A 55,003-nucleotide genomic window follows, 5' to 3' on the forward strand; every position below is an offset into this window, starting at 1 on the left:
AAGAAAAGGCAAACCCTTTCCTTCTTACTAAGATATATATTCTATGGTCAATAAGAAACCCCCACTTCAAGCTTTGCTAAGTGGGGGAGGTTCATTAGCATTATTACTTCAAAGCCTGATTATTTTGGCAGTATTATTTCTACCGAACCTTTTAAAAGCGTAGACAAAGGCGATTTTCATTGGCTCGAATCATATAAAAGAGATACAGAAACCAATGAAGTATATTCTGTGCAAAATAATAATTTTGTAACAATTGAACATTTGGTTATACCTTACTACTTTTCTAAGGAAACAGAAATTCCATTCATGATAAAATCTACGAATTTCTCTTCTGTAAAGCTAATTTTGAACTGTTAGAGAGATTCAGCAAAAACTCTTATCCAAAAGGGTATAAAAGATTAGAAAATGAAATCCATGGTACGTTTGTCATGGCATTAGAACTCTGTAACATTGAGGAAACTCTTTCTGTAATATTTACATATGAGAATACACCTATCGAAACACTACTGATAAAGGCAACATTGAGGGAAGATAATATTCCATCAAACTTTGAACATTTGAAACAAGAAATACTGCGGGTTTTAACACCAAAGGGGAAATTGGTTGTTTTAGGAGAGAATGGTGATTGTTTTGCCCATCATACATTAAAAAGAACAAATGGCTTTAATATTCATAATAAGCTAAAGGTTCCTGGGAAAAATAAGACAAGAGTTACAATTCTAAAAAACAATCCAACGACATAAATTCATCATAGATAATACAAAAAACTCGCTTATATAAGCGAGTTTTTCTATTTAAGCATTAACAACTTTTTTTGTTTCTCTTTTTAAGGCTTTTAGCAATACTTTCTGCTCTTTTAGTAATTGCTTAACATTTTCATTTTCTATATTTCTATTTGGTAATCCTACTGTTCTAATTCTCATTTGCTTATCTGCAAACCTACTAACTTTATAATAAATAGTAAAATTTTGCTTCATACCATTCACATGAATAGTACCACTTACACCAATACTATCTCTATCTATCTTTTGATTGATATAAGTAAAGGCACCGACATTAACTTGATGAATATGAATATTTAAGTGTCTTCCACGATACACTTTAATTTCATTTAAAAAATCAATGCTGAAATTTTCAACAAAATCTTTTATCGTATTTACTATCTCCTGCTCATTATCAATATATGTCTGCTTGTCAGCAGAACAAAATTCAATCACACCATTTTTTCGAATCATTGAACCTTTTTTACCCAATAAAGAATTAATTGTACTAAGAATCATTTTAAAACACTCCTTTTTTAAATTAATTGAATACCTAAAATTCCGATTCACTTAATTAAGCGACTTGGTCTGCAAAGTAATCTTTTTTATACCAAGTACCAGATGTTTCTTTTGTTTTTACTTGTACAAAATATTTAGCTTCTTTAAAATATGGTTTTTTAGATACAATGTTTACATATTTCATATCCGAACGATTTTTAGCATTTTCTGCTACAATCTCAGCTTCAGCATAAGAATCACATTCGAAAATTAATTTATTTATTTTTCCTTCTGATTCTCCCCAACCGCCTAAAAATGTATCTGTCATTGTTACATAAAATTTTGCCATAATAAAATCTCTCCCTATTCAATAAATTTTTCAAATACCTGTTTTCTTATAATCCATATATTATAGATGATTCATCCTAAAAATATAAAAAGGTCGAGAAAATAAATTCCTCAACCATTTGCCAACTAATTTCTATGTAAATGCCATTCATACCCCATTGCTTCATACAAAGGAGTCCAATGTTCTTCATTCATATCATAGCCAACATTATCAACACCTATTACAATGCCTAATGACTCTGATTCATAGACATTAATCCCCAAGTCTCTCATAATTTCAATGTTGTTTCGTACCCAATCTTCTTCAGCAGAGGAAGACATCATATACATCGTTGGATATGCTACAATTTCTGAACTAAATTTATGCCCATCTTCTGTTAACGCTTCAACATTATTACCCTTAGCATTTTCATGAGTAAAAATAATTTCAACAGCAGAAGTAGGAATCGCATTCCAGTAGTTTACCATCTTTTCCACAGCATTTTGTAATTGTACGTTTTTCATAATAAAACCTCTCCCTATTGAATAATTTTATTAAATACCTGTTTTATAATAATCTACTTATTATAGTAACTCTTCAACTAAACTATAAACATAAATAATAAAACCCTTGTTCTGTCGGTAAACAATACTTTACGAATATGTATTATATCAACTATAATAGAATATATAAAAATTAATGAGGTGATTAATGTGAAGAAAATGACAATCAAAATAGAAGGTGGACACTGGAAATCTAAAGTTGAAAATATCCATGAGCATTTAAACGAAATAAAACGAGGAAACGGAAAACACCAAGTAAAAAAAGGTAAAGGTTCTTATTCCCGTAAAAACAAACACAAGGAGCGTTACGACTCATCATTTGATAAGCGTAATGCTCCTTTTCATTTATAGTTTGAGTTATTGGATTTTCATTATTTCCTCTTTCTCTTTACATGTCCATACTCTCCATTATAACTTAGCAAAAAATCAACAGGGATATTCATCAATTTCTCAATAAAACTTTTTTGTTTTGTCATATATTATCACCTCGATTATTCTTTACTCTTTTTTTAAATACATTATAGCTAATCAAAGTCAAAAATATGCATACATATACACTCGATAAAAGTTCTATCATAAAACCATTATTTTTTATATTCTTCTTATTGACTATATATAATACATTATATTAAAATCGGGGAGGATTAAAAATGAACATAAAAAAACGGTTTAAAAATTTAAGGAGAAATAAAAAGGGAGTTGCATCAATTGAAATTGCAATTTCTGCAATGTTATTCATTATGGCTGTTGGAGCATTTATTGACCTTTCAGCTATTTTAAGTAAAATCAATTCCGTTTCATCAACAAACGCTTATGTTGCCAGGGTAGTAGGTGCCCAAGGTGGAATTCGGACAAGAGCTCCTGAGAACTTTAGAGAAGAGTATATTAGTTCTAAAAGTTTATATGAAAATGTTAAAAACTCTTTAGAACGCTCAGGCTTAAAAGAATCTGATTGGGTAATGTATATTGATGGACAGAAACTCACAAAAAATACAAACACTCTTTTAAAAGACAGAGGGAAAGACATTACCATTAAGTTAGAATTTGATTTAGAGTGGAGTTTATTAAGTAATTTCATTCCTGGAGAATTCAAAAACCATAAAGTATCTGAAAGAACAGTTGAATCTTCATTTAAAGTAAGAACCGAAGATATAAAAACTGAATATAAAAATTAAAGGTTACGTGATATACACGCAACCTTTTTTTCTATTATTCTATATAATTATTTTGTGCTTTTATAATCATATTGCGTTACAGTTGCTAAAACTGTACTAAACCTTGTATTGTACTGATATGTATTAGAAATCCCTGCATTAACAGTAAATTCAATATCTTTTACATTTTTATCAGCATTTAATTTCTGAGACATGTCCTGAAGCCCCTTTAATTGAGCTACAATATCTTCTTGTTCTTTATTACTTTTTATAGATGTCTCTACGTGAAGAATTCCGTCTTTCATTTCAGCCTTATTAATTTTCCAATCTTTTGTTGCATTCATATTTTTATCCACAGTAGGAATACTATTAAAGGTGTAAAACTGAAGATGTTTATCATTAGCTATTGCTTTATTTTTTAGTCCATCTACATAAAATTCTTTAGGAATATCCCTTTTTTCTTTATTATCAAAGAAATATAATTCCACATTTTTATGAGTGAGTTGTCGTACTTTATCAGTAAGTTCTTTCATGTCCTCTTCATTCAATTTATCAGAAGTAATGACAAGTTTTACAGCATTTTTTAAAATTTCTTTGTTTGCCACTTTATATTCTACCTTAATGAGGTTATCAAATGATAAACTGGTTGAATTCACTGATTTTTCCTTAAATAACATCATTACACCACCAATAATCATACCTATTAATAAAACAATTACTCCAATCATACCAATCAAAACTTTTTTATTTTTTATATCAAACATTTTACTCAAGAGTCTTCATCTCCTTATAATCTATTCTATTTTCAAAGACATTATTTTGCACTTGCACCACATATCTAATATTGTTTTTATTTGCTAAAACTCTACTAAACGGTATGAAATATAAATAGAACAGGCAATGTTCTTCCAATCACCTGTTCTATTGCTTAAACTATTGTCCCTGCGTATTTTGTTGCAAAGGCTGCTCTGGATTCGGAGGGCTTGATGAAGCATCAGAAGGTTGTCCTTGATTCTGCGATTGTTCCAATGGTTTTTCCTCTTTATGAACTTCTACTGGATTTTGAACCGTAGTATCTGGAGTAGGATTACTTACAGGTGCTTGTGCTTTATTTGTCTCTTTTTCCTTTTTAGATGCCTCAACTTCTTTTTTCTTTGCATCTTCTAAGAGTTTTTGTTCTGCAAGTTTCTTTTCTTCTTCCACTTCTTTCAATCTACGTTCCTCTTCTTGACGTTTTCGGACTTCTTCTTGCTTTCTTCTTTCTTCGGCCAATTTCTCTTGTCGGATTTTTTCCTCTAAGATTGCTTTATCTCTTGCAACTTTTCGAACCGCTTTATTGAATTCTACTTTTAAATCATCATAAGCAGATTTGTGTTTTACTCTATCTAAACGTTTTAAACCGTCTTCTTCTAATTGTTTAACTGCATCATATTGGGAAGGCTCTGTAGCAGAAAAATCATTGAGTTGAGTAATTAACTCTTTCATATATCTTTCTCTTTCCAACTCCTCTGATTTTGTTAATCCATGAAGAATCCGATAGTCTTCTGCATCTAAACGTTCTTGTTGAGCATTCGCCTCTTTTCGAATTCGTTTCGCTTCATTTTGTTCACGCACTTTTTGTTTTTGCTTCACATTATACAAACTGTTTACCAATTTACCATCCTGTACAAAAACCGTATCAGGCTTGTCAAAATCTTTAACATCTAATCCTTCATGAATTTGTTCCATGAATTTTCTCCAAATGTCCATTGTTGTGATGCTAATAGAATCTGATTGTTCTCTTGGTATGTCATCACCTGTATAAACAGCAGTTGTATAATAAGGAGTGTATCCTACAAACCATGAATCTTTGTTACTATCCGTTGTACCTGTTTTACCTGCTGTAAATGGATAATTACTCATATTCGCTTGTTTACCTGTACCTTGTTCTCCATGAATAACAGAACGTAAAGCATCAGTCATAAGATACGATGCACCTTTGTCATACACCTTTACTGTTTTTCTATCATTTTGATAAATAGTATCTTGCGTAGACAAGAATGTAATTTTCCGAACATTTGTTGGTCGAATGAACTGACCATTTCTTGCAATCGAAGAATATCCAGAAGCCATTTCTACCGTTGTAGCACCTCTTGTTAATCCACCTACCGCTATAATCGGATTATTATCTTGCGGAGTTAAATACTTAAACTCCATATTTGTAAGATATTGAGTGATTGTGTCTCCACCAAATTCAGATGCTAACTTAAATGGAATCGTATTAATCGAACTTTCAACAGCATTTCTGACTGAAACAGCACCACGATAACCTCTGTACCAGTTTCTTGGTCCTTTTTTTACTTCGCTATCTTCAAGAACACTATCTGGAGAATATCCCCGCTCAAAAGCAGGAGTATAAGCAACTAAAGGCTTCATTGTAGAACCTGGTTGTCTTGCACCTAAATAAGCTCGGTTAAAGTTATTTCCTTCCTGTGTTCTGCCACCAACCAATGCTACGACTTCTCCAGTTGCATTGTCTATTGTTGTTACAGCAGATTGTTTCATGTAAATTCCTGATTGTTCGTCTTTTTCTTTGAATTTTTTCATTTCATTATCAACAACAGATTGAAGCTCTTCTTGTTTTTTCGGGTCAATAGACGTTTCAATTTTAAATCCACCTTGAACAATCTTCTGACGCATTTCATCGTATTTTTCTTGGTATTTCTCAAAATAAGATTTTCTATCAGCATCATCTTTAAATTGATAGCGGAAATTAAAACCATCTTCCTCCATTAACACTTTTACAGCGTTATCAATTGCATACGTAAGAGCACTACCCTCAATTTGATTATTGATAGTATTTGGACTTACATGTAAGCCTAATTCCTCTGCAACAGCATCTTTGTACTCTTTATCCTTGATATAACCCAATTCTTTCATCTTGAATAAAATAATGTTTCTTCTTTTTTTCGCATTTTCAGGATGTTTGATAGGGTCATAAACACTCGGATTATTTGGTACACCTGCAAGCATAGCAATTTCAGAAAGCTTTAAGTCTTTTGCTGACTTGCTAAAGTAGTATTGCGAAGCAGTTTCAATACCATATTTACCATGACCAAAGTAGATGTTATTTACATAAAACTCCATGATTTCTTTTTTTGAGTATTTTTCTTCTAATTCCTGTGCAATTACCATCTCTTCAATTTTACGCCACATGGTTCTATCCATTGTTAAAAATACGTTCTTGGTTAACTGTTGAGTGATTGTAGAACCACCTTGCACTGTCCCTCCTCCACTCTTAACAAATGTATAGACTGAACGTAACAATCCTTTAAAGTCAATTCCTTTGTGGTCATAAAAACGTTCATCTTCAATTGAAACAAACGCTTTTTCAACGAACGGACTCATATCTTTAGAAGGGACATAAGCAAATTCTTGCACTTTCAACTCTTTTAATAAGTTTCCATCCTTATCAAGAATTTGTGTTGATTTTCGGCTATTAAAAGTAGAGGCATTAATCTTACTTACTTTGCTATAACCTTTCTGAATAGACTCTGCAATATCATCACCATATTTATAGTAGCCATATCCAAAAACACCACTGGCTCCTACAAGTGATAACACCCCTGTACCTAAGAAGAATTTTAAAACTGTTCTTTTTTTTGAACTTTTTTTCTTGTTTTTTTCTTTTACTTTTTTCATACCTCGTTCTTCCCTTGTTTCCATTAAAAAACCTCCTTATCAGCCTTTCACAACTGGCATAATCAATGATTGATAGTGACCATTTTGTTCCTGCTTATACTCAATAACCAGAGGTTCTTTTACACATCCAATTGAATCCGCATTATAGATAACTAACTCATCTTTTGTAATGCCTTTTATTACGCTTTTTAAAAGGCCATATTTCATACTTGTACCACAGCTAAAGGATATTATTTCTTCAGAGCGAAAAATCCCTATGTTGCCAGGTAATAGGGTAGCAACGTCCTCTTCTCTTAACTGTATCTTCAAAAGTGGTTGTTCGACTGTTTCAGCTTCACTTTCTATCAAGCCTTCATCATAACCTTCCTCCAATCCCTCTTCTAATGCAGGATGAATTACTTCAAACGGTTCATTTAGGGTAACGAGAATGATTGTGTCTTTTGTATCTTTTATTTCTTTTTCCTTATAATAGGAATCTATTACTTTGATACGAGAAAGAGTATCTACTCTGTTCACTTCAAAAACATCTTTATGTATAATAGAATTCATTACTTTTTCGACTCCTGGGAAAGGAACACTCTCCTCGATACTCACTTTAAACTTCATTTCATCCGTAACAACATAAAGCTCTTTCTTATCTAAAAAACACTTTATATTTTCGGATTTATCTTTTTTGAATAAACGGTTCATACGAGGTATAACATCTTTTTCAATAAAGAAACTTGCTTTATTCCATATCTCTGCTTCTACTGATTTTTTTATAATTTGATGTAAACTTGTTGCATAGAATTCAACTTTTTCTCCCACATTTACTTTCAAGTAACTTGTTCCCTTAAGATGTGTATTTTTGACAGCGACTGAACACTCGCAAATACTGTTATGAAATACTTCTTTGCTAATTAAAAATAATTTACTATCAGAAATATCAAAAGGCTTTTTATCCTGGTTATAGATGATGCTAATTTCTTGTGGTTTGGAAAGTCCATCATCTATCTTTAAAGCTTGTCCTGTTGATTCAATTGCTAAAAGAACGTTTTTCTTGAATGAACTTTTAAATTTATTCATGATTTCGTCAATAGACACCGTAACTGTCCCCTCTATAATAACCTTTGCTTGATTTACAAAAGTCATAATCGGAAAGTCCTCACATTCTCCAATAAAGACTACTTTTTCGTCTTTAGCAATCATAGTAAATGAACCGAACTCATCATCTGACGATTCTTTACCACTCAACATTTCAACAATGAGTTGAAAGGCTTTTCGAATATCATTCTTCGTTGCTTCAAAAATCATAAATCCACCTACTTTTTTCATCGACTATAGTCAATTATATCACAAAATTTTTTTAATTTATATTAAAATGTTTTATTCTAAAATCGTACAATCACTTAGTCGTAACCAACCCGAATGTTTCAACTCTACATTGGTATGAATTCGAACATTTCCATATGGGTCAATATCGGCTACATCAAATTCTTGACAAATTAATTTGTGGTACCATAAATGTTCTGATGAAGCTTTTTCGATTCTAATTTTTTTCGGAACCCGCCTTAACTTATACTCTTTTAACCCACCATTTAAAACAGCTAATTTCATCTCCATCCCCCTTCCATATGATGGCTCTATGCCTTTCCCTTTAAATAAATCAAAAGTGTATTAACTCTATTGTTTAGTTTTTGCTTTATAACGTATATCCAACAACTCCATGCCTTTCCTGTAAAGCAGAATCATCTAACGTGCCAAATTCTAAAATATGTTCTAATTGATAGATGATATCTTTAAAACGGTCATCCCCCTTCACTTTTACAAAATCCACATCCAAAAGATGATTTTCATAATTTTCTTCTGATTCCCGAATACTAAAGTCAATCCAATCTACGTGACCCTGCAAGCTTACAAATACACAGTATTCCGTTTCTTTATTCACCTGCAAAGCTAACGCCATGATTTTTATAATCATACTTTCTATATCATTTACCTGTGCCTGATTTCCTTGTAATCTTGCTAACGCTTTTTTACGTCTTGATTTCATGTTCCCGCTCCCCCTTTTTTTTACAAAGTTCAAATTATCTTTTGAAGACTTTATTTAAACATTCTTCTATGAACATCTCGCATATAACCCATATCAAAATTTTTATAATTGAAGTTTAAATATTTTCCTAACTTAGTTAATTGCCTACGTCGAAGATACCTCATTTTTCTCCCACCCTTTCTACAAAATTCAAACTGTGATACAATAACACTTTTGTTATGTTCTTCTTCCGATTCTTATGGCAAGTCTATATATGAAAATTCCTTTAGTGCTAACCCATATAGGAATCTTTCTTTTTACGTCTTTTGTATACCAATTAACTTTGCTTATTGCTATTAAAATACGAAAGTTTAAGAAGTCTATATATAAGCACTTAATGTTCCCATCTGGTGCTTCTTGAATATACTTAACTACATTCAATATGGCTCACCTACTTTTCTACCAATTTCAAATTGTATTAAACTCTATACATTAATGCTTTTGTACAATTTATTATTTGATTTGCGTTCCTTTAATTCTTTCTGAAACGCTTATTCGTTCCATAGCTATTTCAATTGCTTCGTTTTCATTCGCCGCCTTAACTTCAACATTCATAATTGCTCTTAATGGTGGAATCTCATAATAAACAATAAATGTTTTCTTAACTACACATTTAACAAGTGTTCCTGTATCAATTTCAACGGTGGAAACACCAACTTCATACCGCTACCATCCTTTCCCACCAGATAACGCTTTGGTTTAGTTTTCTTTTAGGTCGTAACTAATTATTTCAGCATCATCAAAATTCAAGTCTGTTTCTTCTACTTTTTGCACTTTCAAATTAGGTATTTCTTTTTGCAACAAATGTACAACATCATCAGCACAATCAGAACGACTTTCTACACGGGCAATTATGATGTTCATCTGATTTTCTGATACATGTTCTGGCAATATAAAATCATAAGATATTTTCCTTTTAATTCTTTCTTCTACTGTGATTTCCACTTTTCTCATTTTCCATCTCTCCTTATTTAATAAAATTCAAATTGTATTATTTTTTATAGCTTCTTCTATACTTTTTGCAATCTGTTCATTTGAACAGCCATCTATATATGTTGGTATCACTTCACCTATATCCCAAACAGCTAAATCAAACCACTTTCCCGTATTCTTATTAAAAAAACAATGTGAATAATAGATTGGAATTTCCCATAGTCCCCACCCTCTAATATCAAATCCCACTTCCTTTATATATGAGATACAATTATGGAAACGTATTAATATAGTATCTTCACCACACTCAAATTCTCCTTTTTCTATAAAATCACAGTACCAGCGATATTCTTGTATTATTTTTTGCATGTAGATATTAGGAGTGTTTTTTAATAGTTCTTCTGCAATCTCTATCTTTGTACAATGATTACTCATTAACTATTCCTCTTTTCGATTTAAATAACTCTTTTGTTATAAAACTACTTAACTAACAAATTTATTTTTACATGATATCGTTTTAATTTTTCGATAGTCACATTTTTAAATCCATTTCTAAAGGTATAACTCACTCCTTCTATAAATTCGAAATTATCCACTCTTTTACATTTCAAAATCATTCTTCTTGCCATTCTTATGCTATAAATCACCACCCTTCTCAATAAAATTCAATTTTAATTACAACTAAACTAAATAAAATTTCCATTTAAATTTTAAATTCCAAAGGGCATCCATTATGACTATGGTATTTATGTGCATTATAAAATCTGGTAGATTTCTTGAAACAATTGATTATGTCCATTAAATGTTCTTCGGTAACTGAATATTTTTCGGCTACCTCCGATATATTTACCTTCTCGCCATGCATAGCCCGACATAAGCAAACTTTACCTACATTTATAATTAATTTAGAATCCACTTCGTTAACCTCACCTTTCTACAAATTCAATTAACGCTTTTGTTCAATTGTTATTTTCTTTTATAGGTTGTATTAATTTCAATTCATCACTTAATTTTTCAATTGATAATCCAATACTATCCATCGCTTTTTTAGCACTTGTTTCTTTTTGTATATACTTAATATTTTCCTTTGCAACAGCTTCTATAAAATCCAAGTAAAGTTTGGTTTTTATGTTTCTTATATCCATATTGTCGTTCCTCCCCTACAATGGCACGTTTACTACCAAATAACGCTTATGTTTATTTTTAACTTCTGTACGCTGTAATTAGCGTCAATTTCACAAAAATTAAATTTGAAAAACTCTATATTGATAAAATTCAATTTTTAAAAGAACATAATTCAACAGTTGAATTTAAGTTTAAAAACTTTAGAACCTTTTCATTAACCATCTCAAGGTTGACTTGACTTGGAAAATTATTGTTATACCAAGTTTGTGTAGGAATATCGAAATACACTGTTCCGTAGTTTTTTTTATCGTTGATATTTACATACAGTCGCTTCATTAACGTTGTACTGAAAACTTTTTTCTCCCAATACTTCACTCGTTTCACAAAGATTTCTGGTTGAACTACCTTTTTAGCAGGAACAATCTGTTCTTCTTCTACATTAGGTATTTCTTCAGAAAATATACGTTTAAGCTCTAATAAACACTCTCCTGTTGCTTTCGCATCTTCAAATGCTCTATGGTGATTTTTATTTAAGTAACCAAATGTCGTACAAAACTCATCTAAGTTGTACTTTTTTCTTCCTGGACAAAAATGCTTAAATACAGCAATACTATCTAACACCTCATTTGTTGGATGAATACCCACTTTATCGAAATAGAAAAGTAAGAATCTATTCCAATCAAACTTAGCGTTATGGGCTACGATTAAAAAATCTTCGATGAATTGATAAAAGGCAGGTAATATTTGACCATAGACTGGCTTCCCTTGCACCATATCATTTGTGATTCCTGTCAACTTTGTAATTTTGTTAGAAATTTTCATTTCAGGATTAATCAATTGACTATATGTATCCACTAATTTCCCATCTATATATTTAACTGCACCGATTTCAATAATACGTCCACCTTTTGTAGGAGATAACTCACTGGTTTCAATATCCAGTACCACAAAATTTTTACGACCTAATAGATTTAACATCTTTTGAATTTCTTTTTTTGTTGCCATTATAGATAATCTCCTTCTTTGTAAAGTTCAGTTCTAATTGACAATAGTCAACAGAATAATTGTACAACCAAGCTTTATGAAAATCAATATTTTTATTAACTATAGTAAAAAAATAAAAAAGTCCACTGCATTATAAACGCAATGGACTTTTTTTCAAACTATCTAATATTTTTATGCCTCTACAAATATTACTAACAAACACATCATTATAATGTTTTTACGTAATGAGTTCGTATTTTCTCTTCTCCCGATTCATATGGTCGTACAAAGGTATATCCTTCCGATAATTCAATCCCGAATTCTTGTGCATGTTCCAAAGCTTCTTTACTTGGGCTATGCCCTTCTGGAAGTTTTCTAAGATGCCCTGCAACAAAATACTTTTGGACTTCTTTCTCATATTCGACAGTGGTCTTTGAAGCATCTTTTATTCGATTATGTATTTTCCTTGGTATAAATCGAATGCCTACTTGTTTTTTTATGACACTATTTTCATTTTCTAACATACTCATGATTCCCATATTTACGACATCTCTATCAAATCGTTTATTCAGTTCATTAGAACCACACACTATATCTGCGTAACACTCCAATAAAAACGTATAAACATTAAATTCAAAATCAATATAATCTGTGTACTCAGAAAAAGTACTACGTGGGAATAAATCGGGACTGAAATAACCACAAAAATCTGAGCCAGTTGAATCTTCAATCAAATCCCCTTTATGATTCATGCGATATCCTTTTGTACTAAATCGCACTTTCCATAATAGATAATTCTCTTTTTCAACAAATATAATCTGCTCAATATCACCACAATTATGACAATCTATCACTACACCATTGGGATTCATTGTGTATTTTCTATTATTAAAAATAAAATGTATTAATTCATCACAATTCGCTATATTCCTCGGTAAAGAAATAGAAGGAACCAGAGAATAATTTATCCCTCTAATAGGCAGTAAATCTAACACATCCTTATTATATACTCCGAATGAACGAGTGTAATAATTGAATAAATCAACGGACATCACTTGAATTTTATAAAGTTCTCTTCCCTTTTTCCTACCTACCGTTTTTTCAGATTCAATAAAGGTTAACACTTTTTCATTAATATAAAAAGGCAACTCTTGTATCAGAGGTGTTTGCTTGTCTTTAAGACCTACTATCCACTTCGAATTAGGTAACATTAATCTAATCATATCGCACATCTCTGTTGCTACTTGAAAATCAACAACGTTGGATTTTTCTTGAACACCATTCTCCATGATAGAGACTGTCTTCCATAAATCATACCAAGCTTTATTGTCAACTACATAAGCATAAATATCTTTCAAAGTTTCTATTCTATTTTTCATGTACTTTTGCGAATCATGCCTGGCCTGATACAACAGATTAAATAATTGACTTCCAATCATCGTTTGATTCATATTTTCAAATGTTGGCAGGTGCGTTAATATAGACTTATCATATTTTTCATCTTTCTTTTTAGCACTCAGTATGTTTCGCTTTGTGTTATATTCTATTGAATTTCTAAGATATCTCTTATATCTTATATCAAAATGATTCTTCTTTTTTACCATCTGTCCCATTCTTTTTCCCCCTGGTTAAATGATATAAAGCTATTATTCTATTCTACTACGAACCAAGATTTAATTACATTATTTTACATAGATAAAAATAATAATTTGTTCTTTTTATTTTTTTAAAAATAAATATTTTCCTACATTTGATACCCTTTTCTCTCTTAATATTTTCTTCATACAAACCATGTATAGGTCTTTCATTTTATGAGGACTATACTTTCCTCTTCTCTGCCCATCTTTTATTTAATGTCTGTAAAGACATCGCTCTCACATCTTTCATATTCTTTTGGAAGAACCCCATAGAAACATATAACTCTTGAGCTTTTTCTACTGAAATGTTCCCATCATTAAGTAATTCAGAAATATAATACAATCGAATGTCATTATCCTCTGTATTGTCATTGATAATATCTAACATAATCGACGTTTGTTCTTCCAATAAAGATGGTTCCTTATTGATGGATTCCAGAGGTTCTTGAAGATTATCTCCTTGCATCTTTCTTTTTAGATATAGCGAATTTTCTTCTGTTGATTTTTGTGGGCTTTTTATAATACTGTCTATCTTTGCCTCTCTTACTACTCGCTCTAACTTACTCATGGATAACACTCCTTAACAAAATTAATAATCCTCTACAATTTTAATAGTTCTCTTTCCTGCTTCATTAATAGATACCTGAATAACAACAAAATTTGTTTGAAAAAGCATATCCTGTTGTTTACCTACGCATCTTTTCCAATCTTCTCCTTGTAGAGTTGTTAAAATCGAACTACCAACCTGTAATCCTGATAAAATTGCAAGAAAATCACTGTCATCCATTACCTCTCCAATAATCAGTCTTGTGGGTTCTTTTGAGTCTTGTAAAAAGCATAAATCTTTTATACTTAAATCTCCATTGTTTCGGAAAATAATGTTATCTTGATTATAGTTACTGTCATGGTATATTTCAGGAAAATCCTCCATAACCACTAATTTTCTCTCAGGAAATAATCTTAATTGATATTCAAATAATGCTTTTAATATTGTAGTCTTCCCTGCTCCTACATGACCTGTAATGAGAATATTTTTATTTTGTTGAATCGCTTTTTTTATTTCTCCCATTTGAACGTCTGAAATACAGCCATCCTCTCGTAAACTCTCTAATGAGAATACTTTATTTTCTAAAATAGAGAGAATCCACTTTGCAGTAGATAACTCTTTTAAGAAATTCTCATTATTTACTACATATTTACTGACTTTACTATGTAAAAAAGTTCTCAGTATATTCGATAAAGTCTTTGAACCTTGCTTTCGTAACATTTCAATTAATCGTTGTTCTTGCTTATTTAATCTCATTACTTTTGTTTTCTCTTTCACTATAACCACTCCTTTTACTTATCATGCTCTTTGTTACGCTGTAACGCAGTTACATTGTAACAATTTTAATTTACTATAGTCAATAAAAAGGATGTTCTATATCTTCATATACTCAGCATTTTTCTCATAATAAAAAAATGAGGTATACCACCATCATTCATCAATTATAATTCCGAATAAAATTGTCCAAGTATTGCCTCTGTCCTTTATAGATAAAATAAGTTCCACTATCGCTTGTATATAAGCGCAATAAAAAGAAAACATATTCATTATTAATAAATTCATACCCAAACACGGAGTCATTAATTCCATATACTACTTTACATATAACAAGCCCGAATCCAGTATAGCTTAGTGCATTATACCCAAAAGATTCTTTGTTCATTTTACCTGCTTGAAATTCTTGTACTAATTCTCTTTTCGTTGACATTCTAATTTAAATCTCCTTTTTTCATCTACTAATTTAACAACTCTCTCATTTATAAAGTTATCAACATAACCTCAATTCATTTCTGCAAATCTATTGAATTGATAAATATCTCCTATAACTTCAATTTCATCTGCTTGATACATGTTTAATGCCATACTTAATGATTCATCTTTTGCTTTTAACATGAATGCTCCATCTTGAAAGGATACAATGAAAGGTACTGAATATCCCTTCACACGCAACACATAGCCATCATATATTTCTCGACTATGCATGTCTTTCTTACCTGAGAATAAATGAAATACACCATCCATTTGATACTCATATCCATCATCATCTGTACGACTCTTATCGACCAAATATAAGCCTTCTTGACCTATATTGATTTCTAAATTATCGTTCAAATATAATTCATTCCAATTTATCATTCGATTTTCTTCTTTATCAAAAAAAATCAGCTTTACTCTATCCAATACACTCACTTCCTTATCCAAATATCTTTTTAACTTCCTCATTTACTTCTTGTAAAAAATCTTCATTTGTCCCAAACAGTTCATTCATTAAGCTTTGGATAAATAAACGTCTTGATAACATGCCATTCATGCTATCGCTTTTACTCTCAATGCGAATATACCTTTTGTCATACACAAAAGTCCCTAATGTTCTTTTCCTTTTATGAATTCTAAAAGTGATTTTGTTACGTGTTTCACTGACAATATGAAGGTTTCGTTCTTCGAGTATACTTCTCATCTTATCTGCTAACTCCACATTAGGTTGTGTTGCATTACTTGTTCGTGGTTTCTTTTTCTTTTTGAGTTTCAAAGACAATTCATCTTCTGTCATGCAATTCTTTACAAATTCATTCCACTCATGGCAATGAACAAGAAAGTACCCTCCTAATGAATTACTATTAATTCGATAATACTGCTCTCCCTTATCGAAATATCTACCACATAACCTACAAGCATGAATGGAACCTTCTTTTTCAAAAATCTCTTTACTTCCCATTGTACAAACCCGTTCTTTTATTTGAACCACTTTCATTCTCTCCTTATACTCTTACTTCATCTTTCTGACAGGTTTTCATGTTACACATATACGTTTTCCTTCTTAAATAATTTTCTAAGTCCATCTCTCACCACATTGATTAAAAATTGGTCAAATTTACTATTTGCAGGTGTAAGAACTTCTATATGATTACCTGTAAGAGAAAGTAAGAATTTGTAATTCTTACAAGAAAACTCAATTTCTTCTTCAACAACACTGTCAATACGAAAATCTTCCTGGCGTAACTTTTTTATATAAATGTTTTTCCGATTTGGTGTTTCTTGATTTAATTCATGGTTGCATATAGAACATAATGTTTCTTTTAAAAAAAGTGGATTTATAACCATTGAACGATTCATAATTGTTGACTCCTTTATGATATCTATTATATTCAACATAATATCAATTTCATTAACTATAGTCAATAAATAATAAGGAACATATAATTATATAAATATCATTGTGTAAAACAAGCCACAAGAAGGAGTGAGTTTCATGGTTAATATAGAAAATATAAAAGTCTCATTATTTATAACTTTAATGATTGGTTTTATTCACTTATCAATTTATCTTTTTTTAATGGAATTGAAAAAGCATTGGGAAGCAGATTTAAAAGCATTTCTCGAAAGATTAGAAGAAGAAGGAGCAAAAATAGAAACTCAAAGAAATAAACAAATAAAAGGCAAACCGAAGGAGGCACTTTTATGAATATAAAATAGGTAACTTCTATGCTACTGATTATCTCTAACTGGATTCCAAATTTCATTCAACAGGAGACCACCAAAGAAGAAGCATCATATTTTTTTAAAAAAGAGCGTAGCCATGTGGTGCATAATTCTCAAATAGGATTTACATAAAACCTTGATAAACCAAAAGAGCCAGACAAATGTCTCGCTCTTTTCTATTTGTAGAATCTGTTTAATCTTTCCAAAAATGGTTCGAAGTTTTTGTCAGGATATATATTTCTACAGCTTTTTACATGTTTAATAGCTATCTCATAATTCCCTAACTCATGACAAGTCAACCACAAACACAAAATTGCTGACCTGGAGACACCTTCATAGCAAGAAACAAATATCCGCTTTCCTTCATTTTTATATTTCAGAATCTCTTCAAAACACTGATTCCACACTTGTTCTGCAACCACCAAATCCCCATCATCAAAAGAGACATCATGAACTATCATATTGCTTGGAATAACAAGATTCTTAGGTTTCGTTTTGTCATATCTGAAACCATACCAGACATCTACAAGTGGTAATGTTTTTCGTATGTTTTTTACGCCCCCTATATACAGCCAATCAAAAATGGGTGTTATATCATCATTACAAGCTCTGTTCATTTCCATCCCACTTTCTTTAAAGTATTTTGCAACAACGGTTATACATTCTATATTTTCTTTTGTAACGGTTGCATTTTTAAACTATTTATACTTTAAAATAAATTTCATACTATATAGGTTTATGTTTCGGAGGGGTTTTGAATTATAAATCCAAAAATATTCCATCCTATTTGCTTAATGATGTTCTATAATTGCTTTATCCTTTGAGATATAACACCATCTCCTAAAGTAAAAATGATAGATTTATATACGTTGTATAAATCTATCGTTCCGTATTGCAGTTTATCTGTTCACCTTTATCTTTTGATTCATAATAAACTTCCGTAAAATGTTTATCTATTTTTTTTATTTTTCCTGATTTATCTTCAAAACGAACATCGTATTGACCATCACCCGTAGAAATATGATATAGATTTACGTCCGAAGAGTCTTCTGTCTTATTGAAATTATCCGTTTTAAATTCTTTTTTAATAGATGTTATTCTTTTGTTTTCGATAGTTCTTCTTTCTTTAAAATCTTCATCTACAGAATGAATGAACATTATATATAATGCAAGAATAATTATCGTAAAGACAGTTGCTAAGATTTTATTTTTAAAAGCATTATCACACATACCTATTATCAATACTACCGAAAATATCTTTACAGCCCAGAGTATAATTCCAAATACCATATCATCCATATATTTCGCATCCTCATTTACAAATGTTCATTCTTTACTCTCTTTGGATTTTCATCCCTTGTTCTAATCTATGTACAACATAATTTTTATGTATGTATTTAACTTCGCTCTTATGATAGACCTTTATCTAACCTGATATAAAGATAATCTCTATTGAATTGTACATGCCTCACATAACCCAAAACGTCTTTATATTCGCCTATAAATATCGTTACTTCTTCTTCGCCTTTGTAGTTCATAAGCTTTTTTTCATCCGCTTAAGAAAACAACTTGCATACACTAAACACACTAAATGCTGAAAGTCCAAATATTAGAATTTCAAAGACGTTAAGTAACACATTAGGAGTAACTGGATGTAAAAAAGTTTTATATAGTCCTGCTTTTTTTAGGTCATCCTGAAGTTCTAAAAATTGCATAATCATTTCCTTACAATCCATAAAGCTGTTGATATTTGTATTAGTTAATTTCTTTACACGTTCTTTAGTATTTTGTAATGCGTTGTTCTTTTCTAACCAATGTAAAAACATCATTCTTAATTCTTTTGTAAAAGAAATATAACCTGCCCTTCTTTCCTCTGAAATTGGATTCTTAACATCTTTTTGATAAGACATCCAAAGGGAATTTGCCATTTGTAATAATTCTCCTATTTCAGAATGTTTTTTTCGAGCAACTAAATAATTATTCATTACTGTCATTATATATCTCCTCTTCTTATAATCCTTGTTTTATTTGCATTGCAATTCCCGCAAAAATACCGAATAACATGAGTAGCGATAAGAAAACCATCGTATATTTCATCCATTTCTTTTTCATCTAACGAACACCTCCTATATATACAAAATAGTGTAATAGATTTCTATCACACTATTGAATAACCATATCTTTAATTACTAATTCAACGGATGTAAAAAAGAGTTCTTCCTCTTGTTTTTCAGTCTTATAAATAATCTTAATGTAATCACAACCGCTTATAGCTAATCCGATTACAAGTGCATATTCACTTTTATAATCATTCACATATGCATGTAAAAATTGTTCTGACTCAATATCTTCTTGTGAATATGTTACAAGCTTATGTTCTACTATATCTTGAATATTAGTAACAAATGAAGGATTGAGATTTTTATACACATCTACAACTTTAATACTTGTTCCAACATTCATCTCTAATAGTTTTAAAAATTCCTGTCTCTCAACGGAATTTTTATTCGAAATAATTCTCATGATTAATCACTCATTTCTATTTTCTATAATTAAATTTTACATTTTTCATTAACTGTAGTCAATGCAATGAGTTGTTTACCACGTATTTATTCTTCTTTATTTTCTACTTGATTATTTCCTGCTTCAATTTGTTCTGCTGTCTTTTTTAATACATATTCTTTTACAGCAACATTAATATCTTCAATTTCAAAATCCAGAGGATTATTATTTTGATATTTCGTTATGTACATAACATCAACAATTGTATTATCAGACTCATCTGTAGCTGTAATAAGAAAAATATGACTTTGACGAATTGGTTTTAAATTAAAACTCTGTGGTGCAAAATTAATTAATACAGAATCGACAATTGCTTGAACTGTAATGTCCATTAGTTCTTTTGGAAATTCACTCCCTTCAAATTGTTTCCCTAACAAATTCTTCATTAGTTTTTCTTTTGTTTCAGCTTCAATTTCTTTAATGACTTGATTAATGTCCATCTTTTCCCTCTCCTTTATTTATAAAAAAAGTGCCGATAAATATCGGCACCTTCCCCAGGATTATCTTTCATGACGTTTAAAACACACACAAGAAATGACTGTCTAAAATTCTTGTGCATAAACCATTAAGAACTTTACATACTTATAGTATCACTTTTATTAACTATAGTCAATAAATTATTTATTTTCTTTAATATAAATCGTGATTGGATAATCATGAAAGATTTCTTCAATTACTTTAGAGACTTCCTTCCAATCTCCTCCTGCCAATCTCCTCCTGCCAATCCACACCCTAAATAACATGGAATTGCTACAGATAGATTATATTTTTGAGCTCTGACTTTAAGCGAATATAACGCTTTTTTCAGTGCATCTACTTCTGTGAAAACACCCTTTCTACCAAACTTATGTTGTCCAAATATATTAGCAATATATTTATCTTTACTTTTTATAATTTGGCAAGTTCCTAATAAGTGTCTTCCTTTTTTCTCTGTTATACATAATTCTTTGTATCTCTCAAAAGCTTCAGGATAACGTGACTTTATTTCTGTTGCTAATCCTGCTCCCATAACACCTTGAGCATTTACTTGATGCCCAATAATATCCTCTTTTGCATGTAATAGATTCCCTTTTATAACTTGAACATATTCACCCATATCAATAAAACTCCCTTCAGTTTCCTTTTTTATATGATGTCAATTTATTGTATTCATCTTAATTTTATTTCATAAAGTCGTAGGTGAATTATTTAGTAATAAGTAAAGTGCTATAAAACGTATGATAAGAGAGGTAATTAGAAAAGAGGTGATTTCGGTATGAAACATAAGGATGGAAGTCATTGTTATTATAAATCATCAAAAACAAATCGTTATTTAGCTCATCTTGATTTTGAATTAACATTATCAGGTCAGTATAAAATACATGGTTTTGCATGGGGAACAAAAATTGAAGAAGCTCGGTGTTTTAAAACATCTTTACCAGTAGAAATTGAACAACAATTAGCGAAATTAATCGAAGAAAAAATATATAGAATGGAAATAAACCTAACACCTATTCATTCTATAGAAATTAATTATAAAAAAATAAATGTATGAGGAGTGATAATTATGAGACCGATATTAAAAAAAGTAAAATGTAAAGATTGTAAGAAATGGTTTATGGGGGATTATTCAACAATGGGAATGGTACAAAAACGCCATGAGTTTTGTGAGGAATGTAGACATGCTATTTTTCAAAAAAAGAAAAAAGAGGCGCAGGAAAAACATTAGAAAGACAATACGAGAATATTGTCTTTCTAAAAGAAAAATAAATCTTCTCTCTTATTTAATGATTGTATATATCTATTCATTTCATCATACAGTTCAAATAAGTCATCATCCATGTTATTTCCTTCAAAGAAGTTTTCTACTTGTAAAGTCCATATGTCTAATGCAATAGAATATGCAATCTTCATTTTAGATACTTTATGATTTACCTTCTTACAAATTATTGTATATGTCAACTTTTCCCTTTTTGTTTCTTTAATTATATCTGTATAAGGTTGTAATACATCCTCTATCAAATTCATTTCTACTATCATTTTAGGCTCAATATGTTCATCTAAATCATAATAAAAGAAATTTATTTCTTCTATATATCGTTGCATTTTTTCATATAATTCATCGGCCTCTGGATGCTCTAAAACAATTTCTCTTTTCATATCTAAATAAACATTCCATCCAAGCTCTGCATCACATTTTATATAAAAAAAGTAAGGGTAATATTCGATGTCAATACAAATCTTATCCTCTTGGGTTATCCACTTATAGGTAAGGTTGTTTTCTCTTAACAAAGCAGGTATTTTATCACAAATTGATTCAATTCCTTCCACTTGTACAACCTCCCTTTTACTTGATTTTCTTCCTTTATTTTATCGTCTTTATCCTATTCTTTCAATAGAAAAAGATAGAACATACAACATACTATAGTCAAACAGCATCTCAAGAAAGCCTTTCTTTTATTTTCAAATAGTTGTATACTGAATTCGAATATAAATTAAATTTTTATCATAAAACCCGTGTTCTAAGAATAAATAGATATGGAAGAAAGGATAAGGTGATTTTATGAATGAAGAACAAACTGTAAGGTTCAATAAGAAAAGTAACTTTGATTCAGAAAGATTACTAAAACGTTTCAAAACTCGCAAATTAAACTTTGATTTATCTATCCAACGTAAAGAAAACATTTGGGATAAAAAGAGACAGTCTCTATTAATCCATTCTATTTTATCCAACTACTATATTCCACCAATCGTAGCAATAAAAGATACTGATACATTAAGTGTATTAGATGGTAAACAGCGTTTAACTTCTCTATTTGCCTTTATGCAAGGGGACTTAGTTTTAGATAAGGCAACTCCTTCTATTGATGAAGAAAAGATTGCGGGATTAAAATTTGAAGATTTATCTGAAGAATTTCAGAAGGAAATAAATAAATACAAATTTGATTTTTCAATCTCTGAGAATTTAACTGAACAACAAATTGAAGAGTTATTTTTTAGATTGAATAATGGAGTAGCTCTAAGAACAATTGAGGTTACAAGAGCACTCTTAGGAAGTCGTATTATTTCTTTCTTAAAACGAATCACAGATTTCCCATTCTTCCAATATAAAATCAATATTACTCCCGCTCAAAGAAAACGTTATACAGACCAGGAAATTGTCTTACAAATATTAAAATTAATTTATGAACCTAATAGTGGTCTAAGTAAACGTGAAATGCAACCATTTATAAATAAGCTAAAGAGTGAAGATTTAAAAGCTCGCTTAAAGAGCCCTTTAGACAACGCTATTTTCTATTTAAATGAAGCTTTTCCTAAAAAAGAAAAGTTTTTAAAGAAAGTAAATATTCCTATGCTTATTATTTTGACTTTAGATATTATTAGAAGTAACCAAAATAATAAGGTCACTCCTATTAAATTTGGTGAATGGGCCGAAGATTTTTTCGAAAATACACCTGAGGCATATAGAAATGCTTGTCAATCTGGTTCAGCAAGTGCTCAAAACGTAAAAAAACGTTTATCATCTATGAGAAATCACTTCTGTAACTACTTTAACATTTCTTTAGAAGATTTAAATTTGCAAGATGATACAAAAAATAATGAAGAACAACAAAAATTAGATGCTGTAAAATAAAAATGAGCCAAATTCGGCTCATTTTTTTGTTTTATCATGTTCAGTTTCTTCCCCCTTAAGCAAGACAACTTTACCATTGTCAAATTCCTCAATTCGATAAATGCCTTTTGTTGTAATCATATCAAAGATTTGTTTGTCTCCTTCGATATTATATACAGTTAATTCTTCTACTTCTCCTATTTTATCTTTGTTGTCTTCGATATAATTTTGTGTACGTTTAGAAAAATCAGGTTTTGGATTACTTACACATACACTTGTTTTCTGTTCGCCTTTAACTTCCATCACTTTTATTACTTGTTGAAAGCGAGTAAAAAACTGATATGTTCCCTTTGTCGTTGTAATGATTTGTTCATTTGTTGTATTTGTATTTTCCACTTTCTTATATTCCCCATATTTATCTTTGTTTTGATGAATATACAGCAGGTTTTCAGGATAAACATCCATCTTCTTCTCTTTACTATATATTGATTGTCTTCTTGGGAATTCCTGTTCAATTTCTTTCACTTCATATTGCAAACCATTTTTATATGACAAATAAACAAAGTATACACCTTTTGTTGTATGTAATTTGTATACATCTAAATTTTGTTTATCTACATGCACAGTTCCTGCTCTTTTTTCAAATCTAAATTTTCCTATATCTAATTCATTGTGTTTATCAATGAACTTTGTTATTGTTTCTTGTGCCTTTTCATCATGCACCCGATAAGGATTTAATACCATATCCACTGATAATCCAATTATAGAAAGTATGAATAGGGTAATGATTGTTGTCAGTATAGGGTGAATTCTTCTTTCTTTATACAAAATATATATACCGTATGGAGGGAACAACCACATCCATAAAAGCAATTTTCCTTTTCTCTTCTTTTTTTGTTCGGGTTGGTCCTCTTCATTACGTTTTGATTTCTTTTTCTCTATACTCTTCATTTTCTCCGCTCCTTTCATATGATTTTAGTCTACTAATATATTCACTTGAACTGAATATAAAAACGGTTCGAGCTTGTTCAATAAAAAAAGAGCAAAATGGATTTGCTCTTAAACAAAATTTAGGATTGAAACGCCTTTGTTTATATAGACATTCGCTTGTTGTTCATTACATATGGCGAAATATTTTCATATAATTCAGTACTACCTTTCCGTTATCTAAATCATTTATCTCTACCATTCTTTGCATCTTGTCTTTGAGAAAACAATAGTACTCCTGGTAATGAAACGACAACATTAATAAAGAAAAATACAAACATGGATGCTCCTATTACCTCTTTACTAACGCCTATCTTAAGGTTCATCACAAGTAATGTACCCATTAGAGAAGCTAACACTTTTTGTTGAAAAGAAAAAACAGTATATCTAAAATCTTTATTCTTGATTGCTCCAGTTCCAAGTGACCCTAACACCACTAAGATATCTAATCCTACAACTGCCCAAATAAACTTAGAAAGCCCATTAAAAAAGGGCATAAAGTATATAGTTGCAAGAGCTATGATAGGAAGAATTACTGCAATAATTAATTCCTTTTTTGTAACATATGGTTCGTTTGCTGACATATTCATTTTGTACAGTCATCCTCCTTCGTAAATTTATCTAAAAATAGATAATTGATTAGGAATATACTTGTTTCATAGAAAAGAAACGTAATGCAGATAAGAAACGAAACAAATTTTGCGGAACTTGTACTCTGCAATAGATATTCAGTTATGAATACAATCGCAATAATAGATGCACAGGATTCAGTTTGCACACTTATAGTCCACTCGATTATCTTTTCTCTTTGCAAATGTTCATATTTGGTTACACTTATCCATACAGATGAGGAAAGCATTAGAATTATCATGGAAAACAGAGCAATCTCTTTAAAGTGCGAAGATACTACAAGTACAAATACTGAAGTTAAGAATGTTAGAAACAGCCAGTAACGACTGTCCTCTAACATCAATCCCTTTTCAGCATCTATATTGTCCTTTGTCTTATGCAGACTTTTCATCAGCTTTAATTGGTTCTAAAAATTTAGCCAATCTACCTTCGTGATAAAAAACTAAATCCTTTTCATTTAATGGCATATTATAAAAATCCTTGTAAATTTGAGGGAACTCTATATTAGGTACACAGACAAATTTATATTCATCAGAATACCCCATTGCATAATCTGCAAAACGCTTCGCAAAGTATTTCCCTGCGGAAACCAATTGAAATACTGTCACCTTCACACACAGCTCATTTTCAAACCAATCACCAATAAATGATTCGATTGCACTACCATTGAAGCTAATCGCTTTCTCTTTCGGAATTTCAAAAATAATCTCATCTCTTGAAAGCATTTTTACATCTTCTTCTTTACAAACATCATCTTGTAGCAATACTTGCAGAATTGAATATGTAAGATATTCTTCAATTTTGATTTGCTTTTTTGGATTTAAGTTACCAAAGATAACTTGACGAATATATTTAGATTGCATTAAATACTTTTCATCTGTAAAGATTTTTATTAAATCTTCATAAGAATCCATTCCCAAAACAAGAGAATTGTCATACCATTTTAAAGCCTGGAAATTAGCTGTTTTTAAATCTACAGAAACAAATACTTTACCCACATTTTCTTTTTGATAAATATTCTGTTTTGAAAATGAATGTTTTTGTACTTCATATTCTTCTAATCTATCATGATTAAAAATATCAAATGCATTTGTTTGTTTAATTGTGTTAGTTACTTTAACTTTCAATTGATTGTAATAATCCATAAAGCCTCGCTCTCCACCATGTCTTTCAACAGCATCCTTGAACATATTGTATTTTTGCTTTGTTTGATGTGTTTCATCATACAAATCTAAATAATACGAGAAATACGGCTCTTGAAACACTTTAATGGGTAAAGAGAAATCTTTTACAAATCTATTTTTTAAAGTTACTGATAACATAATTCCATCTCCGTTTCGTTGACTATAGTTGATATTATAATGTTATTCTACCTGTTTTGTCAATTAATTTTTACGAACAAAAGGCACACAATTTTGTGTGTCTTTTTCATTCTTATTATTTACTTAGCAAATACCTGAACATATGTATTCAATTTTCCATCTTTCATTTTACGAATGTTATGTTTCACTTCAGTAACCTGAAATTCTCCTTGAATATCATCTACATGTATATTTATTATTTCTCCTCTTCTTGGAATGGAATTGCAATCATATTCAATTACTGCTCTTTTATTAATAAAAAATTCAACACAAGTTAACTCAGTTCTATTTGTCATTATTCTTTCTCCTTTTGATAGTTGCCTTCCCAGGGCTTAATTGCCGCAATTGGAACAACCAAATAAGGCATTTCGTTTAGAAACCTATTTACTGCTTTTCTACGTGCAGAAAAACCATCTTTACTCCCCTGCTTCTCTAATTCATACAGTGTTTTGGATGTATCATCAGGAATGAAATAATTATCAAAGCCAAAAGATTCTTTTATTGGTTTGTTATTTACAATTCTTCCATAAACGACTCCTTCATATAAATAAATCCGATTCCCATCGTTTACGGCCAAACAAACTTTCCAAGTTGCTTTTTTACCTTCATATTTACTTATAGAGTCTAAAAGCCATTTGACATTTACTCCTACATCTTCACCATCAATAAATAGAGCGGTGTCTTCTACAATTCTCATTTTCCCCGCTTCTATAGACTTATACATAGCAACTACATCTACTGAAGGATGGTTCACTTCTGGAATATCTCGCCCTTTTTCAATATATATATTATGGATACCAAATCTTTGGAACTCTTTTAACTTGTTTTCATTCGAAGAAACTAAAATATATTGTGGCTTATTTTTGGGGTCATAATCTACAAATTCCGCATTATATAACCAATTAAAAGAAATCTGAGTTTTTATTTCTTCTTTCGTTTCAACATTTAATGCATATAACAAACCATTTATAATTTTATAAGCATGATTTCTATCATCAGAAACAGGCATCATCCAATGAGTTTCCATTCGAGCAATTGCCTGTATGCCTTGATAAGTCGATTCTGTATCTACATTAGACTCTACATTCAAAGACTCACTCGATAAGGTGTAACCTGATTCAATTGCATTTGCAAAAGCAGTTAGATTCCCCTTCTTTCTTAGCCATAGAAATACATTGGTAGCAAGAGAACTACTATCATCATTTACAACTTTGTCTAAAATAAAGTTAGCAAGAGTTACTTTACTCTCCATACCATCCTGAGAAAAAACAAGATTACTTTTAAAATACTGATGAACAAATAAAGGAATTGCAGGTTTATTCATTGTTATCCTCCATACTTCTTATTTCAGCTAATTCTTGCATGAAATACTCTTTTATTTTATCCACATCAATTTTGTCACTTTTACTTTTTTGAAGTCTTAAATCTTTTTTTATGGAAATCCATGGTGATTCTAACACAGGTAACTCTTCTAAAAAATTACCTGAATAATGTCCATACACTAACCATACAGAATCTATAACTTCTTTTCTTTTAGCATCCATTATTGTTTACACAACCTTATCAGTTGATGAATCTTAAATCTCTTCACCAAGCAAACTCTCTATATTTTAGAGGTTTCTTGTTCTATAGGCTATTTCCTCTATAAATTGCTCTTTCATTGATTCTATGTCAACAACGATATTTCTCTTCTCTTGATTTCTTACCTTTTTACTTAATATGAGCCAGGGCAAATCCACTTCTAAAAGATGATACAAGGAACTGTCTGAGCATTTTCCATACCTTGACCATATCCAATCAATGATAGCTTCTCTGTTTTTATCAATCACAGTCATGCACCTTTTCTTTATAAAATAATTAATTTAATTTATCATGATAGATAAATTCCATTTCAATCAAATCTAAAATGTCTTTTCTATTAAGTAGTTGCAGAGTTTGTACAATTCCTGTAAGCACACCATCATAGTGTTTTGCTCTGTGAGGTTTAGTCCTTTCCTGTATAGCACAAGTTACATAGTATTGAATCAATCCTCTTTCGTCATCTGTTAGTTTTGCTTTTAATATTTGAGGGGATTTCAGTTCTACAAGTTCAATCATCCTTCATTCTCCTGTTCTACTACTTTATTTTTCTCCAGTTCCTCCATTAAAGCTTGGATAGCTTCTAAATACTTAATCGGCTTTCCATAATATAAACCTTGTAATCCATTACATAAATCCATCCATTGTTCCCCTGTACCAAACTTAGGTTTCCACCAGTCCTTTTTTTCGACTTTAAACATAGGAAGCTCTTTCGAAATAATAAATGCTCTATAATGCTCTAAAATCCATTTTGCTTTGTCTGTACTACATGGAGAACCTTCAGCTTGTTCAATAAAGTTTTCCAAATGAAGTTCTACAAAATGATAATGCTTATATAAGAAGGACATGTCATAAAAAGAATTATCCTCTAACTCTGGATATAGATTCATAACACATACATCTAAGATATTATCAAGTTCGTAGTTTACTAAAGATTCAAACATAGATGGGTCTTTTATAAACTCTTTATATTTTGAAATGATTACATCAATCTCATGATGATATTTACGAACCATTTCGTTATTTGTACTGTTTGCAAGTGCCTGTAACATATTTGACATTAATGATTCTCGGTCTTTTTGATATTGAGTTTTTTCAGCCATTATTCTATATCTCCTCTATATATCATTTCTTTTGTCCTTCTCGATGAGTCATTGAAAACTCATCATTTGCTCTATCATGATAAATAATATATTCTTCATTTCTTTCCTTATCGGTAAGAATTTTTATATTGTCATTTATTTTCTTTATTGAAAACTTTTCATTTTCTTTTGTTTTTTCTTCTTTTGTAGCTGTGCCTTTTTCAACTTTTAATTGAGGTTCTGTATCTGATGGGTCACATGCTGATAAAAGAAACATACTTAGAAATACACTTAAGAAAACATACAAAAGCTTTTTATGTTTCATCTGTATTACCTTCTCCTTTCATATCAACAACTACATGACCTGTACCACCGCAATCTGGACATGGCAATCCACTATCACTTATATGCTCTCGATATGAGCCTGTTCCATTGCACCAACGACAGGACTGTAATATATGACTTGTTGGTATGATTTTATCTAATGTAGTTTTTATATCTCCCTCTTCGAAGAATTCTACATATATATACTCTGCATCCCTACCAATAACAAATCCTTGCTTCTTATTACCTTTTGAAATCTCAACATCTACTATTTGACCAGGTTTTAAATGCATCTCTCCCATCACTCCTTAGATTTTTCTGTTCGCTTCATTCCTTTAAATTCATCAGCAAAGAATAATGCACCTGAAAACTCTTTGTAATTAGGGTCTAATTCATATTCTTGTAAATCCTCTGTAACTACATGCATATTCCCAATCCAACTATCTGTAAGAGTCGTTTGATTATCAATAATAGCTTGCTTAAAACTATCATTACCTTGCCATAAACGTGCTTTTCCAATGTTCACATTTCCGTGACTGTAGTATTTTCCATATTCTTTAAAAAATGTCACCTTGATAGTTAAGTCTTCTCTTTCTTCCATACTACATACCTCCTTCTAAATAATAGGATTATACAATTTCATAACGATGAGACAAATCTTTCTGGTCATTCACTGTATATTCAATGTATCTCTTTTTTCTATGTCCACTTGCAAATATCCAAAATAAACCAAATACCCTAATGCATCTCTCTGTTCTTCAAATTTATCTGCCAGTAACATTTGTAGTTTTTCTTTTGAAATTGAAGGATTATTCATTACTGTGTTCAAAATAAAATCCTCTTGTTCGATTTGGTTGTTAATCATTCTTTTCCAAACATGATATACAATTGATTTTTTAGCTTTTCCACCGCATTCACTACATTCTGGGATTGCAAATCCAATCCATCCAAAGTTAACCTTCTTCGTCTTATTGAATTCATTCCCACACTTGCATTTGAATTGTTTAGGCTTTTGTTTCTTTACAGCCCCTCTTTTTGTATATAATTCTGGAAATTCCTGTTTAACTACAGATAACATATCTACCATTTTTATCTCTCCTCTTATCTTCCTATTACAGTGATTAAAGTGTTTTTATTTGTTTATTTTCCAATGCAGAACAAAAAATCTTAATTCTCTTCTCTTTATTTCTTTGCACTTGTTTTACCCCTTTGAAATGAGGGCAAATATGTCTTGATGAACCCCTACCACTCAATATTTGATAGCAAACACACATCTCATAAGAATCCTCACCATTCAATGGGATAGAACTTCTTTTTCCTTCTTGTCTTTGAATCGGACAATCTTCCATTTTTGCATAAACTTCATCGGACATATCGGATGTTGCATAGACAGTAGCAAAAACCTCTTTTTGATTCACTTTCATCTCTCCTCAGATTTTATTATTGACTATAGTATAACAACTATTTATATTTAAGTAAAATAAAATTTACATTTCACTAATTGTTATTGTGCGGGAATATTTAAAATCATTTTTTTATAATATTAAGTAAATATGATTAAAGGATGTGATAAATCTATGGAACAAAATTATATGATAAGTTTTTTATTCACAATTTTAGGCTCAATATTTCTTTTATTAGCTATTATATTAACCCTCAACATATTTTTATTTTCCTTTTTTATTGGAATTAGTATATTTTCAAATGTATCTGCTTATTTGTTGTGGATAAAAATCATAGAAGAGCAAAAGGAAACACCACACGAACAAAAAAAAGAAAAAGAGGAATGACATCAAATCATTCCCTTTTCATTTCTTTCATAAATTTACTGATATCTACTCCTGCAAAATTTAAAGCTGATAAGGAAATCGCTAATTCTGGTGTTTTTGCCTCAATAGCCATATAACCTCTCGATTATGGAATAGCAAATTCACACTCCCATAATACACCTTCAAAACTCAAATCGAAGTAATCTAATTCTTTTACAAGTTTTTCGTTTTGAATAAGACCCTTATCATTCGTTAACTGCTTTATAATCATATAAGCATCATTATGATTCGTAGTAGGCTCAAATAAACGCACAAAAATATAGTCGTCCTTCCCTTCATTTTTCATCCATCCTTCTTCTTCAAAAAGCCCACTTGCACCTACGCCTCGTTTAAATCCCATGACTTTTTCTGCAAGTAAAGTATTGATATGTTCTAATATCTCTTGTTTCAACTGAACCACTCCTTCTATAATCGACTACCATATATCTATTAACAATGCTCTGAAATTTCTTCCTCCACACCTTTTAATTTCAAGTTCATCAAATTCGCAACTCGTCTTTTTTCATCATATTTAGGCGAGGATACCCCGACTTCTAAGCGACAGCGTAAGTCGGGGAGGAATCGCTTTCTTTCCTTTCTATTAATAATGTTTGAGCATACTCAACCCTTTTGAGTTTCTTTACACTGGCCGAGGCATGTATCTTTGTACCATCTAACAAGCGAAGGTCAAAATAGCCTGTTTTTCGTCTTCCAAAGATAAAACACTCCTGTCCTTCATAGACCACTTTGTCAAATAACTGATACCCTTTTACATATCGTTCTGCTTTATTAGATTTACGGACTCCATTTTTACCAATTGTTGCTTTGTGTAATTGACGATTGTTCTTGCGAACAAACTTCAATAGGTACACCTCTTTGCTTGTCTTTGCTAATGGATATCCACTGATACAACGTGCATCCACTTTATGTGATTTTTCTAATTTGTGTGTAATACGTGTGTGCTTTGTGATATATCCATATGTGAGTTGTACATGTGGATATATCTCTTTTATTCCGTTATAGATAAACCAACGCATGATGGTCATCTGTGAGGCATCTCGCAATGTTTTTGTTTTTCGTTGAATGGTATGCTCTAAGCTTTTTTGATGAATCTCATCATGACACGTTTCACATAACGTAATCAAATTGTCTGGGCTGTCTCCACCTGTTTTACGACTCTCGATATGATGAACATTCAGAATTTTGTCCTTTTTCTTTCCTTTACAGCGTTGACAGGTATGCTTATCCCGAAAAAGGACATATTCCCTGACATTCCAAAAGCCCATTTGTTCACCTTGTTGATAGTCTTCTCCTTGAATAGAAGGATTTTTCAGAAGTTGCGTATCAAATTGAGCGACTTCTATTATTAGCCTTGTTACAGGAAGAATGCTATGCACAAGGTTCACCACTTTGATATGCGAATCGACTTTGTGTTGCACCGAAGGGGCTAACCATCCATGAGGTTTCTTACGGTTAAGAAACCTCGCTTTTCGATAACGTGTGGTACGACTTCTTCTTGCTCTACGAAATTGTAAGCGAGTCGCCAATAAGTCTTGTATATCTGTACGAAGCTGAACTTCTGCTTCGAATACTACCTTTTGTTCTGTGGTAGCGGAAACACCAATATGCTTCGTGCCAGCATCGACACCTAATGAAATAGGTTGTTTGTACCCACTACTTCCATATAAAAGTTGAATGGTAAACGGAGTACGTTTAACCACCTTTGCTTTTTGTTGTTGTAATAAAAGTCTTGCCTTTCTTGGTGAACAGGGCATCAAAGGATGTCCCTGTTGATTTAATGTGTATACGAACATAACGTATACCTCCTTTTGGAGTGATTTGCCTCATACCCAATGTTGGAAGAGCTTGTTGTGTCTACAGCACCGTTCCTACCCAACAGAACTTTTTAACCATAGACGACAGAGCTACAGACTTGAGGAGTATCCGTAGGTGTCATAACTCAACTAACGTAGCCTGTAACAGACTGAGGGTAGTCAATCAGGACTTTTACAAGCCCCCACTTCAACCGTTAGGTAAGTGGTGGGTTATTGACCTTCAATTTGCTCCTTAATTTTCTCGCATTGTTCTCTATAACACTTTCGACACTCTTCTTCTGTAAAGAAAATATTTAATGATGTTCCTGTAATAAAACGATAACCTGTATTATCATATGGACCAATAATTTTACTAATTGGTTTTTCCTTTTTTCCGATTGGTCTGAAATGATACTCAGAATAATAAACCGTTTTATTCTTCGGTAGTTTTTTATTATCAATCACAGCTACTTCTTGAGGTGGAATATGACGGATTGGTGATTCTAAAACATTGTTATGGCGATAATCACAAATCCATATTTTATCCCCCTCATTTACTTTTGAGCCTATCATTTTTTCAAATTCTTCATAATTCAAATCAATCGCTTCCTAAAAAATATTGTTTTAATTCCTTATAACAAAAGTGAATAATAAAAATCTTGGAATAGAACCATTCCAAGATTCACTCCTATTTACTGGTGATGGAATCAACAAAAATAATAACAACATGCCCAAACAAGAGCATTGACAGTTTGAGTAAAAACAAATAGTCCTGCCAAGAATACAGAATCCTTAATAAATGATTTTCCTTCACGAATCATAATGAATTTTTCCTTTTAAAATGAATTTTGAAGTAACAACTACTAATCAACTATTTAACACACAGCATGATAAAGTTCATTTGGTTCTATTTTTCCATTCTAATGTAACGTAAAGCTTATCAAGAAGGTCAGTACGCGCATGTCTCGTATATCTTGTAGAAACTTCAAATCCTTCTTTAAGCAACTCCTGAGCAATTTAATTTCGATGTGGTACCACTTTTCTATCTAATTCAACAGTTAGTGAATAAGCGCCTTTATCCACCTCTGTTTCTGCCATTCGGATAAGGAAGTCAATATATTTCTTGCTTGTCATTTCCTTGTTATTTTTACTTGCTCTCTCATGTAATTTCTTTGCAATCATTGCAATGTCACTCCTTAATACAATTAGAGATTTTGTAACAGTTTTAGGTACCAAACATCGTTAATATCAGCATCTGTAATTTCTTTCAATTCTTCTTCAGAATTAATTTTCCCCCACCAACTACCTGCACCATAAATAATTTCTTGTAATTCAGGAACAAATATTGCAGGGTTATAGTGTCTTTTAATAGATAATTCTTTACTTTCAGGATTATGAGAGATGAACAAACCAATATCAGCATCTCCTAAAAAAATACCTAAATAAGTTTTCCCACCATACTTTTCGTTACAAGGTCTAACCTTAACTAATTGACCACATTTCCCATTATATGTTTCTGTACGTATAGCCTTATCATTAGGTTTATCAATCCCGCTGATTTCCAAAGGATATTCTATAAATTTAGATATGAACTCTGAACAGTCGATTTGTTTAGCAATTTCTTCTTTATACTTACCGTCTGGAATATCACTAAAATCTCTTTGTCCTTTTTTGCAAACAGCCTTTAAATCTGTAAAACTATTACCATACTCTATACCATGATGCTTACAACGCTCACAGTTAACGACTCTTGTCATGGTTATTCGCTCCTATCTTTATAAAATTGATAACAAATACTCCTTAACAAACTCAATAAGAATATCTATATCTTCTTTTGATGTGTTTTCGTTCATTAAAAAGAAGTTAATCATGAGGTATTTGCTGTATTCACCATCACCATGATATTCATCTGCTACAACTACTTTTAATTCAATGTTTTCTCCAATAGGAACTAAGTACTCCTGAGAACCTGAGGTAATAGGAAAGTCTAATTCATATGGATATTTTTCAATTTTATTATCCTTAATATATTCATTCACAGCGTCCAATACATCTTCACATATATCTTCTTGAAACACACCAGGATAGTTAGGACATTTTTCTCGAAAGTAATCCGATAATTGATTATTTAATTCTGTTCTTTTTTGAATTACGTGAGATGTCATTGCTACTACAAGCCCTTGTTCTTCTGCATCTCTTACAATTGCCCATTCTGATTTTTGAAGTCCCATACTAAAAACATCCCTTTCTTTTTATTTCATTATTTTATTCTATAAAGAATCTAATTTTTCTTCTGTGTATGTATTAAGTTGCATACTTGATAATCTTGTTTTTGATTCAAGTAGAACTTTCATCCACTAAAGTGTTTCACTTTCCAGACCACCATCTAATGCAACCATCTTTACTTTCACTTCATTTGGATGCAAAACAACTAATGATTCTCTTGAAAGACCACTTTTTCTGCTAATTTATCATAGAATTGATTTAATACTTGTCCTTTCATTCCTGTTCATCTCCTGTCGTTACAATTTCAAAATGTTCTTGAAACCAATCATCCCATTCTCCTCTTGAATCTGATAACCCATGTGTTTTTTTAAATTCACTAATAGATTCAATGTATGCACCTTTTCTTATTAACGGATAAAATTGTCCTTTTTTAAAATCTCGTCTTTCTGACTCAGCACTAACTACAGATTTAATGCATTTCAATTGTTTTTCACACTTTTTAAATCCTAAAACTTCATACCTTGCAGATATATCACTATGACTTAGGCACACTCGTTCTGATTCAGAACATCCATCTTCATCACAATAATTAAAATGACAGTAAGTATCATATTCAACATGGTTTGCATCAGTAATTAAAGGAACCTTTTTGATGAACCAATTCTCTTCACCATAATGAGCTTTAAATAATTGATTTGGTTTTGCATATGCAATAATATCTTCTAACTTTACAAATTCACCTTTTGTTAATGTTCTGACCATTATCGTTCACCTCATGATTTAATTGTGTAAAGGGACAATTCCTTGAGCTTCTATACAAAGGCCTACATGTTTTACCATCGTAGGATTGTTCATTTCTTTTACAATTGCTTCTGCGTCAGTCTTATTAAATGGAGTAGCTTTTTCTTTTTCATCTTCTCCAAATACATCCTCTATAAAGTGAGGTCGAGAAGAAAATCTTGCATATTTACCATTTATTAATTGAACGATATAAAGTTCATCATTTCTCATTGTAAATTCCTCCGTTCATTTATTAATTCTAAAAGAATTATATTATTTTTATAAACTATAGTCAATAATGTTTTGCTTATTTTAAAATCCAATAAAAAAGAGAGGTAAATCCTCTCTTTACTAAAGTTATTGTTTTTGTTTCGTACTTTCTGTTTGTTGCGTATTTTCTTCATCACCAAATTGAATATCAATATATTTTGCAAATGGCTTCATAGCTAAATTTCTTGCTTCTGTTTTCACTTGGTCATTATACTGTCCATTTTGTTTATCAATTAACGATATATATTCTTTTAGTAATTTACCAACCTCAGTTTTCTTATTTTCTTCTGCTAACGATTCAAGCTCTTTTTTAATTTCTTGTTTCATTTTTCCATCTTCAACAAAGAAAGTATGGTCAAGACCTAATAATATACTATATAGGTATCTACCATTTGAAGCCCAATGCTCTTTATAATTACCATCTTTCCATTTAGATTCTTTTGACTCAATTTCCTTGATTTGATTTACAATTTCTTTTAAATCAAATTTTTCTTTTTTTGAATCAAAAATTTCATGTTCACTTTGTCTCTGACTAAACTGAAGAAATTCTTTTAAACTTGTATTCATATATTTCTCGTAATTTTTAAGAACATAGTCATAATTAATTGCTAAATAAAATGTTTCTGACCCTTTGTCTTCTTTAACTTTTAGATGTAATTTTTTGGCTTCTTCTAACAATCCTTTTGCCAAACCTCCATCTAATTCTTCAATAGACTCTTCTTTTGTCAAATCTACTTTTTTATCTTTCATTGCATCCTGCAAGTCTTTTTGTAATGTATTCATTTTTACTTTCAACTCACTACTATCTTGTTGTAAAGAAAACATATAGGCATTGATTACATCCGTGGCATGTTCTTTATCTAATTGCATAATTTTATTTTTGAACTTAGCTTCTACTTCATATCCACTTTTTCTATCTGCAACCATCTTATTTACATCATTTACAAATGATGCTTGGTCCTTATCATCTAATTTATTTGTTGTATTTGTGCTACAACCGACTAAGATACTTGCTAACAAGCAAGTAATAGCAATTGGTTTTGAAATTTTTAAAACCAACATATTCAACCCCTCTCAAAATATTAATTATCGAAGTAATATATATACTCGAATAGCATCTTCAATTTCATCTTGTAAATGATTCATATCTATTTGGAGTTCATCATTAATTAAAATATCTGCAATTTTATCTGCATTTTTGATAAGCTCATCTTGGAATGCCTCATTAAATCCCTTTTTATATACTCCTTCTTTACAATAGCGAATTAATTCTTCTTTGATTTTTTCTTTTAACATATTCTCACTTCCTTACTTTTTATAATTTCCATATTTATTGTAGACAGATAAGAAGAAGTATATTTATATAATTGGTTTTATGATGGGTTACTTTCTTTGATACTAATAATCTTGTTCATTCCACGCTTAAAATCAATTTTAAAATGATGAATTCCTTTCTCTGTTGGAACAGAAAGTGTATATACTGTAACAGCTCTGACATTTTTATCATCATGCAGATACCCTGTGATTGCTTTCTTATTCATTTCTTGTTTCGTGAATTTAGATAACTGATATAAAGCAGATGCACTTTTCTCTGACAGCCCCATTTTTTTCGCAAGTTCAGCAAATTCAGGGCTATTTTCTTTTACTTCTTCATTTACTACTTGTTGATGCAATCCTTTACTATCCATGCTGTGCAAAAATGTATTTAGTTCTAATAGAAACTCATTATGAACATTTGATTCCATTGTGCTTTCTCCCATTAATGGAGACTCTGTGTGTTCAGATTCATGAATACTTCCTACCTTATTTGATTTTTCAATTTTTAACTTATCATTTAAAATCAATTCAATCGTCTGAATATCAAATGTTTTATCATCATCCACACTGTTGATATCAATTATCGCTTTATATTTTTCATTGTTATCAATCATCTGCTTTCCGAAAGCAGTTAATGTGATAGAATCTACTTTTCGATGTTCCTTTTTATACATATCAGCTAATGTTTCAAAAAAGGCATCTTCATTCGATTCATAATTATTTGTAAAAACAGAATGCAACAATTTATACATACTTTTTCCATTTGACATCGCTTTTAAATAGGAATCTTTTTCTTTTATGATAGATTCTATTGTTTTTAATTGATTATCCATAGAGTCTAATGAATCTAATTCATTTTGAATATCTTCTATTTTCAGTCCTGCAATTTTAGGGATTTTCTTCTCTTTTTCTTCAGGCTTTATTTCTTTGACAAATGACTTAAATGGGATTTTATAGTATGTACAACCAGACATAACAATAGAGCTACTTAAAACCATTGCACATAGGGTTATTATTTTTACTCTGCGATTCATCCAATCACCTCTTTCTTAAAATCAAGAAAGTCATGTTTTTGAGATTCAAATGTTGGAACCCCGCCTAAAATTTCAAATGTAATAAATACAGGGTTAGGAAGATAGCTTAGCAAGATGTTGTAATCAAGTAATCCATCCTTTAATTTTCGAGCAACCAATGTATTTTTTTCTGTTTTCTTTAAGTTTGCAAGATGTAATTCTTTTACATTTATCCAATTAATCTTTTGTAGCACATCAATAAAATGAGAGTCATCATAGCCACAAGCGATATATAATTGTGGGATATCAATTGTCATTTTCACTTCATGACTAATCGCAATAACCTCTTCTGGCAGAGAAACATGTAATCTTGCATTACTTCGATTTTCTATAAAAACAGGACAATCTGTTTCTTCCTCAATTTTTAAACATAACTGTTTAAAGATATGCCATCCCATTTTCTTTTTTGAAGGAGGATGAATGGTAATTCCATAGACTTTTGTTTCTTTTTGGAGTAAATAAATAATCCTTATATACTCTTTATATCGAGACAAGATGTTGTTTTCACTATACCCTTTCTTTGTCCAATCTCCATGCAAAATAACAGGAAGTGGTGCATATGCCGTATATTTTTCAAGTGCTTCTTCCGCTGTTAAACCACAAATATCAAGTTGTACATAATCTGCTTGTGTAGAGGCTTTTTTTATACTCATTTGACCAAATTTCATTTTAATCTCTCCTTAATCAAGAAAACATCCATACCCAATAAATTCACGAAATCCAAGGCTTTCGATACCCAAATTTTTATATAAAAAATCTTTTGGCATTGAATAAGAAACGAACCACATAAATAACTGGAAACACATATCTGCATCTACATAATAAACATCTTCATTGGTTTTTACTTCAGTCGAGAAACCCATAGTTTTCCACTCATCTATAATTTCTTTATCTATAAAGTTATCTCCATAATCTGTTAAAAGCGGAATTGCGGTTTTTGTAGGTGAATCTTCTCTATTAAAATAAGCTTCATCATGCAACTTGTAGCCTAATTTCGTACATGTATTTTGATATGATTCTATTAACTTTTCTTTTTGATAATTTGTGACGATAACAAAGTCTTTAGACTGACCATGACCATCTCCACTATAATCTCCTATTGGGACTTTATACATATAAGGCAGAATATTATTTTTCTCCACCTTTCTCCCTCCCTAATAATAATGCAGAATAATCGTTACTATACTTCTCTCTACATACTGAATATTGCACTTCCACAACCAGACCTTGTGATTGTAGTTCATCCACCGCTTTTTTAAACTCTTCATCAAATTCATTCGCATATGCCGAAATAAATCTATGGTCTTTAATCATATATATCCTCCTCTTATCCCTTTTCACAAATAGCTACAATACTATCGGGATAATTAATTAGCTTTTTTATTTTTAAATTGGATTTTTTAAGTAACGCTTCAAATGATTCTTTTGAAAAAGGCTTTTGAAATGTCCTCACATTCCCCTTCCCTAATACAAACCCATCCGAAAATGATTCAATCGTTTTTGCTTTCATGATAGATTTTTCTCTACGAACTTCAATGTAGGCAATACCTTCATTTTCAAGCAATAGGTTTATATTACTTAATACTTCAATTCGTTCGTGTTCTTTTGGAATTACATTTAGTACAAAACTACATAGAATACGAGAAAAACGATGAGATATTTTTAAGTCATATAAGTAAATAGATTGCCAAACCCCATGAAAAGAACTCATTTCTTCAGGACTCCAATGAAATACCTGCTTGGGTGTATCTAAAATATCTACTATAAATCCTTCATCTCTTAAAAACTTAGCATTGCGTAATCGACCTGCTCCATAATCAAGTACATTATGATTCATATAATTTGAATCACTGTATAAAAGACTTGTACTCTTTGAAATCCCATTTCTAATTGCAGTTTTTTCAACACTAATTTCAAAGTTTTTCAAAACTAAAACCTCCGTTATATATATTCAATCACATTACATTAACTATAGTCAATGTAAACACCTTAAAAAAGCCTTACACTGTAAGGACTTCACCTACTCTATTTTCATCTATAACAATTGAACTTCTTGATTTTAAATTCAATGCTTTTCTCAATTCAGGATTTAGTCTAAATACGACACCGTTTGTACCCGAAACAAGTTCTTTCCATATTTTATCCACCGTTTTTTCTTTCATTGTTGTCAGTGTTATCATTTTCTCTTTTGCCACAAAACCATATTCTTTATAGCAATGATGAAAATAATCCTCTAACATCTCTCGCTCATGCTTATGTTTCTTTGAACCACCAGAAGTTGTTTGAACATAAATGTCTTCTGAAAATTCATTTCCAAAAATTTGAGAAACCTTATCTTTTGTTAACGTATGATATTTAATATTATTTTGTATTAAAACTTGTGCTCTATCTTCTGCAATGTTAATTACATCTTCTATCGTTTCAACCATATAAAAAGAAATAATGTTCCGTTTTTCTTTATACTTCTTCATTTCTTCTTTCGCTTGGTTTAAAAATTCTAAAGGAATTTCATCCTCTTTCATCTTCCGAATAAATCCTAACACAGCAAACAAATTCATGAATTGATTGATGACAGATGTTGAAAAATTGGGGAAATAGTTGTATTTAAGATACTTTGTGGACACGAAAAAGATAGCTTGATTTTGATAACTCAAATGTTTGCTGACAAGCGTGTTTAATCCCACTCTATTTACTACTTTCAAAATTTCAAATCTATCTCCTATAAGTTTATATAAATGAGGATATCGTTTAGGCAATATACAATCCAAAGAATCAATGTTCTCTTCATATTTTTGTGCTTGAACATGTAGCCATTTATCTTCCCATATTAAACCGAATTGATGATTTGCAAGTCGAATCGTTTTACCAATTTTTTTGTTATAATACACACTTAGCAAATCTATTAAATCAAGTGAATTTGTAACGTCTGCTTTACTCCTTGTAAAATATCTGCAATGTCCTGTTTCACTCATACTAATCCACGCATGGTTTCCTTTAATGAATGGACATTCAAAGAAGCTATTCATTTCTGTCGCATTTATTATCACTTGTGTTAAGTCTACTCTTCCATAAATGTCACTAATATTTGAATATCCATATCGAACATTTTCAATAACTAATTCTGTTATTTTTTGCATATTCAATATTTCATTTCTTTTTTCATAGATTAAATTATGGATTCGATTTCTTTGGAACATGTTGATTGGGAAAAAATTAGGAATGTATTGCACTCAACATCCTCCTTTCATCACTTATTTACTATAGTCAATGAAATTATAGCACATATATTTTATATTTCAATCACATCATGTATGTTGTATTAAATATTTTTATACTTTTCCTTCAATGTCAAAACCTCATTCGGTAGTTTTTCATACCAAGCAGGTAAAGAAAATTTAAACAGGTAGTGACGGCAAGCCTTGTATTCTTTTTGTATTAACTTAAACGGATGTTTGTTTACATTATAAGCATTGCATTTAAAAACCGTCTCTAAGAATACAAGATACCTTTGAAAGCATCGCTGAACGACTTCAATAGAAGGTTTTTGTATACTCTTATCTCGAACAACCCCCAATCGACAACCAATTAAATATTCAAGAACACCTCGTTCTTCCATAATGGCTTCTTTTTCCGACAATTGAATCCCCCATGATTCCAATAATGAATGACCATATTTAGGGTTCTCAAATTGACGTAATATATCGTCATAATGATGTTGAATATCTGCTATTGCCTGAAAATACTTTACATGCACTTCTACACCACTCTTTTCTCTATTAATCTTCTAATATCGCTAACGATTCACTAACCACTTTAATTTCTTTTCCTAACACACATCGGATACTATATAAATCTATCCCGTAATTATATTGTGATAATTTCAATTCATCTGTAATATCTGCCCCATTAAATAGATTAAATGCAACAGCAATTATCATTCGTTTCTTTTCGTTGAACTCATTATTTAAAACTTCAAACAGTTTTTGATTGTACTCCATATAAGAACCGTCAAAAGAATACAGTTGGCTAATCATTTCATCTGAACATTCTATTGATGTTAACAAGTAGATGATTGCATGTTCTTTTTTTGATTTTATATAGGAAATAAAATGATTGTATTGTAACTGATGAGACTCATTAACAAAATTCATATATATTCACCCTTCTCTATAACTTTCGTTGTAAACAAATAGTATAACAATCATTAACTATAGTCAATGATTGGCATTTGTACGTGTAAAGAATTTTTTACTAAAAAGATTTATTTTTCTTTCTTAATTTGATATAATTGGAAGGTAGCATACCTAATAAAGGAGCTGTCCCTATTGAAATTAATTGTTTCTAAGCAAAGCAAGTCGAATGTCTTATCAAACATACACCCTGGACGAAGTACAACGTTGTTTCTTTCGGATGAAGAAATACATCTATCAAAAACATTAATAGAAAAAGAATTGTTCTTTATAAAAACACAACAATCAAAGTCTAAAGAAGAAAAGGATATTAAAAGTGTTTCATTTTGGAACCTGATGGAATCTATGTTTAAAACTACGCATAAAAAATTAAAACCTAAAACACAATTAAATTTTGGTGAGTTAGATAGTTACTACGGGGTTTTAGAAATGAGTGTAGTCGATATGACAAAATCAATATTCACACTGGAATCTATCAAGACAATACAATCTTTAAAATTAAAAATACAAGCTATACATCGTGAATGTATAGCTGAATAAAGGAAATATTTTTCATAAAAATTGGAGATAAGAAACTTGTCCTCATTGTGGAAGTTCAGTACAAAATGTTTAGGGCACAGTGGATACTTTCAATGGTCTGAAGGTTTGACCATAAAATAACATTAGTGTCCTATCAATGTAATTCTTATAATAATACATTCAAAAATTAGTCGGATAAATGAGAGGAAGATAAAATTGAAACAAAATGAAATAATAAAGATGTTAGAAAAATTAAGTATGAAAGAAAGAAAATCCTTGGAATCAGCAATTTCTGCCATTTATTTTGCGGATAAATCTGATTATCTTAGTTCCTTGTGGGAAATTGTAACAACAATTATCGGTGAGGATATTGATGAAGAAGGAGTAAACATAGAAAACATTCTAAAGCTTCTTGACCCTGCATTAATCAATAAATAATACTACATATAGCTAAAAGCTCACTCAATTTACATGTAGTTTCTAAATAAATATTAGATTGGAGGTGCTTTTTACATGGAAGGTTTCCGTACAGATATTTTAGAAATTGCTAAATACTTTATTTTCAAAGGAGGAAATAGCGAAAAATACGGGGTTACAAACATGAAATTACATAAATTACTCTATTTTGCTCAAGGATTTCATTTGGCCATTTTTAATAAACCTCCTTTTTTGGAAGGCATATATATGTATGAATATGGTCCACATATTGAATCCGTTGATAATAAATATCAAAAATACACTTACAATACAATTCCTGAAGAATACAATAATGACTTTTCGTTTAGTCAAGAGACACGATTATTTCTTGATTATATATGGAATATATTCAAGTTCTATACACCTAAGGTATTAGAAGAAATTATAACTAACGATGAACCTTGGAAACGTGCAAGAAAAGATTTATTTCTTTTTGAGAGGCCTACAGAACCCCTTGATTTAAAATTCACAAAGGATTATTTCAAAAAAGAATACATCGTTTCATGAAAATGTTATATGAAAAATATAAGATTGATGTAAAACACTATATGAGGAGTAAAAAACGTGATAAAACGATTTTTCAAGGATATGCCTAAGGAATTAAACACGACAGCTAAATGGAGAATAGAGATATTGGCAATTTTCCCTATGAAAGAGAACGTTGTTTATAGCAATACTTATCAAGGACGGTTATGGGTTGCTTATATGAAAGTGAGGATTAAAGCATTATTAAAAGATTGGGCAACAAGAGAAGATTATTACGGGGTTGGATGGCGTATTAGAAAAGAAAGTTAATACATAAACTTGTTTTAAAATTCACCAAGAATTATTTCAAACAAGAATATATAGTTGTACTAAAAAGACGCAAAGAGTATCATCTCATGCGTCCTTTTAGTGTATTTATTGTTTGTTGTTCCTATTCCTATCATTCCTTGTTGTTAACAATTCTCCTGGACTTAAAGAGTCATAGAATGGGGCAGTTGGAGCAACCCATAACACGCCTGAACCTGTAAATGTTTGTAATAACCCTTCACCACTTAACATAGTCCCTGTTAAGCTCTTAGCTGATTTTTCTACACTAAATCGAATATCCCCAGAACGTAAAACTGCAAAATTTCCATCTATTTGTGCTTTTTCATTATCCAAATGATATTCAATGATTTCATCCCGTGGTACAGGTAATTCTAAAACAACCAATCCTGTTCCCTTTAGAGAAACTTGAAAAAATCCTTCTCCTCCAAAAACAGCAGAACTAATATTTTTTTGAGAAACAGGACCCACTTCAATATCTGCGGTACTGCAACAAAACATCCCTTTATCTACAATGATTTCTTGATTATTGAGCTCCATAATTGCGTAATGTTTCAATGTAGGCTCTAAATAAATCTCCCCTACTCCACTATACACAGGTTTAATAGCTGATTCATTTGTTAAAGAACCCTTAACTATGTTTTTAAATAAACCTGTTACTCCACCATTATTTACTTCGCAATCAATATGCCCCTTCAACATATATAAAGCTCCTGCTTCTGTTTTCACTGAACCATTTCTCAATGTGATTCTGACTTGCTTAAAAGTAACATGAGCCTCTTTAGCGAAATATAGTTTCATTGCATTATCGACATCCCTTGCACCCTTTAATTGAGGAACCTCTAATATTTCGATTTTCATTTGGTCATTTTCTTCTACTTCTAATATTTTATACATCTAATCATCTCCTTTTTATATGATTGTTGTATTGTAGAAAAAGGAGAGATGAACTATTCGACAACAAAAAAAGATGAGGGTTTTACCCCTCACCTTACACTTCAATACTTTCAATTTCTTTCATTTGGTCACCATCAGACTCAATAATCGTTCTTACTAAGTCTAACAATCTATCAGAATAACCTCTCACATAGATGACTGAGCTATCCTTAGACACTTTATGACCTGATTCGGACAGTTGCCAAATGATTAACTTCGCTCCAGTCTCCTGGCTAATTTCTAACCATGCATTCTCAATGCTATCAGCAGGTTCATTATCCGTAAAAAGAATAACATAATCCTCATTTTTATAAGACTGAAGTAACTTGTTGAACTGTGTTCCATATCCAACAAATGTATCCTCTATATCATTTGCCATTTTAAAAACATCATCCTGAGAACGAACATCTACTTTTATTGCCGTTGAAGCTACTGCAACTACATTTGTATTACTATGAGATTTCTTTACCATAGCCCCAAATAAAGTAGCGATATCCATCGGTGTTAATCCACCAAGTGAATAAGCATTCATAGAACTTGAAGTATCCACACCAACTAATAGTGATTTGTTTTTATTAATAGAAAATGCCTCTTGTGCTACATCTCGAAGCAACTTTCCTAAAGCTTGTTTAAATTCAGGAGTTACCACCTTTTTATTAGCCTGAATCAGAGCAAATGGTAACATATTGGAACGTTTATAGTCCTCTTTATTTGCAATTTTTGCAGAAACCATGTCAATAATTCTTGAAGGAATCGCAGTTTCCATTACAACGTCTTGCCAGAAATATTGTCCGATACTCGGGTTATATACATGCTCGTTTCTAACCTCTGTTGCAAATACACGTTCTAAAGCAACTAAATTTAAAATAAGTGCATTATAATTCAATCGCTCATATACAGTTGCGTACAAGCGTTGTTTATCTTCAGGAGACAAATTAGATACAGAGTGTTTCACTTCTTCTAACTGAATAGAGTGTTTGCGAACTAAATCATCCATATCAGTTGAATAAACACCTTCTTCTAACCCGCTAATCACAAATTTTAACGCTTGAGCTCTTGAGAATGTTAATTCTCCTTTAGAGATATATTTCATGAGATTTTGGTAATCCTTGTCTTCCGAGAAAGGTCTTGTGACTTTAGCAATATCACTAATTTTGTTTTTATAGCGAGTCGCCTGATACTCATTAATGAGTTGGATAAAACGAGTATTCACTTCTCTTTTTGCAGAGCGTCCTAAACCTTTTCGAATACCGCCTTTTCGTGAAATTTCAACAAAGTTATAGAGCATGTTAAAATTACGAATTACTTGTGGAAATGCTTTTTTAAATAAAGATTTATCTTCCAATGCAGAAACATACACCATCCAAATTGTTGGAACCAATTTTAGCTTTCCTTGAACAGCTCCATAAACCGCACATTTCGTTGCAAACTCAGGTTCTTCTTTTAAAGCACGTTGGAACACCTCCCCTGCATTTTTCAATACATCTTCTTGCTTTGTATAAAAAGTCCCGTTTAACAGTCCTAAAGTAAACAATTCTACCAGTTGCTCTTTAAAGCTATTCTTGTATGCTAAAGCACCCTCTTTTGTTAACACCTTATCAGAATTCATGAATTTCACTTTATTGATTGTATTCATAACTTAACACTCTCCTTTTGAATATATGGATTTTTTAATTTAATACTAAAAGAATGAGCCACAAGAAGATATATCATCCTCTCATGGCTCATTCTTCTAAAACATGTAACATGTTTATATAAAATATAACGAAGAAGAAGGTGCAAGACATTGTAGGATGTAATGTATCTAATCATTTTACAAGATTAGATACCTGCACGTTACTTTATTCACATGCAAAATACCAAAATTTCTTTTTGGACTTCAAACCTTAAATATCTTTTGTCAAATTTAATGTAGTCTTGCGAGCACCTCGTTATACTTTTTCTACGGATTGTAGAAAATATAAGAAATGAGCTTTGAGGAAGAAGTAATAAGACAGTTATGAGTGTTTCGTATAAACAACCCAAGTTTATTTTTTAAAATTTGTCGTATTTGAATGTAGTCTTATCAGCACCTCAAAAATATAAGCAGGAAAAGAGTAGTTTTCACAGTTCTTCTCCTGGTTCCAAGGAAAGAAGAGTTTTCACAGTTACTTCCTTGATTAAAAGTAAGTTATAACTTAGGTAACCTCCAACCGATCAATTACCTATATCAGCTCATTAAATGCTCACTTGGCATAAAACTCAACTAACAGGAACCATCCACAATCATTTATGTTCCAACCGTATTTTCGATATAACCCTACTTATCATGAATAAGCAGAATTATTTAGTTATAACCTTGACGACCTCCGACCCAATCATCAACATCAACCCAAAAGTAACAAGAACATTGTCTTTTACAATAAGTTGATGGGAATCTATCCCACAGCTTTTAGTTCCAACCACAGCTTTAATATATCTTTAAAAGTTCCACCTCGGAGTACAACTTTTATCTTGATGAAGAAGAAGGTGTAAGACACGTTCATTTACCAATCTGCATGTTTTATGTAGTCTTACAAGCACCTCATCAACTATATTTAAATTATAAAACAATTATATACTATAGTCAATGAAAATATTATATATTTTTCTTTATAAAACCATTTTTACGTCTTATAAAAGCATTTTTCGATTTAGAATTAATATAATAAGTAATGATTCACGTTGAACAAGCAACGAAATAACTCGACAAGGGAGAATAAATACCTCATCCCGTCTGTCTGGACTATGGGTGCCAGATTGTTGACAGACAACATAAAAATCTGTGATTTACCTCTTGAGGTTAGAGGGTTGGCGAGCAACATTAAAACTTGTTTTATGTTTCAGCCGTAAATAAAAAAAGTTAATAACATAACTTAACAAAAAAACAGACCTTACTTTTAATAAAATATTTTAGGGTCTGTTTTTTCTTTATGCTTCTTCTATAATGTCACCATCAGCTAAAACTTAGTCTCCTATCATACAAGAAGCTTCATCAAATACTAAGAAAAATTGTATGATATAAGTTTCATCTCTTTTTATAAGTTACCGAAAAAACGGCAACTTTATATAAAAATAATCTTTATTATAATTGTTTCTTCTCTCATTTATTCAATAAATGTTTGTAAAAAGCAGAGCGTATTGGATTGTTTAAAATCTCTTTTATTTCACTTCGAATAGTCTCATTTAATTCCGCATTCCCTAACATGAGCATAACGTATTTATTTTGACCACTTTGACTGGTTCCAATAAAATCTCCTGTACCTCTAAGTTCTAAATCTTTTTCCGCAATTACAAATCCATCTGTAGTCTGGCACATTGTTTCTAATTTAGCTCTCCCTATTTCAGTAGATTTTTCTGAGAGTAACAAACAGTAAGATTGATAACTTCCTCGTCCAACTCTCCCTCTTAATTGATGAAGTTGAGCAAGACCAAAACGTTCTGCATTTTTAATGAGAATGACAGTAGCATTCGGAACATTCACTCCAACTTCAATAATTGTGGTAGAGATGAAGACGTCATATTCTTTATTCGCAAACTTTTCTAATTCTGCATCTATCTCTTGTTGTTTCATTTTTCCCGTAGCCATCCCTACTTTCATTCCTTTTGGCTCAAAATACTGTATAGCTTTTGCAAATGCTTCCTCTACACTCTCAACATCTTTCAAGACATCACTACTACTTTCTTCTACTAAAGGACAAACAATATATGCTTGTCTTCCTTTCTGTACCTCATTATAAATTTTATGATAAGAATTATCTTCTGCTGTAATTAAGATTGTTTCGACAGGTTTCCTCCCTTTTGGCAAGGATTTTATATTCATCACATCTATGGAATCACCATGTATTGTCATCGCTAAACTACGAGGAATTGGTGTAGCAGACATAGATATCGTATGCACTCCCTTACTGGCCTTTAATTGCAGTAATTCTCTTTGTTTCACTCCAAACCGATGTTCTTCATCTACAATTGTAAGTGCTAACGATTGAAACTCTACATCTTTCCCTAAAACTGCGTGAGTCCCTACAACAATATCAATTTCACCATCCTTTATCCCTTTCACAATCTTCTTCCGTTCTCTAACCTTCAAGTCTCCTGAAAGGTAAGCCACATTCACTCCAAACAGAGCAAAACGTTCTACTAATTCTTCATAATGTTGTCTTGCTAATACACTTGTAGGACACATTAACGCTCCCTGATAACCGTTTTCTACAGCAATCAATAAGGAGAAGATAGCAACCATTGTTTTTCCACAACCAACATCACCTTGGATTAGAGCGTTAACCCTTTCTTTCTTTTTCATTTTAAGCGAAATCATTCGCAATGCATTTCTTTGACCCTCTGTTAAATCAAACGGTAAAGAATCCATTAGTCGTTTCGATAATTCAAATTTCTCTATTTGAAAAGGCGACTGTTTCATCTGGCTCTTTTCATTTGCTAATAAATTCAAATTAAAAAAGAATAAATCGTCAAACAAAAATCTTTTTTGCCCCATCTGCACCTCTTCCATCGTTTTGGGAAAATGAATATATTGTAATGCTTTATGAAATGAAGCAACATCAAACTTCTTGATTATACTGTTTTCAAGATATTCATCCGAATGAACAATAGAGTAAGCACTATTCATACAACGTGTTAAATACTCATCACTCATTCCCTTGATTTTTGAATACACAGGTAAAATGCCAGGCTTTGTTTCTGAAGAAAGCCCATATAACACAGGATTTGCGATTGAAACAAACTTCCTATAGCTATAATTTATCGTTACCTTCCCACAAAAGATGTATGACTCACCTTCAATAAATTTCTGAGCAATATATGGCTGATGAAAAAAGCTAATATAAATAATAGAAGCTCTTTTATCTTCAACTTTCAAAGTAACAGCATGAGGCTTGATTTTAATTTCTTTCACCACACCTTCCACAGATTGGTATTCATCTGCTACTACATCTTTCACAAAATGTATCTGTCTAAAATCAAAATACTTCCGAGGAAAAAAACGAATCAAATCCTCTATTGATTCCATTCCCTTTTTAATGAATTGATTTTGCTTTGCTTTTGGTATATTTAATCGTTCTAATTCGATAGTAACCCCCTCCTTTTATTTGACTCTAATCTATGTTATGAATCCAGATAGCCAATTAAAAGCATTTATGTGCATAGTTGGTTCTACCATTTCGATTTATACTTCCGATACTTTTTACGTAATATATTCTATAGAAATTGAAGGTGGTGATAAAAAATGAAGGAATGGTTCTACCAACTCTTTAATCGAGGTAAAAAAAATTCTTCTACCTATCTAAAGTATGAAGATGGAGAAATAATCTCTTTAAAAACATCAGATAAAAATAAATTAAAAGATGATTTAATCAAAGAGAAAGAAAGAGACAAAACGACTTTTCAAGAAGAAACCTCTTCTCAAAAAAAGGATTTTCAAACACAAAATTCGAATATCGATACCCCTAATATAGGAAAACGATTTTCTAAAGTACTCATACTCTTATTTCTTATTATTTTATTCGCTTCATTTTGTCAGTTTTTTTATTATTTCATCTCAAAAAACACTACCATTATTAATGGTGATAAAAATGTAGATAACGTTACAAAGAAAGTAGAAGGAACTAAAGAAAATGTTGCTAAAAAAGAAAAGGAGAAGGATTTGGAGGCAAAATCAGTTTCTAAAATAACCCCTTCATCAGAAGAAGCAGAATCAAAAGAAAAAGAATTGAAACCTATTTTTTCTTTCGGGCAAAAATCTTTAAAAGTAGAAAAAATGACAGATAAAAAGAAAGAACTTTTGTCACTTTCTTCTGAGACTCATAATTTTTTATTAGATTCATTACTTAATTTAAAATCAGAAGTTATTTTCTACGAAAAAGGAAAATCCAATCAATATATCTTTACTAACGAAACAGATTCATTAGCACAACATATTAGTAACGCTAAAAAGTCTCTTCTTTCAAAAGAAAAAGAGATGAAAGACGAAAATATGTCTGCTATTTTCACTAATCTTCATGATAGATTAGTAGCTTTAGATGGATTAGTTCAAACTCTTAGAACAATTGGTAGGGAACAAATTATAGATACTACAAATGAATATATTGGAAAAGAAAACAATGCTTCTGATTCTTATCAAGCTGAGTTTAAAAAAGTATTGGATTCTTATGGAATTAACTACAAAACAATTGAAGGAAAAATCACATATGAACTATAAGTAAAGAGAAGACGAACCTTCTCTTTTATTTTTTTGTGTATATAGGTTTATGTTTCGGAGGGGTTTTGTATTTTGGTTATAATATAAAATATTGTGAACATAACAAAATATGTAATAAAATATTAATTTCTTTTAATACATCAAATATAAAAAATTATAGTGCCTTTTGTTGACGTTCTTTGATTTTTCATAGTAAAATCAATTAAGACGTTAGAAACATTAAGGAGGATTCCTTTCATGACTAAAAACTGCGATAGAATGATTATTGTAGACCCAGGTAAAAATGCAGTAAAAGTATTTTCTTTAAAAGAAGATGGTACTTTAGATAAAGTATTCAGCTTCCCTTCAAAAACAGAAACAAAACGAAACTTCCGTGGAATTGATGGTTCAAGTGCTCTTCAATTTAAAGTCGAGATTAACGGACAGAAATACATCGTTGGTGAAGGTGTAAAGCGTACATACAACTTTGAAATCACAAAAAATAATGACCATCATAAATTATGTGTTCTTACTGCAATTGCTAATATTGTAGAAAAAGATAATGAAAAGATTGATTTAGTAGTTGGCTACCCTTCAAGTGATTTTGAAAATGAAAAACAACGTAAAGAATTTGAAGAATTACTTTTAGGTGATAAAAAAGGTGAAATTTCTCTTCACTTAAATGATGAGAAGAAAACATTCACAATTAGCTCAATAACTGTAAAACCAGAAGGAATGGCTTTATTCCCTCGTATGCAATCAAAAGAACAAAAAAACTTCCATATTATTGACATTGGTGGACAAAACGTAAACTACAGAGAATACGATGCAAAAGGTAATACCGTTAACTCTTGTAGTTTAGATAAAGCAGGTATTAACCATTTAGAGCAATACATTAAGACTGAATTACGCAAGGTTGTACCAGCAGATGAAATCAATGTATCTGAACTTGATGTTTTACAATCTATTTCAGATGGTAGAATCGTAGAAGTTAATAATATTGATGGATATAAAGATAGTGCCGAATTCATCGAAGATGTAGTATGTACATTTATTGAAATTCGTATTATTGATGAGTTGTCTGGTCGTGGTATCAGCATTGAACAAAAAGGACACTACATTATCTTCTCAGGTGGGGGTTCATTACGCTTAGAAAACTATTTAAAATCTCTATTACCACACAACACTTCCAATATGGACTTTTCTAAAACAGCAAAATGGGATAATTGCATCAGTTATGCAATGAGACACATCCCTGAAGTGCAAAAAGATAAGAAAAAGTTAGTTGCTATGTTTGCTAAAATCGTTTCTCAAGTAAAAGAAAAAGATTTTGAAAAAAGTCGAAATCCTTTCCTTAAAGAGGATGATAAAGTAGCACTTTAAGAAGCAGGATATAATCCTGTTTCTTTCCATAAAGGAGAATGCATATGGATAAGAGTAAATATAAGAAACATATAAATGTCTCCCTTCAAAATAAAAAGTATTATGATTCAATTAACCCTGTATTATTAAGATGGGCCGCTAATAATGAAAATATGTCAGAAAAGGTTAGTGAATCTATCCTAATGGCAGTTCGATTAGAATCTTCAATAGGGATAAATAAGTTGATGAACACGTTTGAAATGATTGAAAAAACGCTTCAAATTTATTTCCCTGAAAAAAATACTACTTATAACGAAGCGGTAGAAAAAGCATTTGAAAAAATCGTTAATGTAAATGGAGCTATGTTATCTGATTTTATAACAAATCCTGTTCAATTTTCAGAAGTGCAATTACAATCTTCTCAAAAACAAAAACAAGAACCAACAGATTCTTTTACAACTGATTCTATAACAGAACATAAACCTGTTGAAAAACCAGAAGTAATAGAGGAATCTAAAGTTGAAATAGAACAGGAATTTAAAAAATCGGAAAAAGAAGAAACTGTTATTGATAGAAGCGAAACACCTCAAACAGTAGACGAAACGCCAAAAGAAGTAACAACGGGAGATGTTCCAGAAGAGAAATTAGAAAATGATACCGAAGCTTCTACTTCTAAAGAGTCTAAGGAAGACGAGAAATTAGAACAGAAAAAACTTCCTGAAGAGTCTGAAGATGATAATAAAAAAGAAGAAAACGAAGTAGAAATAACAGACGATGATGTAAGTCTATTATTCGGTAAGTAAATGTAATTGAATAAACTGATTTTTAGAAGCTACTTATTTATGTAGCTTCTTTTTTATTTATCTCATTATAATTCTTTCATTTTTGAATAAAATAAGTAGATTATATAAAAAACAGGTAATTTTACAATTTTATTTTTAAGGAGAGAATATGATGAATCAAACAATGTTAGAAGCTACTCAACAGGTCGAGGAAAATACACAAAAAACAAATCAGGTTTACAGTACAGTTTACTACAAAGGGGAAGATGTAGAAAACGCCCTACTACATGCAAACGAAACTGATTATCAAATTTTTGCAGGATTAAAAGAATTTACCCCCAAAGGTATGGTGTATACGGTAAAAGAACGCTTTACACAAAAAAAGCCAAAGCACGGAGAGATTTGGACTGTCGATTTAGGTGTGAATGTTGGGTCTGAAATGAATAAAATCAGACCATGTGTTATTGTTTCACCCGATAGTTATAATGAATCTCAAAAATTAGTAGTAGTTGTGCCAATCACTCATGCTGATAAAAGTTTAGATTGTCACATGAAAATAAACTCGGAGTTACTTACAGATAGAGATTGTTCTATTAATGGGATTATAAAAGCAGAACAAATTCGAACTGTTTCTCACGGACGTTTACATAAGCACAAAGGAACTTTGTTAGAAAAAGGATTAAACGAATTAAAGCTTAAAATGAGAAATTTTTATTGCTAATCAATTCATTCGTATAAAATGATTCTTCTATTAAGTGGAGGTAACGGAAATGAACAATAAAAAGTTAATGAAAAAAATAATTGATTTAGATACTCAATTTTTAGTAACAAGAGAACAAAGTCGAAGAGTAATGGTACAAATTGAAATAATTAGGAAGGCGTTTGGTGTAAAAAATAATGAAACCAACGAGCCTGTTAAGGATTATGAGAGAGAACTTGTCTTATCTGATAATGATATTAGAAAAGAATTTAATAAATACATATCATTTTGGGATTGGGCTAAAGAAAAAAACGACACGGACAAGGCAAAGGAATTTGAAAATCAAATTTA

At 30.9% G+C, this 55,003-nt stretch carries 78 protein-coding genes (1 of these 78 cut by a window edge); 17 read left to right on the forward strand and 61 right to left on the reverse strand.

Translation table 11 applies throughout. The features are described 5' to 3' along the window. Nucleotides 1-428 precede the first annotated feature (428 nt). Nucleotides 429-743 carry a hypothetical protein gene (locus ACIQ7L_RS24715; protein WP_400572406.1) on the forward strand — a complete coding sequence of 105 codons (315 nt, stop codon included), beginning with the start codon at nucleotides 429-431 and terminating at the stop codon, nucleotides 741-743. A gap of 51 nt (nucleotides 744-794) precedes the next feature. On the opposite strand, the gene ACIQ7L_RS24720 is transcribed toward ACIQ7L_RS24715, so the two are convergent. From ACIQ7L_RS24720 to ACIQ7L_RS24730, 3 genes are all read right to left on the reverse strand, one after another. Next, entirely contained in the window at nucleotides 795-1,280 is a 486-nt protein-coding gene (locus ACIQ7L_RS24720) for a hypothetical protein (protein ID WP_400572408.1), read from the reverse strand. A 55-nt stretch (nucleotides 1,281-1,335) separates the two neighbouring features. Next, on the reverse strand, nucleotides 1,336-1,608 hold the full coding sequence (locus ACIQ7L_RS24725) for a hypothetical protein (RefSeq protein ID WP_400572410.1): 273 nt from the start codon (nucleotides 1,606-1,608) through the stop codon (nucleotides 1,336-1,338). A gap of 125 nt (nucleotides 1,609-1,733) precedes the next feature. Continuing rightward, nucleotides 1,734-2,111, reverse strand: coding sequence for a hypothetical protein (locus tag ACIQ7L_RS24730; RefSeq protein ID WP_400572412.1), 378 nt, complete (start codon nucleotides 2,109-2,111; stop codon nucleotides 1,734-1,736). 198 nt (nucleotides 2,112-2,309) lie between these two features. On the opposite strand from ACIQ7L_RS24730, the gene ACIQ7L_RS24735 reads away from it, so the two are divergent. Then, the gene (locus tag ACIQ7L_RS24735) at nucleotides 2,310-2,501 is read left to right on the forward strand and encodes a hypothetical protein (RefSeq protein WP_400572550.1); all 192 of its coding nucleotides are present in this window, start codon (nucleotides 2,310-2,312) and stop codon (nucleotides 2,499-2,501) included. Nucleotides 2,502-2,800: 299 nt separating this feature from the next. Continuing rightward, nucleotides 2,801-3,325: a hypothetical protein gene (locus ACIQ7L_RS24740; protein ID WP_400572414.1), complete on the forward strand. Its 525-nt coding sequence runs from the start codon at nucleotides 2,801-2,803 to the stop codon at nucleotides 3,323-3,325. A gap of 47 nt (nucleotides 3,326-3,372) precedes the next feature. Here the strand turns inward: ACIQ7L_RS24740 and ACIQ7L_RS24745 are convergent, their stop codons facing one another. From ACIQ7L_RS24745 to ACIQ7L_RS24820, 16 genes are all read right to left on the reverse strand, one after another. Then, a complete protein-coding gene (locus ACIQ7L_RS24745) occupies nucleotides 3,373-4,068 on the reverse strand; it encodes a hypothetical protein (protein ID WP_400572552.1) in 696 nt (231 codons plus the stop codon). Between the two features lie 169 nt (nucleotides 4,069-4,237). Next, the gene (locus ACIQ7L_RS24750) at nucleotides 4,238-7,009 is read right to left on the reverse strand and encodes a transglycosylase domain-containing protein (protein WP_400572415.1); all 2,772 of its coding nucleotides are present in this window, start codon (nucleotides 7,007-7,009) and stop codon (nucleotides 4,238-4,240) included. A 15-nt stretch (nucleotides 7,010-7,024) separates the two neighbouring features. After that, on the reverse strand, nucleotides 7,025-8,278 hold the full coding sequence (locus ACIQ7L_RS24755) for a hypothetical protein (protein ID WP_400572417.1): 1,254 nt from the start codon (nucleotides 8,276-8,278) through the stop codon (nucleotides 7,025-7,027). A 72-nt stretch (nucleotides 8,279-8,350) separates the two neighbouring features. Beyond that, nucleotides 8,351-8,581 (reverse strand): hypothetical protein, encoded by a 231-nt coding sequence (locus ACIQ7L_RS24760; RefSeq protein ID WP_400572419.1) that lies wholly within the window; start codon nucleotides 8,579-8,581, stop codon nucleotides 8,351-8,353. A gap of 85 nt (nucleotides 8,582-8,666) precedes the next feature. Next, on the reverse strand, nucleotides 8,667-9,017 hold the full coding sequence (locus tag ACIQ7L_RS24765) for a hypothetical protein (protein ID WP_400572421.1): 351 nt from the start codon (nucleotides 9,015-9,017) through the stop codon (nucleotides 8,667-8,669). Between the two features lie 738 nt (nucleotides 9,018-9,755). After that, nucleotides 9,756-10,010 (reverse strand): hypothetical protein, encoded by a 255-nt coding sequence (locus tag ACIQ7L_RS24770; RefSeq protein WP_400572423.1) that lies wholly within the window; start codon nucleotides 10,008-10,010, stop codon nucleotides 9,756-9,758. Between the two features lie 27 nt (nucleotides 10,011-10,037). Beyond that, nucleotides 10,038-10,424 (reverse strand): hypothetical protein, encoded by a 387-nt coding sequence (locus ACIQ7L_RS24775; protein ID WP_400572424.1) that lies wholly within the window; start codon nucleotides 10,422-10,424, stop codon nucleotides 10,038-10,040. A gap of 524 nt (nucleotides 10,425-10,948) precedes the next feature. After that, nucleotides 10,949-11,134 (reverse strand): hypothetical protein, encoded by a 186-nt coding sequence (locus ACIQ7L_RS24780; protein WP_400572426.1) that lies wholly within the window; start codon nucleotides 11,132-11,134, stop codon nucleotides 10,949-10,951. A 130-nt stretch (nucleotides 11,135-11,264) separates the two neighbouring features. Continuing rightward, nucleotides 11,265-12,119, reverse strand: a complete 855-nt coding sequence (locus ACIQ7L_RS24785) for a 3'-5' exonuclease (protein ID WP_400572427.1) — start codon at nucleotides 12,117-12,119, stop codon at nucleotides 11,265-11,267. Between the two features lie 206 nt (nucleotides 12,120-12,325). Beyond that, nucleotides 12,326-13,711 (reverse strand): hypothetical protein, encoded by a 1,386-nt coding sequence (locus tag ACIQ7L_RS24790; protein WP_400572429.1) that lies wholly within the window; start codon nucleotides 13,709-13,711, stop codon nucleotides 12,326-12,328. 205 nt (nucleotides 13,712-13,916) lie between these two features. After that, entirely contained in the window at nucleotides 13,917-14,303 is a 387-nt protein-coding gene (locus tag ACIQ7L_RS24795) for a hypothetical protein (RefSeq protein WP_400572431.1), read from the reverse strand. A gap of 21 nt (nucleotides 14,304-14,324) precedes the next feature. Continuing rightward, nucleotides 14,325-15,059 (reverse strand): ATPase, T2SS/T4P/T4SS family, encoded by a 735-nt coding sequence (locus ACIQ7L_RS24800; RefSeq protein ID WP_400572433.1) that lies wholly within the window; start codon nucleotides 15,057-15,059, stop codon nucleotides 14,325-14,327. A gap of 160 nt (nucleotides 15,060-15,219) precedes the next feature. Then, nucleotides 15,220-15,489: a hypothetical protein gene (locus tag ACIQ7L_RS24805; RefSeq protein WP_400572435.1), complete on the reverse strand. Its 270-nt coding sequence runs from the start codon at nucleotides 15,487-15,489 to the stop codon at nucleotides 15,220-15,222. A 71-nt stretch (nucleotides 15,490-15,560) separates the two neighbouring features. Then, complete coding sequence (locus tag ACIQ7L_RS24810; protein WP_400572437.1) at nucleotides 15,561-15,962, reverse strand: YopX family protein; 402 nt, start codon at nucleotides 15,960-15,962, stop codon at nucleotides 15,561-15,563. A 13-nt stretch (nucleotides 15,963-15,975) separates the two neighbouring features. Continuing rightward, nucleotides 15,976-16,527, reverse strand: a complete 552-nt coding sequence (locus ACIQ7L_RS24815; protein WP_400572438.1) for a hypothetical protein — start codon at nucleotides 16,525-16,527, stop codon at nucleotides 15,976-15,978. Between the two features lie 50 nt (nucleotides 16,528-16,577). Further along, nucleotides 16,578-16,895, reverse strand: coding sequence for a hypothetical protein (locus ACIQ7L_RS24820; protein WP_400572440.1), 318 nt, complete (start codon nucleotides 16,893-16,895; stop codon nucleotides 16,578-16,580). Nucleotides 16,896-17,031: 136 nt separating this feature from the next. On the opposite strand from ACIQ7L_RS24820, the gene ACIQ7L_RS24825 reads away from it, so the two are divergent. Then, the gene (locus tag ACIQ7L_RS24825) at nucleotides 17,032-17,244 is read left to right on the forward strand and encodes a hypothetical protein (RefSeq protein ID WP_400572442.1); all 213 of its coding nucleotides are present in this window, start codon (nucleotides 17,032-17,034) and stop codon (nucleotides 17,242-17,244) included. Between the two features lie 193 nt (nucleotides 17,245-17,437). Here ACIQ7L_RS24825 and ACIQ7L_RS24830 read toward each other — a convergent pair whose 3' ends face one another. The 6 genes from ACIQ7L_RS24830 to ACIQ7L_RS24855 form a co-directional block, all read right to left on the reverse strand. Continuing rightward, nucleotides 17,438-17,878, reverse strand: coding sequence for a protein-tyrosine phosphatase family protein (locus ACIQ7L_RS24830; RefSeq protein ID WP_400572444.1), 441 nt, complete (start codon nucleotides 17,876-17,878; stop codon nucleotides 17,438-17,440). 262 nt (nucleotides 17,879-18,140) lie between these two features. Next, a complete protein-coding gene (locus ACIQ7L_RS24835; protein WP_400572446.1) occupies nucleotides 18,141-18,560 on the reverse strand; it encodes a hypothetical protein in 420 nt (139 codons plus the stop codon). Between the two features lie 257 nt (nucleotides 18,561-18,817). Then, nucleotides 18,818-19,255, reverse strand: coding sequence for a hypothetical protein (locus tag ACIQ7L_RS24840; protein ID WP_400572448.1), 438 nt, complete (start codon nucleotides 19,253-19,255; stop codon nucleotides 18,818-18,820). 169 nt (nucleotides 19,256-19,424) lie between these two features. Continuing rightward, on the reverse strand, nucleotides 19,425-19,784 hold the full coding sequence (locus tag ACIQ7L_RS24845; protein WP_400572450.1) for a hypothetical protein: 360 nt from the start codon (nucleotides 19,782-19,784) through the stop codon (nucleotides 19,425-19,427). A gap of 86 nt (nucleotides 19,785-19,870) precedes the next feature. Then, nucleotides 19,871-20,263, reverse strand: a complete 393-nt coding sequence (locus tag ACIQ7L_RS24850; RefSeq protein ID WP_400572452.1) for a hypothetical protein — start codon at nucleotides 20,261-20,263, stop codon at nucleotides 19,871-19,873. 233 nt (nucleotides 20,264-20,496) lie between these two features. Beyond that, on the reverse strand, nucleotides 20,497-20,919 hold the full coding sequence (locus ACIQ7L_RS24855; protein WP_400572453.1) for a macro domain-containing protein: 423 nt from the start codon (nucleotides 20,917-20,919) through the stop codon (nucleotides 20,497-20,499). Nucleotides 20,920-21,078: 159 nt separating this feature from the next. Here ACIQ7L_RS24855 and ACIQ7L_RS24860 point away from each other — a divergent pair, with 159 nt between their 5' ends. Then, nucleotides 21,079-21,357, forward strand: a complete 279-nt coding sequence (locus tag ACIQ7L_RS24860) for a hypothetical protein (protein WP_400572455.1) — start codon at nucleotides 21,079-21,081, stop codon at nucleotides 21,355-21,357. A 12-nt stretch (nucleotides 21,358-21,369) separates the two neighbouring features. Then, nucleotides 21,370-21,531 carry a hypothetical protein gene (locus ACIQ7L_RS24865; protein ID WP_400572457.1) on the forward strand — a complete coding sequence of 54 codons (162 nt, stop codon included), beginning with the start codon at nucleotides 21,370-21,372 and terminating at the stop codon, nucleotides 21,529-21,531. A gap of 26 nt (nucleotides 21,532-21,557) precedes the next feature. Here ACIQ7L_RS24865 and ACIQ7L_RS24870 read toward each other — a convergent pair whose 3' ends face one another. Further along, nucleotides 21,558-22,133 (reverse strand): hypothetical protein, encoded by a 576-nt coding sequence (locus ACIQ7L_RS24870; RefSeq protein WP_400572458.1) that lies wholly within the window; start codon nucleotides 22,131-22,133, stop codon nucleotides 21,558-21,560. A 232-nt stretch (nucleotides 22,134-22,365) separates the two neighbouring features. Between ACIQ7L_RS24870 and ACIQ7L_RS24875 the strand changes: the two genes are divergently transcribed. After that, nucleotides 22,366-23,436 carry a DUF262 domain-containing protein gene (locus tag ACIQ7L_RS24875; protein WP_400572460.1) on the forward strand — a complete coding sequence of 357 codons (1,071 nt, stop codon included), beginning with the start codon at nucleotides 22,366-22,368 and terminating at the stop codon, nucleotides 23,434-23,436. Between the two features lie 18 nt (nucleotides 23,437-23,454). On the opposite strand, the gene ACIQ7L_RS24880 is transcribed toward ACIQ7L_RS24875, so the two are convergent. The 14 genes from ACIQ7L_RS24880 to ACIQ7L_RS24945 all read right to left on the reverse strand — a co-directional run bounded on the left by ACIQ7L_RS24880 (nucleotide 23,455) and on the right by ACIQ7L_RS24945 (nucleotide 30,795). Then, nucleotides 23,455-24,366, reverse strand: a complete 912-nt coding sequence (locus ACIQ7L_RS24880) for a hypothetical protein (RefSeq protein WP_400572462.1) — start codon at nucleotides 24,364-24,366, stop codon at nucleotides 23,455-23,457. A 221-nt stretch (nucleotides 24,367-24,587) separates the two neighbouring features. Beyond that, nucleotides 24,588-24,992 (reverse strand): hypothetical protein, encoded by a 405-nt coding sequence (locus ACIQ7L_RS24885; RefSeq protein WP_400572464.1) that lies wholly within the window; start codon nucleotides 24,990-24,992, stop codon nucleotides 24,588-24,590. A 414-nt stretch (nucleotides 24,993-25,406) separates the two neighbouring features. Next, on the reverse strand, nucleotides 25,407-26,354 hold the full coding sequence (locus tag ACIQ7L_RS24890; RefSeq protein ID WP_400572465.1) for a hypothetical protein: 948 nt from the start codon (nucleotides 26,352-26,354) through the stop codon (nucleotides 25,407-25,409). Nucleotides 26,355-26,473: 119 nt separating this feature from the next. Beyond that, complete coding sequence (locus tag ACIQ7L_RS24895) at nucleotides 26,474-26,689, reverse strand: hypothetical protein (RefSeq protein ID WP_400572467.1); 216 nt, start codon at nucleotides 26,687-26,689, stop codon at nucleotides 26,474-26,476. Next, nucleotides 26,689-27,717: a non-canonical purine NTP pyrophosphatase gene (locus ACIQ7L_RS24900; RefSeq protein ID WP_400572469.1), complete on the reverse strand. Its 1,029-nt coding sequence runs from the start codon at nucleotides 27,715-27,717 to the stop codon at nucleotides 26,689-26,691. Before ACIQ7L_RS24900 ends, ACIQ7L_RS24895 begins: the two co-directional genes overlap by 1 nt. Next, the gene (locus ACIQ7L_RS24905) at nucleotides 27,710-27,937 is read right to left on the reverse strand and encodes a Panacea domain-containing protein (RefSeq protein ID WP_400572471.1); all 228 of its coding nucleotides are present in this window, start codon (nucleotides 27,935-27,937) and stop codon (nucleotides 27,710-27,712) included. The genes ACIQ7L_RS24900 and ACIQ7L_RS24905 overlap by 8 nt, the downstream gene beginning before the upstream one ends. 66 nt (nucleotides 27,938-28,003) lie before the next feature. Further along, on the reverse strand, nucleotides 28,004-28,228 hold the full coding sequence (locus tag ACIQ7L_RS24910) for a hypothetical protein (RefSeq protein WP_400572473.1): 225 nt from the start codon (nucleotides 28,226-28,228) through the stop codon (nucleotides 28,004-28,006). A gap of 22 nt (nucleotides 28,229-28,250) precedes the next feature. After that, complete coding sequence (locus ACIQ7L_RS24915) at nucleotides 28,251-28,490, reverse strand: hypothetical protein (RefSeq protein WP_400572475.1); 240 nt, start codon at nucleotides 28,488-28,490, stop codon at nucleotides 28,251-28,253. Next, nucleotides 28,487-29,074, reverse strand: coding sequence for a hypothetical protein (locus ACIQ7L_RS24920; RefSeq protein WP_400572477.1), 588 nt, complete (start codon nucleotides 29,072-29,074; stop codon nucleotides 28,487-28,489). Before ACIQ7L_RS24920 ends, ACIQ7L_RS24915 begins: the two co-directional genes overlap by 4 nt. 22 nt (nucleotides 29,075-29,096) lie before the next feature. Beyond that, a complete protein-coding gene (locus ACIQ7L_RS24925) occupies nucleotides 29,097-29,378 on the reverse strand; it encodes a hypothetical protein (RefSeq protein WP_400572479.1) in 282 nt (93 codons plus the stop codon). Next, complete coding sequence (locus tag ACIQ7L_RS24930) at nucleotides 29,368-29,670, reverse strand: hypothetical protein (RefSeq protein ID WP_400572481.1); 303 nt, start codon at nucleotides 29,668-29,670, stop codon at nucleotides 29,368-29,370. The genes ACIQ7L_RS24925 and ACIQ7L_RS24930 overlap by 11 nt, the downstream gene beginning before the upstream one ends. 8 nt (nucleotides 29,671-29,678) lie before the next feature. Beyond that, nucleotides 29,679-29,978: a hypothetical protein gene (locus ACIQ7L_RS24935; RefSeq protein WP_400572483.1), complete on the reverse strand. Its 300-nt coding sequence runs from the start codon at nucleotides 29,976-29,978 to the stop codon at nucleotides 29,679-29,681. Between the two features lie 69 nt (nucleotides 29,979-30,047). After that, the gene (locus tag ACIQ7L_RS24940; RefSeq protein WP_400572485.1) at nucleotides 30,048-30,464 is read right to left on the reverse strand and encodes a hypothetical protein; all 417 of its coding nucleotides are present in this window, start codon (nucleotides 30,462-30,464) and stop codon (nucleotides 30,048-30,050) included. A gap of 34 nt (nucleotides 30,465-30,498) precedes the next feature. Then, complete coding sequence (locus ACIQ7L_RS24945) at nucleotides 30,499-30,795, reverse strand: hypothetical protein (RefSeq protein ID WP_400572487.1); 297 nt, start codon at nucleotides 30,793-30,795, stop codon at nucleotides 30,499-30,501. 159 nt (nucleotides 30,796-30,954) lie between these two features. Between ACIQ7L_RS24945 and ACIQ7L_RS24950 the strand changes: the two genes are divergently transcribed. Then, complete coding sequence (locus tag ACIQ7L_RS24950; RefSeq protein ID WP_400572489.1) at nucleotides 30,955-31,167, forward strand: hypothetical protein; 213 nt, start codon at nucleotides 30,955-30,957, stop codon at nucleotides 31,165-31,167. Nucleotides 31,168-31,291: 124 nt separating this feature from the next. Here ACIQ7L_RS24950 and ACIQ7L_RS24955 read toward each other — a convergent pair whose 3' ends face one another. From ACIQ7L_RS24955 to ACIQ7L_RS25040, 18 genes are all read right to left on the reverse strand, one after another. Next, on the reverse strand, nucleotides 31,292-31,597 hold the full coding sequence (locus ACIQ7L_RS24955; RefSeq protein ID WP_400572491.1) for a hypothetical protein: 306 nt from the start codon (nucleotides 31,595-31,597) through the stop codon (nucleotides 31,292-31,294). Nucleotides 31,598-31,739: 142 nt separating this feature from the next. After that, nucleotides 31,740-32,999: an RNA-guided endonuclease IscB gene (iscB, locus tag ACIQ7L_RS24960; protein WP_400572493.1), complete on the reverse strand. Its 1,260-nt coding sequence runs from the start codon at nucleotides 32,997-32,999 to the stop codon at nucleotides 31,740-31,742. Nucleotides 33,000-33,230: 231 nt separating this feature from the next. Beyond that, on the reverse strand, nucleotides 33,231-33,596 hold the full coding sequence (locus ACIQ7L_RS24965; protein WP_400572495.1) for a hypothetical protein: 366 nt from the start codon (nucleotides 33,594-33,596) through the stop codon (nucleotides 33,231-33,233). 420 nt (nucleotides 33,597-34,016) lie between these two features. Then, nucleotides 34,017-34,181, reverse strand: coding sequence for a hypothetical protein (locus tag ACIQ7L_RS24970; protein WP_400572496.1), 165 nt, complete (start codon nucleotides 34,179-34,181; stop codon nucleotides 34,017-34,019). A 23-nt stretch (nucleotides 34,182-34,204) separates the two neighbouring features. Continuing rightward, nucleotides 34,205-34,756, reverse strand: a complete 552-nt coding sequence (locus ACIQ7L_RS24975; protein WP_400572498.1) for a hypothetical protein — start codon at nucleotides 34,754-34,756, stop codon at nucleotides 34,205-34,207. 18 nt (nucleotides 34,757-34,774) lie between these two features. Then, the gene (locus ACIQ7L_RS24980) at nucleotides 34,775-35,230 is read right to left on the reverse strand and encodes a hypothetical protein (protein WP_400572499.1); all 456 of its coding nucleotides are present in this window, start codon (nucleotides 35,228-35,230) and stop codon (nucleotides 34,775-34,777) included. 268 nt (nucleotides 35,231-35,498) lie between these two features. Then, complete coding sequence (locus ACIQ7L_RS24985; RefSeq protein WP_400572501.1) at nucleotides 35,499-35,987, reverse strand: hypothetical protein; 489 nt, start codon at nucleotides 35,985-35,987, stop codon at nucleotides 35,499-35,501. 18 nt (nucleotides 35,988-36,005) lie between these two features. Beyond that, on the reverse strand, nucleotides 36,006-36,236 hold the full coding sequence (locus ACIQ7L_RS24990) for a hypothetical protein (RefSeq protein ID WP_400572502.1): 231 nt from the start codon (nucleotides 36,234-36,236) through the stop codon (nucleotides 36,006-36,008). 126 nt (nucleotides 36,237-36,362) lie between these two features. Then, nucleotides 36,363-37,337, reverse strand: a complete 975-nt coding sequence (locus tag ACIQ7L_RS24995; protein ID WP_400572504.1) for a hypothetical protein — start codon at nucleotides 37,335-37,337, stop codon at nucleotides 36,363-36,365. Between the two features lie 24 nt (nucleotides 37,338-37,361). Then, nucleotides 37,362-37,571 carry a hypothetical protein gene (locus ACIQ7L_RS25000; protein WP_400572506.1) on the reverse strand — a complete coding sequence of 70 codons (210 nt, stop codon included), beginning with the start codon at nucleotides 37,569-37,571 and terminating at the stop codon, nucleotides 37,362-37,364. A gap of 77 nt (nucleotides 37,572-37,648) precedes the next feature. Next, a complete protein-coding gene (locus ACIQ7L_RS25005) occupies nucleotides 37,649-38,626 on the reverse strand; it encodes a hypothetical protein (RefSeq protein ID WP_400572508.1) in 978 nt (325 codons plus the stop codon). Continuing rightward, on the reverse strand, nucleotides 38,623-39,333 hold the full coding sequence (locus tag ACIQ7L_RS25010) for a hypothetical protein (RefSeq protein WP_400572510.1): 711 nt from the start codon (nucleotides 39,331-39,333) through the stop codon (nucleotides 38,623-38,625). Before ACIQ7L_RS25010 ends, ACIQ7L_RS25005 begins: the two co-directional genes overlap by 4 nt. A gap of 12 nt (nucleotides 39,334-39,345) precedes the next feature. Then, on the reverse strand, nucleotides 39,346-39,807 hold the full coding sequence (locus ACIQ7L_RS25015; RefSeq protein WP_400572511.1) for a hypothetical protein: 462 nt from the start codon (nucleotides 39,805-39,807) through the stop codon (nucleotides 39,346-39,348). After that, nucleotides 39,794-39,979: a hypothetical protein gene (locus tag ACIQ7L_RS25020; RefSeq protein WP_400572513.1), complete on the reverse strand. Its 186-nt coding sequence runs from the start codon at nucleotides 39,977-39,979 to the stop codon at nucleotides 39,794-39,796. Before ACIQ7L_RS25020 ends, ACIQ7L_RS25015 begins: the two co-directional genes overlap by 14 nt. Before the next feature lie 13 nt (nucleotides 39,980-39,992). Next, entirely contained in the window at nucleotides 39,993-40,592 is a 600-nt protein-coding gene (locus ACIQ7L_RS25025; protein ID WP_400572515.1) for a class I SAM-dependent methyltransferase, read from the reverse strand. Between the two features lie 73 nt (nucleotides 40,593-40,665). After that, nucleotides 40,666-41,895, reverse strand: a complete 1,230-nt coding sequence (locus tag ACIQ7L_RS25030) for a hypothetical protein (protein ID WP_400572516.1) — start codon at nucleotides 41,893-41,895, stop codon at nucleotides 40,666-40,668. 89 nt (nucleotides 41,896-41,984) lie between these two features. Then, nucleotides 41,985-42,419, reverse strand: a complete 435-nt coding sequence (locus ACIQ7L_RS25035; protein ID WP_400572518.1) for a hypothetical protein — start codon at nucleotides 42,417-42,419, stop codon at nucleotides 41,985-41,987. Nucleotides 42,420-42,441: 22 nt separating this feature from the next. Continuing rightward, on the reverse strand, nucleotides 42,442-42,816 hold the full coding sequence (locus tag ACIQ7L_RS25040) for a hypothetical protein (RefSeq protein WP_400572520.1): 375 nt from the start codon (nucleotides 42,814-42,816) through the stop codon (nucleotides 42,442-42,444). Between the two features lie 174 nt (nucleotides 42,817-42,990). On the opposite strand from ACIQ7L_RS25040, the gene ACIQ7L_RS25045 reads away from it, so the two are divergent. From ACIQ7L_RS25045 to ACIQ7L_RS25060, 4 genes are all read left to right on the forward strand, one after another. After that, on the forward strand, nucleotides 42,991-43,395 hold the full coding sequence (locus ACIQ7L_RS25045) for a hypothetical protein (RefSeq protein ID WP_400572521.1): 405 nt from the start codon (nucleotides 42,991-42,993) through the stop codon (nucleotides 43,393-43,395). 195 nt (nucleotides 43,396-43,590) lie between these two features. After that, a complete protein-coding gene (locus tag ACIQ7L_RS25050) occupies nucleotides 43,591-43,812 on the forward strand; it encodes a hypothetical protein (protein WP_400572523.1) in 222 nt (73 codons plus the stop codon). Between the two features lie 75 nt (nucleotides 43,813-43,887). Then, complete coding sequence (locus tag ACIQ7L_RS25055) at nucleotides 43,888-44,358, forward strand: Panacea domain-containing protein (protein ID WP_400572525.1); 471 nt, start codon at nucleotides 43,888-43,890, stop codon at nucleotides 44,356-44,358. 57 nt (nucleotides 44,359-44,415) lie between these two features. Further along, complete coding sequence (locus ACIQ7L_RS25060) at nucleotides 44,416-44,646, forward strand: hypothetical protein (RefSeq protein ID WP_400572526.1); 231 nt, start codon at nucleotides 44,416-44,418, stop codon at nucleotides 44,644-44,646. Nucleotides 44,647-44,751: 105 nt separating this feature from the next. Here the strand turns inward: ACIQ7L_RS25060 and ACIQ7L_RS25065 are convergent, their stop codons facing one another. The 3 genes from ACIQ7L_RS25065 to ACIQ7L_RS25075 all read right to left on the reverse strand — a co-directional run bounded on the left by ACIQ7L_RS25065 (nucleotide 44,752) and on the right by ACIQ7L_RS25075 (nucleotide 50,701). Next, on the reverse strand, nucleotides 44,752-45,558 hold the full coding sequence (locus ACIQ7L_RS25065; protein ID WP_400572527.1) for an AIM24 family protein: 807 nt from the start codon (nucleotides 45,556-45,558) through the stop codon (nucleotides 44,752-44,754). Nucleotides 45,559-45,652: 94 nt separating this feature from the next. Further along, nucleotides 45,653-47,233: an RNA-binding protein gene (locus tag ACIQ7L_RS25070; protein ID WP_400572529.1), complete on the reverse strand. Its 1,581-nt coding sequence runs from the start codon at nucleotides 47,231-47,233 to the stop codon at nucleotides 45,653-45,655. Between the two features lie 1,485 nt (nucleotides 47,234-48,718). Continuing rightward, on the reverse strand, nucleotides 48,719-50,701 hold the full coding sequence (locus tag ACIQ7L_RS25075; RefSeq protein WP_400572554.1) for an ATP-dependent DNA helicase RecG: 1,983 nt from the start codon (nucleotides 50,699-50,701) through the stop codon (nucleotides 48,719-48,721). Nucleotides 50,702-50,857: 156 nt separating this feature from the next. Between ACIQ7L_RS25075 and ACIQ7L_RS25080 the strand changes: the two genes are divergently transcribed. The 5 genes from ACIQ7L_RS25080 to ACIQ7L_RS25100 all read left to right on the forward strand — a co-directional run. Then, nucleotides 50,858-51,829 carry a hypothetical protein gene (locus tag ACIQ7L_RS25080; protein WP_400572531.1) on the forward strand — a complete coding sequence of 324 codons (972 nt, stop codon included), beginning with the start codon at nucleotides 50,858-50,860 and terminating at the stop codon, nucleotides 51,827-51,829. A 237-nt stretch (nucleotides 51,830-52,066) separates the two neighbouring features. Continuing rightward, on the forward strand, nucleotides 52,067-53,191 hold the full coding sequence (locus ACIQ7L_RS25085; RefSeq protein WP_400572533.1) for a ParM/StbA family protein: 1,125 nt from the start codon (nucleotides 52,067-52,069) through the stop codon (nucleotides 53,189-53,191). A 44-nt stretch (nucleotides 53,192-53,235) separates the two neighbouring features. Further along, the gene (locus ACIQ7L_RS25090; protein ID WP_400572535.1) at nucleotides 53,236-53,973 is read left to right on the forward strand and encodes a hypothetical protein; all 738 of its coding nucleotides are present in this window, start codon (nucleotides 53,236-53,238) and stop codon (nucleotides 53,971-53,973) included. 151 nt (nucleotides 53,974-54,124) lie between these two features. Continuing rightward, nucleotides 54,125-54,673 carry a type II toxin-antitoxin system PemK/MazF family toxin gene (locus tag ACIQ7L_RS25095; RefSeq protein WP_400572537.1) on the forward strand — a complete coding sequence of 183 codons (549 nt, stop codon included), beginning with the start codon at nucleotides 54,125-54,127 and terminating at the stop codon, nucleotides 54,671-54,673. Nucleotides 54,674-54,722: 49 nt separating this feature from the next. Further along, nucleotides 54,723-55,003: the 5' portion of a hypothetical protein gene (locus ACIQ7L_RS25100; protein WP_400572539.1), read on the forward strand. It continues 76 nt past the right edge of the window; 281 of the gene's 357 nt are visible here — the first part of the coding sequence; its start codon is at nucleotides 54,723-54,725; its stop codon lies off the right edge, out of view.

It is taken from the genome of Bacillus sp. NPDC094106 (assembly GCF_044764345.1).
GTDB lineage: Bacteria > Bacillota > Bacilli > Bacillales > Bacillaceae_G > Bacillus_A.

Coding starts and splice junctions, on each gene's coding strand:
- ACIQ7L_RS24715 (WP_400572406.1), top strand. CDS start 429: ATGGCATTAGAACTCTGTAACATTGAGGAAACTCTTTCTGTAATATTT.
- ACIQ7L_RS24720 (WP_400572408.1), bottom strand. CDS start 1,280: ATGATTCTTAGTACAATTAATTCTTTATTGGGTAAAAAAGGTTCAATG.
- ACIQ7L_RS24725 (WP_400572410.1), bottom strand. CDS start 1,608: ATGGCAAAATTTTATGTAACAATGACAGATACATTTTTAGGCGGTTGG.
- ACIQ7L_RS24730 (WP_400572412.1), bottom strand. CDS start 2,111: ATGAAAAACGTACAATTACAAAATGCTGTGGAAAAGATGGTAAACTAC.
- ACIQ7L_RS24735 (WP_400572550.1), top strand. CDS start 2,310: ATGACAATCAAAATAGAAGGTGGACACTGGAAATCTAAAGTTGAAAAT.
- ACIQ7L_RS24740 (WP_400572414.1), top strand. CDS start 2,801: ATGAACATAAAAAAACGGTTTAAAAATTTAAGGAGAAATAAAAAGGGA.
- ACIQ7L_RS24745 (WP_400572552.1), bottom strand. CDS start 4,068: ATGTTTGATATAAAAAATAAAAAAGTTTTGATTGGTATGATTGGAGTA.
- ACIQ7L_RS24750 (WP_400572415.1), bottom strand. CDS start 7,009: ATGGAAACAAGGGAAGAACGAGGTATGAAAAAAGTAAAAGAAAAAAAC.
- ACIQ7L_RS24755 (WP_400572417.1), bottom strand. CDS start 8,278: ATGATTTTTGAAGCAACGAAGAATGATATTCGAAAAGCCTTTCAACTC.
- ACIQ7L_RS24760 (WP_400572419.1), bottom strand. CDS start 8,581: ATGAAATTAGCTGTTTTAAATGGTGGGTTAAAAGAGTATAAGTTAAGG.
- ACIQ7L_RS24765 (WP_400572421.1), bottom strand. CDS start 9,017: ATGAAATCAAGACGTAAAAAAGCGTTAGCAAGATTACAAGGAAATCAG.
- ACIQ7L_RS24770 (WP_400572423.1), bottom strand. CDS start 10,010: ATGAGAAAAGTGGAAATCACAGTAGAAGAAAGAATTAAAAGGAAAATA.
- ACIQ7L_RS24775 (WP_400572424.1), bottom strand. CDS start 10,424: ATGAGTAATCATTGTACAAAGATAGAGATTGCAGAAGAACTATTAAAA.
- ACIQ7L_RS24780 (WP_400572426.1), bottom strand. CDS start 11,134: ATGGATATAAGAAACATAAAAACCAAACTTTACTTGGATTTTATAGAA.
- ACIQ7L_RS24785 (WP_400572427.1), bottom strand. CDS start 12,119: ATGGCAACAAAAAAAGAAATTCAAAAGATGTTAAATCTATTAGGTCGT.
- ACIQ7L_RS24790 (WP_400572429.1), bottom strand. CDS start 13,711: ATGGGACAGATGGTAAAAAAGAAGAATCATTTTGATATAAGATATAAG.
- ACIQ7L_RS24795 (WP_400572431.1), bottom strand. CDS start 14,303: ATGAGTAAGTTAGAGCGAGTAGTAAGAGAGGCAAAGATAGACAGTATT.
- ACIQ7L_RS24805 (WP_400572435.1), bottom strand. CDS start 15,489: ATGTCAACGAAAAGAGAATTAGTACAAGAATTTCAAGCAGGTAAAATG.
- ACIQ7L_RS24820 (WP_400572440.1), bottom strand. CDS start 16,895: ATGAATCGTTCAATGGTTATAAATCCACTTTTTTTAAAAGAAACATTA.
- ACIQ7L_RS24825 (WP_400572442.1), top strand. CDS start 17,032: ATGGTTAATATAGAAAATATAAAAGTCTCATTATTTATAACTTTAATG.
- ACIQ7L_RS24830 (WP_400572444.1), bottom strand. CDS start 17,878: ATGAACAGAGCTTGTAATGATGATATAACACCCATTTTTGATTGGCTG.
- ACIQ7L_RS24835 (WP_400572446.1), bottom strand. CDS start 18,560: ATGGATGATATGGTATTTGGAATTATACTCTGGGCTGTAAAGATATTT.
- ACIQ7L_RS24840 (WP_400572448.1), bottom strand. CDS start 19,255: ATGACAGTAATGAATAATTATTTAGTTGCTCGAAAAAAACATTCTGAA.
- ACIQ7L_RS24845 (WP_400572450.1), bottom strand. CDS start 19,784: ATGAGAATTATTTCGAATAAAAATTCCGTTGAGAGACAGGAATTTTTA.
- ACIQ7L_RS24850 (WP_400572452.1), bottom strand. CDS start 20,263: ATGGACATTAATCAAGTCATTAAAGAAATTGAAGCTGAAACAAAAGAA.
- ACIQ7L_RS24855 (WP_400572453.1), bottom strand. CDS start 20,919: ATGGGTGAATATGTTCAAGTTATAAAAGGGAATCTATTACATGCAAAA.
- ACIQ7L_RS24860 (WP_400572455.1), top strand. CDS start 21,079: ATGAAACATAAGGATGGAAGTCATTGTTATTATAAATCATCAAAAACA.
- ACIQ7L_RS24865 (WP_400572457.1), top strand. CDS start 21,370: ATGAGACCGATATTAAAAAAAGTAAAATGTAAAGATTGTAAGAAATGG.
- ACIQ7L_RS24875 (WP_400572460.1), top strand. CDS start 22,366: ATGAATGAAGAACAAACTGTAAGGTTCAATAAGAAAAGTAACTTTGAT.
- ACIQ7L_RS24880 (WP_400572462.1), bottom strand. CDS start 24,366: ATGAAGAGTATAGAGAAAAAGAAATCAAAACGTAATGAAGAGGACCAA.
- ACIQ7L_RS24885 (WP_400572464.1), bottom strand. CDS start 24,992: ATGAATATGTCAGCAAACGAACCATATGTTACAAAAAAGGAATTAATT.
- ACIQ7L_RS24890 (WP_400572465.1), bottom strand. CDS start 26,354: ATGTTATCAGTAACTTTAAAAAATAGATTTGTAAAAGATTTCTCTTTA.
- ACIQ7L_RS24895 (WP_400572467.1), bottom strand. CDS start 26,689: ATGACAAATAGAACTGAGTTAACTTGTGTTGAATTTTTTATTAATAAA.
- ACIQ7L_RS24900 (WP_400572469.1), bottom strand. CDS start 27,717: ATGAATAAACCTGCAATTCCTTTATTTGTTCATCAGTATTTTAAAAGT.
- ACIQ7L_RS24905 (WP_400572471.1), bottom strand. CDS start 27,937: ATGGATGCTAAAAGAAAAGAAGTTATAGATTCTGTATGGTTAGTGTAT.
- ACIQ7L_RS24910 (WP_400572473.1), bottom strand. CDS start 28,228: ATGACTGTGATTGATAAAAACAGAGAAGCTATCATTGATTGGATATGG.
- ACIQ7L_RS24915 (WP_400572475.1), bottom strand. CDS start 28,490: ATGATTGAACTTGTAGAACTGAAATCCCCTCAAATATTAAAAGCAAAA.
- ACIQ7L_RS24920 (WP_400572477.1), bottom strand. CDS start 29,074: ATGGCTGAAAAAACTCAATATCAAAAAGACCGAGAATCATTAATGTCA.
- ACIQ7L_RS24925 (WP_400572479.1), bottom strand. CDS start 29,378: ATGAAACATAAAAAGCTTTTGTATGTTTTCTTAAGTGTATTTCTAAGT.
- ACIQ7L_RS24930 (WP_400572481.1), bottom strand. CDS start 29,670: ATGCATTTAAAACCTGGTCAAATAGTAGATGTTGAGATTTCAAAAGGT.
- ACIQ7L_RS24935 (WP_400572483.1), bottom strand. CDS start 29,978: ATGGAAGAAAGAGAAGACTTAACTATCAAGGTGACATTTTTTAAAGAA.
- ACIQ7L_RS24940 (WP_400572485.1), bottom strand. CDS start 30,464: ATGGTAGATATGTTATCTGTAGTTAAACAGGAATTTCCAGAATTATAT.
- ACIQ7L_RS24950 (WP_400572489.1), top strand. CDS start 30,955: ATGGAACAAAATTATATGATAAGTTTTTTATTCACAATTTTAGGCTCA.
- iscB (WP_400572493.1), bottom strand. CDS start 32,999: ATGTTCGTATACACATTAAATCAACAGGGACATCCTTTGATGCCCTGT.
- ACIQ7L_RS24970 (WP_400572496.1), bottom strand. CDS start 34,181: ATGATTGCAAAGAAATTACATGAGAGAGCAAGTAAAAATAACAAGGAA.
- ACIQ7L_RS24975 (WP_400572498.1), bottom strand. CDS start 34,756: ATGACAAGAGTCGTTAACTGTGAGCGTTGTAAGCATCATGGTATAGAG.
- ACIQ7L_RS24980 (WP_400572499.1), bottom strand. CDS start 35,230: ATGGGACTTCAAAAATCAGAATGGGCAATTGTAAGAGATGCAGAAGAA.
- ACIQ7L_RS24985 (WP_400572501.1), bottom strand. CDS start 35,987: ATGGTCAGAACATTAACAAAAGGTGAATTTGTAAAGTTAGAAGATATT.
- ACIQ7L_RS24990 (WP_400572502.1), bottom strand. CDS start 36,236: ATGAGAAATGATGAACTTTATATCGTTCAATTAATAAATGGTAAATAT.
- ACIQ7L_RS24995 (WP_400572504.1), bottom strand. CDS start 37,337: ATGTTGGTTTTAAAAATTTCAAAACCAATTGCTATTACTTGCTTGTTA.
- ACIQ7L_RS25000 (WP_400572506.1), bottom strand. CDS start 37,571: ATGTTAAAAGAAAAAATCAAAGAAGAATTAATTCGCTATTGTAAAGAA.
- ACIQ7L_RS25005 (WP_400572508.1), bottom strand. CDS start 38,626: ATGAATCGCAGAGTAAAAATAATAACCCTATGTGCAATGGTTTTAAGT.
- ACIQ7L_RS25010 (WP_400572510.1), bottom strand. CDS start 39,333: ATGAAATTTGGTCAAATGAGTATAAAAAAAGCCTCTACACAAGCAGAT.
- ACIQ7L_RS25020 (WP_400572513.1), bottom strand. CDS start 39,979: ATGATTAAAGACCATAGATTTATTTCGGCATATGCGAATGAATTTGAT.
- ACIQ7L_RS25040 (WP_400572520.1), bottom strand. CDS start 42,816: ATGAATTTTGTTAATGAGTCTCATCAGTTACAATACAATCATTTTATT.
- ACIQ7L_RS25055 (WP_400572525.1), top strand. CDS start 43,888: ATGGAAGGTTTCCGTACAGATATTTTAGAAATTGCTAAATACTTTATT.
- ACIQ7L_RS25065 (WP_400572527.1), bottom strand. CDS start 45,558: ATGTATAAAATATTAGAAGTAGAAGAAAATGACCAAATGAAAATCGAA.
- ACIQ7L_RS25070 (WP_400572529.1), bottom strand. CDS start 47,233: ATGAATACAATCAATAAAGTGAAATTCATGAATTCTGATAAGGTGTTA.
- ACIQ7L_RS25080 (WP_400572531.1), top strand. CDS start 50,858: ATGAAGGAATGGTTCTACCAACTCTTTAATCGAGGTAAAAAAAATTCT.
- ACIQ7L_RS25085 (WP_400572533.1), top strand. CDS start 52,067: ATGACTAAAAACTGCGATAGAATGATTATTGTAGACCCAGGTAAAAAT.
- ACIQ7L_RS25090 (WP_400572535.1), top strand. CDS start 53,236: ATGGATAAGAGTAAATATAAGAAACATATAAATGTCTCCCTTCAAAAT.
- ACIQ7L_RS25095 (WP_400572537.1), top strand. CDS start 54,125: ATGAATCAAACAATGTTAGAAGCTACTCAACAGGTCGAGGAAAATACA.